Origin of the sequence: Butyricicoccus sp. AM78-15b2TA (assembly GCF_027665985.1) — a bacterium.
In the GTDB taxonomy this organism is placed as follows: Bacteria; Bacillota; Clostridia; order Oscillospirales; family Butyricicoccaceae; genus Agathobaculum; species Agathobaculum butyriciproducens.
Map to the genome: position 1 here is coordinate 57672 of NZ_JAQEHY010000006.1, position 57671 is coordinate 115342.

The window sequence follows — 57671 nt, forward strand, 5'->3', positions numbered from 1 at the left end:
ATTCTGCATGGTGTGACCGAGGTACTTTCCGGTAACCTCTGCGATGGAGGCACCGTCGTTTCGCTCACTGATCATGCCGGAGAAATAATCGTGTACGCCGCCGGCAAAAATGGTACCGAATGTGATCCACAGGAATACGACCGGACCCCATAGAGCGCCCTGCAGTGCGCCGAAGATCGGGCCAAGGCCGGCGATGTTCAGCAGCTGTACCAGAAACAGCTTCCACTGCGGCATGACAACATAGTCAACGCCATCGTTAATGCGAACTGCCGGCGTTTCCCGGTCATCCGGGCCAAAGGTTTTGTCTACAATTTTACCATAAGTAAGATAGCCGGTGATCAATAATAATAAGCATACGATAAAGCTGATCATATTATCTCCTCCTCTATACCGGCTGCGAAAGCATGACTTTCGCATAAAAATCACCGAAAAGCCTACTTTTTCATTCCTCTTTTCCCTTTCGGCAATCCCTATTATGAACCTATGATATAAAAATCACAAGGGCAATATGTTATAATTTTGACAAGAAAAATTTGCCGAAATTTGTTTCCTTTAGAAAAAACTATCAGAGCAATAAAATCCCCCGACCAATGGCCGGGGGATTCGTTCGCCCTTACAGGAAAGTATTTACTTTTCCAGTTCGGTCCAGTCACGAGTTTCGCGCAGCTTGCTCCACTTCTCGTGCTTGTTTGCCTTGAGGTCGTAATAGTGGCTGTTCGTAGCCTCCTGTACGGCCAGGTAATACCATGCGGAAGTATCGGAGTTGTCGCTCCACTCGATCATGTCGTTGTGCAGGTCCTCTGCCGTCTCCGGAAGACGCTTGAGAACGCGGTTTACGAGCGTCATCGCCTCAGCACGGGTGATCTTGTTATTCGGACGGAAGGTGCCGTCGGTATAACCGTTGATCCAGCCGTTGTTGGCAGCGGCGCTGATTTCGTCCTTTGCCCAGTGGGATGCAATGTCGCTGAAGTCAACAGCGGTCGTGTTGGCCTTGTCGTCAAAACGAGCTGCGATAGCAGCGAACTCCGCACGGGTGATCGGCGCATTCGGATTGAACTTGCCCTGGCTGTCGCCCTTTACGATGCCCATAGCACTCAGCGTAGAAACAGCGTGGTTGTACCATGCGCCGGCTGCTACGTCGGAGTAGCTGTTGGACTTGGTGGAGTTTGCATTGCGGGTCTCGTCGGTCAGCAGACGGAAGAAGATGGTTGCTACCTCAGCGCGGGTAATGCCGTTCTGCGGACGAACGGTGCTGTCCGGATAGCCTACAATGTAAGCATAGTGGTCATCGCCGTTCAGACCGGTCGGTACATCATCCGGAATGGTAACGGTGGGCTTGTGGCTGCCGCCGCCACCGCCGCCGGAGGATTTTTTCGTAAAGGTCCATACGCCGTGCAGCGTAAGGTCTGCGGTCAGCTGCTGCTCGCCGGTCAGAACCGTGCCGTCATCCTTTTTCCAGCCGTTGAAAGAGAATGTACCGTTCACGCCGTCCTTCGAGCCGGACACGCTGGCCGGAACCTCTGCAACGGTGTATTTGCTGCCAACCAGCATACTCTGTGCAGTAGGTGCGGTATAACCTTCCGGAAGATCACCTGTTACGTTATAGGTAAGAGTAAACAGTTGAGCATGTGCAGCTTTCAGCGCAATCGTACCTTTAAAATTCTCTACCGGTTTAAAGATTTCATAATATATTCCGGTTTTATAAGTCAGTGCTCCGTTAGCCACCGTTGCATCGATATCCAGTTCACTGTATTTTTCGCCCCAGCGATGTCTGGTATTTGCATCCTTAAAACCGTCATAATACCAATCGGTAATCGGAACGTTGTCAGAGGACAGAATCAGGTCGCCGCTCATTTCTGTTGCTTCTGGAAGATTCAATGTGCTGTTAGTACCGCTAAAATAAATGTCATCTCCCATAATGTCTGCCCGATTGTTATATACCTGACTGCCTTTTTCGATGGTTGCATTCAAATTATCGCCAATCCAAAGACCTCCGCCATTTTTCTTAGCTTTGTTATTGGATACGATTGCTCTATTTGCTACAAGCAACTTATCATATTTATTCTTGAACGCATACCTTCTAACATAAATACCGCCGCCATCGCCAGTGGCGATATTATCAACAATAGAGCCGCCATTGATTTCTAAGCCATCACGAGTAGCCGAGTGGATGCCCGCGCCACATAACGCTTCATTATCAGAGATTGTGCCGCCGTTCATGATGAACCTAGTGGCAGAACCCGTAATATAAACGCCGCCACCACCATATCCATCCAGTGATGTCTTTGCTGTGTTATGGGAAATGGATGTACCATCTTCCATTTTCACCGTTACCATTGCTTTATCAGGATGATTGCCAGAAGCAACGATGCCGCCACCGGTGCTGTTAGAAGTGTTAGTTTCGATCTTAACACCATCTAATACGCACGATAGTTCACCATCTTTTTCCTTATCTACACCACATGTAACATAAATTCCTGCACCGCTATTGACAGCGTTGTTTTCAGTAATTTTACCATTTTTAATTCTTACAGATCCAGAAGAAGCGATGTAAACTCCGCCACCAGCATTGGATGCTTCATTCTTTGTAAGTGTACAGTTATCCAGTGTAACAGTACCCGCAACATTTTGAATGTTTACACCGCCGCCATACGTGGATTTGCCGCCGGTGATCGTACCGTTTTTAACGGTTACCTTTATTTCCTGGCCGGCGATAGCCACTACAGTTTTCGTGCCATCACCCGACAGCGTAAACCCGCCGAGGTCGAGCGTCAGAGACTTATTGATGGTGATATTTTCCGTAACATCACGGAGCAGAACGATGGTGTCGTCCTGCTGTGCATCAGCAATCGCGTCAGCAACAGTCGGATACTCTTTCTCGCCGATCTTTGCAGCGTTTTTCGGTGTTTCCGGTTCTGCCGGAGTCTCCGATTCTGTCGGGTTCTCCGATTCTGCCGAAGTCTTCGATGCGGATGTGCTACCTTCTGCAGTGGTGTCCTTAACTGCAAGTTTTACGTCCTTAGAAGGCTGACCGCCCTCGGAATTTGTGTCCTTAGGAGACTGACTTTCCGTCTTAGGCGCTTCGGAGTTTGTGTCCTTAGGAGACTGATCTTCCGTCTGAGACACCGTGGGATTTGCGTTCGTTTCATTTTGGGTGGCAGGCTGAACCTGCTCCTGCGTTGTCATTTCTTTCTGCTCCGCTGTATCCGCTGCTGCAAATGCGAACGGAGACATCGTCAGCATCATGGATGCCGCCAGAATGCTGGCTAAGAATCGATTATTTTTTCCTGTTTTCATCATGAAAACCCCTCCTTCAATAGTAAAAGACTACTATGAAGAAGCTGCATTAGGAAACCGGCTGCCATGCGGAATACCTTCCGTTTAGGCCCTTGGCTTTGCGAGACCGGCTTTCACCGGTGGTGCCCTTGTCTGTACAACTTACTCCTTACCGAGTAGCACAGATGGTTGGTTCTTTTTGAAATGGCTGTTGGCAACGCAGAATGGTTGTTCAGTCTCCAAATAAAATACCCCCTTTACAGCGCGCATAGCTCTGCAAGGGGGTAACAAAGTACCTTTGGCAACCGGCTGCCATGCGGAGAAAAAACTCCGTTTAGGCCCATCTGGCTTTGCGACACCGGTTTTCACCGGCTGTGCCTTTGTCTGTACCTGTATCCCTTTACGGAAGTCATGCACAGAATTTTACGATCTTTTCTGTCGGCAGATACGCCGGACTGCATACACAGTCCTTTGCCTGCGCAGGACAGAAATCCTCCGGATCCTCTTCTTCAGTATACCATAAATGCCCGCGAATAACAAACAAATACTGTAAAAAGTGAAGAGAGATTTCAATCCGGAATCGATTTTTTATGCAATAAATCGCCGCTGATCGAACATAAACGCATCCAATCAGGACCATTTGCATACAAAGTAAAACGGAAACGTGTTAAGCCGCAGCTACTGCAAGCGCATCGCTGGTGTTGGTGTAGGTCAGCGGAGATACACAGTCATGCAGGGTTTTTGCGTTCTTCACGCTGCGGGTAACCGCATAGGTCAGGTCGATCTGATACCACTTGCCGTTCAGGTTTACCTTGTTCCAAGCGTGGTAGCTGGAGCCGGCGTAGCCCTTGGTCAGTGCGCACGGGATGCCCTGGCTGCGGCACATTGCTGCAAACAGCGAGGAGAAATCGTAGCAGATACCGGTGGTGCCCTTCAGGGTAGCGGCGGTATCCGGGATGTACTTGGTGATCTTGCCGCTGGTGATCTCATTCGCCAGCTTGTTATTATAAGTATAACGGCTTGCCATGTAGTTGTAGATGGCGATAACCTTAGCCTCGTCGGTCTTGGCGTTCTTGCAGAGTTCAGCAGCCTTAGCGGATACCGTGTCGCCCTTGGAAAACTGAACCTCGGAAGTGGAGACCAGATACGGGGCGTAGCTGTCCTTAACGGTTACGTTCATGGACTTGGACTCGACCTGCTGATAAGACGTACCGGAAACGTTGCGGTACAGCGTTACGGTGTACTTGCCGTTGCCCTTATCGAGAGAGAAGGAAGCATCCTTGCCACTCGGGCAATCATAGAATACGGTCTTGCCGCTGTTGTACTGAATACCAACCTTGAGTCTTGCACTCGAGGAGTAGTTTACGGTAACATAACCGTGGGTGGAATTACTCATATCCACAACATCATTTACTGCTGCTGCGGTAACGCCCATCGAGAGGGCAGTTGCTGCAAAAACTGCGCATACAATACGAAAAAGCCGCTTCATATCCGGCGATCTCCTTTCGGTAACTGGCTGCCAGCCCTCTCGATGAGGGGTAAGGCCCTATAGCTTTGCGTCGCCACCTTTCGGTGGGTTTGCTATTATCGTTTGAGATGCGGTCAAAGCGACTGCATCATCTTCTTTTATCCTCACTATAGCGCATCTATCGCGTTTTGTCAACAGGGTTTGACAAAAAAAGAAGAAATTATGACACATCGCCGCAGATTTACCGAAAATATGACATTTTTCCCGATTTCCCCGCTCTTATTGCAGCGGTTTGTCCGGGAATGCAGCTCGCTCCACAGCATGAGATAGCGGCAAAAAATCGGTAAACAGACGGCGGCAGGGGTATTCCCCTGCCGCCGTCTGTTTATCGGTTGATTTGCTTATTTGCTGCCGTACAGTCTGTACAGGAACGTGACGATCTGTGCACGGGTGCAGGTCTCATCCGGACCGAACAGTGTGCTGCTAACGCCCTTGGTAATGCCCTGCTCAGTTGCCCACTTGACCGCATCGGCGTAGTAGGCGCTGTCGGCCACATCGGTAAATGCCGATGCACCGACCGAAGCCGTCGCCTTGGCCGCACGATACAGGAAGGTAACGCCGTGAGCACGGGTACAGATGGTGCCGGGTGCAAACGCTGTATCGCTCGTGCCCTCGGTAATGCCGTTCTCAACCGCCCACGCAACCGCCTTGGCGTAGTATGCATCTGCCGGAACATCCGCGAAGCTGCTCAGCGCCTTCGGTTCAGGCGAACCCGCCGCGCGCCACAGGAAGGTTACAATCTGCGCTCTGGTGCAGGCAGCGTTCGGAGCGAACAGCGTGTCGCTCATACCGCCGGTAATGCCCTTCTGCGCCGCCCAGAGGACTGCGTCATAGTAGTAATCCTCCGCGTGAACGTCGGTGAAGAAGTTGAGCATGGTGTTGTCATCCATAAAGACTGCCTTCACCGTGATCTTGCCCGCCGGCATGACGAAGATGTACTTGCCGCTGCCCTTGTCGGTCAGCGTGAGCGCCTTGCCGTCCTTGTCCAGCACGGTCAGGCTTTCAAGAACGTAGCCCTTGTCGGGGGTTGCCGTGATGGTCACAGTGTCGCCCTTGGAGGCAGACTCGGGAGATACGGTGACAGTGCCGTGCTTTACATCATCTACGGATACCGAATAGCTGGGTGCGGATAAGCCGCCGCCTCCTCCGCCACCGCCGGAGGACGAACGTCTGGTAAAGGTTGCTGCGGTAACGGCACTGTCATTCATGTCTGTCTTGACCGCAATCGCCTTGATCGTGGTGGTAGCGGTCAGGCTGATCGCACCGCTGTAAGCCGTGCCGCTGCTGGTCGGTGTTGTGCCATCCGTCGTGTAATAAATGGAAGCACCGGGTGTTGCGCAGGAAATCTCCACCGTCTGCGTACCGCGGAAGCTGGTCGTGCCGTCCGGCTTGAAGACCGGTGCTGCAACGGTCAGCTTTGGAGCGGTCTGCGTGCTGCTGGTCACCGCACTTGCCTTCTGCGTATCGGTTCCCGGGATTCGCACATAGCCGGTATATTCCGTGTTCGGCGCACAGTCCGTCTTGGTGTTGACTGCGGAATATTGTTTCCCGTCGAAGCTGTACTCCGCATTTTCCACCTCCGGAATGGTCGCTGTGAAGGTCTTTTCGTCCTCATTGAGCGTAAAACCGAGGGTAAATGCAGCCGGAGCCGCAGGACCATCTGCTTTTTCCACCACCGTGGTAACAGCAGTCACCGAACCGAGTTCCGCACTGCTTTTCACAATCACGGTGATGGTCTTGCCGATATCAACCGCCGTCAGCGTGTACTTGTCAGTATCGGTTGCAATCAGCGCATTTTCACCGCTGCGATACCACTTATAGGTCAGTGTGCCGGAGTTGTTTGTACCGCCCAGCATAACCGTTAGTTCCTGTCCAAACTTCGCAGCTCCGTTGATCTCGAGCGTTCCGGTGAGCGCCGTGCCCTTCTGCAGCTGCAGGGTTTTGCTTTCCTCATCATAGACTACGGCATAACCAGCCATATCCGAGTAGAAAAAGCGGCTGTTATCCGTATCGCAGGCTTCAGACAGGGTATACGATGCTTTGTCGGTCTCCAAAGGAGATATGGTAATGCCGATGTTAGTGTCGGGTGCCATATTTTCATCCAGAACAGCAGTAGAGGAAACATAACCGCTCGTCCGCTGGAATGCAAAACAGAAGTTTCCCTTTGTATTGCCGGTTATCTTGCCGCCGGACAGAGCAGTTGCCGGTGTTTTATTCGTCATCCATACGCCATAGCCGCTGTTGCCAGTAATTTCGCCGCCACCGATGGTAAGATCGCTCCAAATCACATCTATACCATGCGCCACATTGTCATTTCCGACAGCGGTGTTATTGCAGATTTTTCCCCCATAGATATTAACATTATTGTAGGTTGCATCAATCGCGGCGGTATTGTGCTGACCTTTATACGGCGTCATTTTGTTGCCGCTGATTTCACCGCCGTACATATTAAATACACCCGGAACATTAGGCTGCCCCTTATAAAGTCCACTGGTGCTGGAGCTGTCTACATCAATAACCGACTGTGCATTTGTCGTACAGTTCGTAATCTTACCGCCGTACATATTAAATGTACCGCCATACAGCTTTACTGCGCCCGGATAGGCAGTGTTAGTCGGCACCTTGCTGCTGCCGCCGCCGCTGATTTCGCCGCCAAAGAGATTGAGCGTGCTGTTCCGCAGGCATTGGAACAGTGCCGAATACGATTTCCCGTCATCCGAAATCTGAACGATCTTGCCGTTTTGTCCCTTCGAGCAGTCGCAGATAGAGAAGCTGGCGCCGTCTCTCAGATAAATACGGTAAAGACCTGCTGTATCGGTCGTCCGAGGCCTGTATTTCAGCGTATGACCGTTCAGGCAGATCTGCACGTCTCCGGTGACGACGATCTTTCTTGAATAGGCACTATTGGCAAGGATTGTATCCTTGGTCAGGTAATAGTTTCCCGGTTCTATCCATTCTTCGGTTCCGTGAGTCTCTGTATGGATATACTCGACCGGTGTCCAGGCTATATTTTCGTGATTTTCTGTATGATCCGGAGCTGTGCAGGCTGCACCGTCTCCGCATATCGGATGAATGCCGCCCTGGTGTTTGGCGCTTTCACGCACGAAAAAGAGCTGTTCTCCGTTATACCACGCGCTCCAGGGGTCTCCCCGGTCATATTTTGCTCCGCTGGGTGCCGGGAAATGACCGGCATCCTCCTTGCTCATCGTACCGATGCAGTGGAAAACCGTATCGGGGGATTCCATTCCAGCAAAGTTGATCTGATAGGTCGTATTTTCAGCTAAGCCGCCTTCTCCTACATCAATGCCGTCGATATCTAAGTGAACCAAGTAGATATCGCCAAGGATCGGTGCACCGGAAAGGCACATACGGCCATACCTATACAAAGCAACATCGCTGCCATTCTTGGCTGTGTTTTCGGTGATTTTTCCGCCGTACATATTGAAGATAGAACCTTTATCTTCAACGCAGACACCGCCGCCATAGGAATAATATCTACCAGCACAAGTATTACCGGAAATTTCACCGCCATACATATTGAAAGCACCCTTGCTCCTTACCCGAACGCCGCCGCCATAAGCATTCGAATCAGTATTAGTACCTTTATGGCTGTTTCCGGTAATTTTACCGCCGTACATATTGAAGATTGCTGTACTTCCACTTACATTTACACCACTGCGGGTAGAACCGGTGATTTTACCGGTCTGTTTTTTCGAGCAGTCACAAAGCGTGAAAGTTGTATCGCTTGTGATTGTAACACCGCCGTTCGTCGTGCTGTCCTTTGCCTCCAGAAAAGTGATGGTATGACCATTCAGACACAGTACAATACTGTTGTGACACCGCCAATACTCATCAATAACAACATTAGCCGTTAAATAGTAGTGTCCGTTCGCTGTTGTTTCCGATAGCTCACTTTCACTGCCAATCGGCTGCCAGTCCGTGATAACCTCGTGGCTGGCATGATTCGGGTCTGTGCAGGTGTCCCCGCTGCCGCAAATCGGATGAGCGTGTTCTGCGGCAACAGCCTGAACATTAACAGCATCCGCGTCTATGTCCTGAACGTCAATGTCCTGTGCGTCCACATCCGCATCATCGCTGCTCTCCACAGCATCGTTCTCAATAACTGCGTTTTCAACGATGGCATCCTCGACGACAGCGTCATTGTCAGTCGTGTTTTCGATAATCTCGGTATCGACCTTCTCAACGACAGTGTTCCGGGCCGCATCTTCACTGCCGTCCGGCTCCTCCGCCAGCGCTGCCACCGGCAGCATGCTCAGGCACAGCAGCACAGACAATCCTGTGCTCAACCTTCTCTGCCATATAAACCGCTTTTTACTCATGCCATTTTCCTCCTTTTCTGTGGTGTTCCTGCTCGGCCATGGAAAACAGCTCGTTATGGCTCATCTCCACATCGCCAAAGCGGACAAAAATACCGTTTGTCACCGCGCTGTTCCACACCTGCGGGTCGGAAAGTGACCGGAATCGGAATTTATCCAGATAAGGCTTCATATCCAGCAGCAGGCGGCTGCCGGAGACGAAATCGACCTGCAGAACGTGGTCGGTCAGCGGCTTGACTGACTGAATGTATTTCCGGTCCAAATACGTACCTCCTCTCGCTTACACAAAATAAAAGGTTCACCGTACCTATAGGATACGGTGAACCTTTCAAAAAAACCATTCACAAGTTGTTAGTTTTTATCCGCAAGCAGGTCGAGCAGCAGCTTGCGCTTTGCGCGCGGCTCTCCTGCTATCTGCAGTTTGGTGTAAATTTGATTCACATACTGCCGGATACTGCCCTCGGACAGATACAGCTTTTCCGCAATCTCGCGGTTGTTCAGCCGCTGTGCCATCAGCCGGACAATCTCATATTCCCGCTCGGTCAGCGCCGACAGGGCTTCCGGACGGTCAAATCCGGCCTTTCGCCGCTCTGCGGCTTCTCCCAGTTCGATGATCTGCGCAACCGTTCCGGTTTGCAGCCGCTCTGCCAGCAATGGCTTGAGATAGCGATAATTCTCCGCAAACGGAATGACAAAGCCGTCCGGTTCCGCGTCGGTCAGTGCCTGATCGAGCTGCGCCTGTGCCTCCGCATGCTTACCCAGCATTTCATACGCCGCTGCCGTCTGGATTCGGATATGCATCGCGACCAGTGCATAGTGCATGCCTTCGCACACAGCAAGCAGTCTTTCGCTCCGGCCGACAACACGGGCGTAGTCGCCCTGCGCCAGACCGACCTGATTTTCGATCATCTCGATCATCGGCTTGCCCGGTGCAAGTGTATGCACAGTTGAAAGCCTGTGCGCGCGGAAAACCTCCGGAATCTTGTCGGTTTTGCCAAGCAAAGCGTAATAATACGCCGCAATCGCGTTCCATAGGTTCAGCCAGGAAGCATTGTGCTGCCGCAGCAGCTCCGCGTGCCGCTCGGCAAGCGTGCAGTGATACTTCATCTCCGCAAACAGCGACAGCCGCCACGCCAGAAAATCACAGCACAGCGCCATATTGACCTGCCCGTTGTCCTGAATCCGGGCATACGCGCTTTCGAGTTCGATATGTGCATCCGTTAAGCGTCCCTGCAGAAACGCCGCCTCGGCACGCATGATGGTCTCGGCACCCTGACCGTGATTTCCGGTGATTTTATAATAGTGCGGCATGCACTCATCCATCTCAGCAAGCTCGCTCTGCAGCTCGCCCGGTGCGCGGTAAAACATCATCAGCACGGACGGCGAGCCGAAGGTCCAGCCGCCGCCGGACTGGATGCTGATCGCCTTCCGCGACATCTGCGCGCTGGCACTCCGGTGCAGGCGGCTCATGGCGCTGATATCGTTGTAGCAGAGGAAGCTCATGATCAGGTCGCATTCTCCCCGCAAATCGCCTTTTTCCTGTGCGGAAAGCGCTGTATTTTCGGAAATCGCCGTCAGCAGCAGCTCCTTCAGCTCCAGCATTTTCGGAATATTGCGCCAGTTGAACATACTCCGCATCAGCACCAGAATCGCCAGCGGATGGCTTGCGAGCACAGCTGCCGGGCATTCGTCCAGTGCTGCCAGCACTGCCTTCGGGTGCAGCGAGGAAAGCAGAATGCCTGCATCCTTCTGCAGCGTGCGCAGCATCGCATCGTAATCGCCGTTTTGCCGGTACTCGGTCATGGCATGCAGATACAGCCGGTGATCCTCATACCAGATGCCGAGCCGCCCGCGGTAGACGGTCTGCCGCTCCTTCGGCATGGACAGGAAGGTGTGCAGCGCGCATTCCTTCATCATATGATGAAACCGGTAGGTCGCGCCGTCCGGCAGACGCTTGACAAACGCATTCTGCCCGGTCAGCGCGGCAAGCAGGTCCTCGGCGTGCGCGTCTGCCATGACAAACTGCGCCATTTCGACCGTAAATTCGTCGGCAAGTCCCATCACCGCAAGGAATTCCCGCTGTTTTTCGGGCAGCGGATCAATCATCGCAGCCGTAAAGATAGAGGAAATATCCGAATTCGGGTCCGGCAGCACACCGTGCTCGGAAAACATCCGCAGATTCAGATAAACCGCCGAAAACCAGCCCTCGCTGTAATACAGCAGCGTATCTATCTGCTCATCGGAAAGCGCGGTTCCGCACCGCTTGGTATAGACCGCCAGCTCGGTATGGTTAAGCCGAAGTTGCGCCGTGCCGATCTGGTACACCTTTCCGCCCAGCCGGACAAGCTCTGCCGCCGGCAGAAACAGGTCACGGCTGACTAAAATCAGATGAACATTGGGCGGCAGCCGTCCGGCCAGCGCACACAGGAATCCGGGTGCGCGTTTGTCGGTCAGCAGGTGAAAATCGTCAATAAAAATATAGCAGGACTTCTCACCGGTCAGCGCATGACACAGATCGTCGATCAGCAGTCCGCCGCTCGCTCCGTCGGTCGGACAGTCGTATTCCCGCAGGAAGGCAAAGCCTGCACGCGCAAAGGCGTCCTGCACACTTTTCCAGAAAATCGCAAGATTGCCCGAGTACACACTGATGCGCACAATGTACGGCGCTTCGGCTCCGGCACGTTCCGCGAGATACCACTCCACCGCCGTCGTTTTGCCGTATCCCATGGGTGCAACCACGGTCGTCATGGCACAGCGCGAGATTGGCCGCAGGCTCTCCTGCAGCCGCTCGGATATGTAGATCGTGTTCAGATTCCATTTCGATTTTGGCACGGCGCGCACCTCCAAATACTGTAATGTGCTCTCCTGTCCGTTATACTGTCTAAATTATACGGGATTTCAGAGCGGGTGTAAACCGTGTATACTGTTAAGGCAGCGTGCATATATGCCCTCAATTTGAGCGTCAAGCCGCTTTTCCAACCGGCAGTGTTACCAGAATTGTTGTTCCCGTATCTGCGCTCTGTTCAACGCGCACTGTGCCGCCGTGCAGCCGGACGATCTCCTGCACGAGCGCCAGACCCAGCCCTACGCCGCCCATCGCGCGGCTGCGCGACTTGTCCACGCGGAAGAACGGCTGAAAGATGCTGTCGCGGTACTCCTCGGCAATGCCCGGACCGGTATCCCGCACGCGGATTGCCGCCTGACCGCCTTCCCGCTCGACAGACACTTCCACCGAACCGCCCGTGCGGTTGTACTTGATGGCGTTCTCGGTCAGGTTGAACAGCACCCGATACAGCAGCACATCGCTGCCGGTGAGTTGCACATTTTCGCCTGTCTGCGTAAGCGTGATGCCGTTTTTCTGCGCCAGCGGCGTCAGATCGACCAGCACTTCCTCGGCCATCGGCGCAAGGTCGATGCAGTCCGTGCGCGGCACGGATTGCAGGTCGCTCATTTCCAGCAGCGTGCGTACAAGGGCGCTCAGCCGCTCGAGCTGTTCCTGCTCAAAGCGCAGCAGCGCGGCTGTTTCGGCATCCATCTGCGGATGCTCCGCCGCAAAAAGCTCGAGCCGTGTCTGTATGAGCGCCAGCGGCGTGCGAAGCTCGTGCGCCGCATTGCCGGTGAACTGCCGCTGCGTGTCAAATGACTGCGCCAGACGGTCGAGCATAGCGTTGACCGACCGGCTCAGCTGCCGGAACTCGGCGGTCGTGTCCTCGGACAGACGGGTGTCGGTCAGGCTTTCCTCGTTGATCTGCCCGGTCTGCCGCGCAAAATCGCCCAGCGGCTTGAGCGCCCGTCCGCTGACGAAATACGCGATGACGGCGCTCAGCAGTGTCACCAGCGCGGTGATGCACCAGCCCATGCGCTCGAAACGCACCTTTTCTGCACTCACCTGCTGAGAAAAGCCGCTGAAGAACGCCTGCATATTCTCTTGGGGTATCTCAATGGTCATTTCCTGCTGGTTTCCCGTTTTGTACTCCACCACAAAGCCGTTCAGCGCATCCATGCTGTCCGAGCCGGAGTAAAACAGCAGCAGATTCAGGCTCACGCACGCCGCCGCGATGAGCAGCGCAGTCAATATCGTGATGCGCCACTGCACAGAGATTCGTTTGCTCATTCGTCCGCTCCTATCTCATAGCCCTGACCGATCTTGTTGCGGATCGGGTCGTATCCCAGTGCCGCACGCAGTTTTTTTCGCAGCATGGAGATGTGTACGCGGATGGAATTGCTGAAGCTGTCCACGCTGCTGTCCCAAACGTGCTCGATGAGCTCCTCCTGACTGACCGGCCGCCCGCGATTGAGCAGCAGATATTCCAGAATGCCGCTCTCCTTGCGCGTGAGCGAAAGCGTCTGTCCGGCTGCCGTGGCCGTGCGGCTGCGGGTATCAAACGTCAGCCCGCCGCACCGCAGGCACACGTCCTGCTGCACAAATCGGCGGCGCGTCAGGCTGCGCACACGCGCTTCCAGTTCCTCTAAATGGAACGGTTTGGACAGATAATCGTTCGCACCGGCATCCAGTCCGTCAACCTTGTCGGATATTTCACTGCGTGCCGACAGGATGAGCACGCCGGTCTCCTGATCATGCTCCCGCAGGGTACGCAGCACCGTCATACCGTCCACCTTAGGCAGATTCAGATCGAGCAGCACCAGATCGTATTTCTCTACCGCCAGCAGCTCTAGCGCCGCTTCTCCGTCAAAGCAGGTGTCCGCCTCATAGCCGGACAGGCGCAGTTTTTTCGCAATATCTTCGCACAGATCACGCTCGTCCTCTATCACCAAAAGCCGCATGAGCTTTCCTCCTTTGTGTTTTCATACCTTTATTATACCAGACAGGGATAAAATTTGTGTTAACGAAATCTGTTGCAAAAAATTTTTGTTTTTTAGCACCTTAACACAGATTTTATCTCCCGTGCGGTATACTGGTGTCAACAACTTCGAAAGGGGCATAACAATGCTGAAGCACAGAACCGCCGCCCAGCTCTTCCTGCTGGCAGTCGGCATTGCAATGATCGGGTTCGGCCTGTGGAGAGGCGAAGCCGATACGGTATTATCAAAGGCGATCCGCCTGTGTATGGAGTGTGTTGGGATTGGATAAGAGAAATATTCCGGTTTTAGCCCGTTTTCGCGGTTGGATACAGGCGGCAGCCACCCTGCTGACCAATATCCACCTGCCGAATTTTGTACAGGGCAAACTATATCAGGGAAGCGGCAAGACCGTCTGCGTGCCCGGCCTGAACTGCTATTCCTGTCCCGGCGCGGCGGGCGCGTGCCCGATCGGCGCCTTTCAGGCAGTCGTCGGCTCGTCGAAGTTCCGGTTTTCGTATTACATCACCGGTATCTTAATCCTGCTCGGCGTGCTGCTCGGACGGTTTATCTGCGGCTTTCTGTGCCCGTTCGGCTGGTTTCAGGAGCTTCTTCACAAGATCCCCTCGCCTAAGCTGTCCACCAAAAGGCTGAAGCCGCTCCGCTATGTGAAATATGCGGTGCTGCTGATCATGGTGGTGCTGCTGCCCGTACTTGTCACAAACGAACTCGGCATGGGCGATCCGTTCTTCTGCAAGTACCTGTGTCCGCAGGGGGTGCTCGAGGGCGCGCTGCCGCTGGCGGCGGTCAACTCCGGCATCCGTGCCGCGCTCGGCGCACTGTTTACCTGGAAAGCAGCCGTTCTGCTGACCGTTATCGTGTGCAGCGTGCTGTTTTACCGTCCGTTCTGCAAGTGGCTGTGCCCGCTCGGCGCGTTTTATGCGCTGCTGAACCGCGTTTCGCTGTTCCGGATGCAGGTGGATACGCACAAATGCGTATCGTGCGGTGCGTGCGCCAAAGCCTGCAAAATGGATGTGGATATTACAAAAAATCCCGATCATGCCGAGTGTATCCGCTGCGGTATGTGCATCAAAGCCTGCCCGACCGGTGCTATCTGCTACCGCTACGGTCTAGGCGATAAAACCCAAACGACTGACAAAGGAGAAACTATCTAATGAAAAAGAATCGACTGATCGCATTTGCCCTGTCCGTAAGCCTGCTGCTCGGCGCATCCGCCTGCGGCAAACCGGCAAAAACCGTCTCCGAGCTGATAGCGGAGGAAAACGCCATCCTCGACCAGCACCAGGAGCTGTGGACAACGGCTCTGAATTCGCTCGACAAGGACAATCTGTCGCAGAGCACCCAGAGCACCAACTACGCTGATGTCCTCGATCTTGCGATTAAAAACGTCAAGGACCAGCTCTCGGACGAGGACTACAAGACGCTGACCGACGATGCCGCCAAGGTCCGCAAGCTGGAGGACCAGCTGCAGGAACTTCCGCCGGAAACAGCAGAGGCAAACACCGCCTCGGCCGGTGATACGTTCCCGTCCTTCGAGGGCAAGGATCTGGACGGCAATGCCGTGGACAGCAGCCTGTTCGCAGACAATGCGTTCACCGTCGTGAATTTCTGGTTCAGCGGCTGCAAGCCGTGCGTGGCTGAACTTGGTGATCTGGACAAGCTGAACCAGACCGTCAAGGCGCAGGGCGGCGAGGTTATCGGCATCAATACGGAAACGCTCGATGACAATGCGGATGCCATTGCTACCGCTAAACAGATTCTGCAGACCAAGGGGGCATCCTACCGCAACATTACCTTTGCATCCGGCAGCGAGGCAGGCAAGTTTGCACTGAACATCATGTCATTCCCGACCACCTATGTTATCGACCGGAACGGAAAAATCGTCGGTGAACCGGTACTCGGCGGCATCACGAACGAAAACAGCATGAAGCAGCTGCAGGAGAATATTGACACCGCGATTGCAAACGACGGAAAATAACACCCGAGTGTGATTGCCGCTGCAGATATATCAATTTCCAGTCGATCGAGGTTGAAAAGGCAACGGAGATTGGCAGAGCCAAGTAAACGCCAAAGAGAAAAGCCGCAGACTTTCGTCTGCGGCTTTTGCGTGCCTGCGGAACTATCCACGAAGATATGCACAAACCTGTGGATAAATTTGAGGACGGAACTTTTCCTTGTTTCTCCTATATGGTATACTAAAATTATACAAGCGAAAATCGCAGGAAAAAGAGAAACACGAGGGATAAACATGGGACTGTTTTCAAAACCGGAGGTTGTGATTGCGAAAGAATCCAGCAACGCAAAGGAGTATCTGCGGCAGCTGGAAGAGCTGGCGGAAAAGGCAACCGGAGAAAACGCGAAAAAAATCGCAAAAGAGATTGCCGTGGTGAAAGCCGGCATTATCGGTGAGGATAATATTCTGTTTGAGCTGAAAAACAGCGGTATGGATATGGTTGTGCTGCACGATTTGTATATTGAAAGCGTGTCCGGTGCCTCGGCACAGATTGACTTTCTGGTACTGACTCCAAAGATTAACTTTGTGTTGGAGTGCAAAAATCTGTTCGGCAATATCGAGATCAACAGCAAGGGCGATTTTATCCGCACAATTCGCTGCGGCGGTCGGTACTATAAAGAGGGAATTTATTCGCCGATTACGCAGAATCAGCGGCATTTGCAGGTGCTGAATGAATGTCGCAACGAAAATCATGGTAAGGTGATGGCAGCACTTCGAAATCACTGGTTTAGTAACTTTTTCAAGGGATTGGTCGTGCTTTCTAATCCTAAAACGATTATCAATGACCAAGATGCTCCACAGGAAGTAAAAAAACAGGTTATCCGTGCGGATCAGTTGGTGGAAACGATTAAGCGGATGAACAGAGAATCGAGTGAGCTGAAATCTTCCATGAAGGATTTGAAAGAAGATGGTGAGTATTATCTGAACAAAATGCACATTGAAAAGCCAATCACCTATATCGAAAAATTCAAGCAGGAGGAGCTGGAGGACCAGCCTGCCGCCGAGCAGCCTGCACCTGCGCCGTCGGAGGGAAAATACTGTCCGAAGTGCGGCAAGCCGCTTGTCATGCGGGAGGCCAGACGCGGCACACATATCGGCGAAAAATTCTGGGGCTGCGCAGGATTTCCTCAATGTCATTTTATAAAGAAAATCGTGAAAACCGAAAACAAATAAACAGAAAAGCGGCATGACTTGCATCAAAGTCATGCCGCTTTATGGTTACTTAAAACACCAACGCCTCGCTCTGCTCGATCTCAATCCCGCAGTCCGCGATAACCGTCTGATACTGCGCGTAAACTTCGGCTTCCATGCGCCACGCGATGCCGCATCCGGCGGACAATCTGCGCGGCACCGGCACCAGCCGACCGGCGATGCCATTCTGTTTGCAGAATGACTCCATCTCCATGGCAGCATCGGTGGTGTGGAAGGTGAGCACCTGATACGGCTTTTTCTCTCGCATTACGCCTGAAAAACGATCTCGAAGCAGCCGTCCGGACGCACGGTCGTCTGACCGGACTTATTCTCATACTCGAGCATTTTCTCGATATTCTTGCGGGTGTGCGCCTCGTCACCGAGCACACGGATCAGCTCCCCCGGGTGATCCTGCATCGCGTCCATCGCCAGCAGAACCGGCTCCGGGCAGGACAGGCCGCGAACATCTACTTCAACATATTCAGCCATTGCAAATTCTCCTTTTCCGACTTACTTTGCCGTCTTTTTGCGGCGCAGATTGGTGCCCGCAATGACAAACAGCACGATAATGCAGACGATCACGGCGATTTTGCCCGCTGCTGCCGGACCGCCTGCGACTGCAGGCTCGGTTTCGGTTGCCGCCTTGGCAGCCGCGCCGACCAGACCGAAGTTATGCGCGAATGCCGCGCCGAGCAGCATGCCGAGGAAGGTAACCGCGCTGTCAGACGAGCCCTGGCCTGCCAGAATCAGCTGACGCAGCGGGCAGCCGCCAGCCAGCACAGCCGCAAAGCCGACAACATACATGCCAAGAATGTTCCACAGGTGCTGGGAATGCGCGATCGGCTGACCGGAAAAACCGAGATGAAAGCTGCCGTTCGCGACATTATAGACCGCCATCACGGCAAACAGAGCCGCGATAATGCTGATAAGATCGAAATTCTTCATCAGGATGAGGTCGCGGATGCTGCCTGCAAAGCACATACGGCTCTTCTGCGCGAGCGCACCGATAATGAGCGCCACGACCAAAGAAAGGATAATCGGCGCATGCTTGCTGCCCGGGCCCTCGGTGCTGACCGCGTAAACGCCGGTCGCTACGCCGATTACGAGCAGCGCCGTCAGCAGAACCGGCAGAACGGCGCCGCCGACCGGCTTGGCCTCATACGCACGGCCGAGTGAGAAACCCTTCTTGAGGAAGAACGAGCCGGTCGCCACGCCGCCTGCAAAGCCGATGAGCGCGACCCATGCATTCAGGTCACCGGCGGCCATGCGAAGTACCATGCGGAGCGGACAGCCGAGGAACACGAGGGCGCCGATCATCATCGCAGCGCCCAGAATAAAACGCACCATCGGCGAGGAACCGGCGGTGGACTTATACTCCTTGGTCAGCAGCGCCAGCAGGAACGAGCCGCAGACAAAGCCGACGACCTCCGGGCGGAAATACTGCACCGGAGCCGCTGTATGCAGCTTGAGCGCACCCGCTGTATCGCGGATGAAGCAGGCAACGCAGATCGCCATGTTGGCAGGGTTGCCGTAAATTGCCAGAAGCATGACCAGCAGTCCGATCACCGCACCGGACGCTGCCAGCTTCCATGTCTTGTCAAACAGTTTCATGATTTTCTCCTTTTTGTGAAATGAGGGAATTTTATGCTGTATTCAGTATATCATGCGGTGTTTTCAATGTGAAATCGATTCTATTGATAATCTGATTGAATCTATTGATATAATCTATAAATACAGCTATAATGAAGAAAAAGAAAGGAGCGCCGCCCATGGATATTCGTCAACTGGAAGCCTATGTCTATACCGTGAAGTACCGCAGTTTTTCACTTGCTGCACAGAAGCTGTACCTGTCACAGCCGACCGTCAGCGCGCACATCTGCAATCTGGAAAAGGAGCTGCACACGCAGCTGCTCAAGCGCACAACAAAAACGCTCTCGGTGACACCGGCCGGTCAGACGCTGTATAATTATGCCGCAGAAATCCTCGATTTGCGGCACAAAGCCATTCTGGAGCTGTCCAACGAGCAGGAAACCATGCTGCATATCGGCGTATCGTCCGTGCCGTCGCTGTATCTGCTGCCCGAGCTGCTGGCAGCGTACCACGAGAAGGCCCCGGAGATCCGGTTCCGCACCAGCTGCTCGGACAGTCTGGATGTGATAAACAAGGTCGCAGACAGCACCTGCGATATCGGTCTGGTCGGCACAAAGACCGCAGAGGCCAACTGCGAATTTCTGCCGGTCACCTCGGACGAGCTGGTAATCGCCGCACCGAACACACCGCATTTCCGTGCCTATCAAAGCCAGCCGGACCCGCTGACAGCGCTCCTGTGCGAACCGTTCCTGCTGCGCGAGGACAACTCGGGCACCAAGCAGGAAACACTGTATTTCCTTCAGAATCACGGTCTGTCGCTTGATGAACTGAATGTCATCGCCGTCATGGATGACGCGGCAGCGCTCAAGCGGTGCATCGCACTTGGCATGGGCATTTCCATTCTGTCGCGCGCAACTGTGCAGACCGATGCACAGCAGGGACGCCTGCTGCTGTTTCCCCTCGGACGGTCAGCGTTCCTGCGCCGGCTGTACATTGTGTATCCGTCCATACGGCGTATGTCCGAGCAGACTATTCACTTTCTGGATTTCATGAAAAGGTATTATCGGATTGGATGACAGCCGTGCTGTCCGGTTTGATATAGCCAATCGGGCAGGAGGCTCTCCTGCATAGAAAGCCGACCTCGCACACCACCGTGCGAACCGACCGGCACACGGCGGTTCTATCCGCAAGGTCAAAACGGACAAAGCGGATTCCTTAAGGCAACACCGGATTATATGGAGGCGGGAAAGGCATCCATTCTGTGTTCCTGTGAACCGGCTGCAGCAATGGTATTTGGCTTTTTCTTGTTTAGAGAAATTCCTGCGGTGCTTTCGATTACAGATCTAATCATTGTACTGATCGCACCTGCTATGCTCGTACCTTCTAATAAAAAGCCAGAAATTGTGGAGGAAAATGATCATGTCAAAAGATGAGTATTTGATTACCGATGCGCCGCTGAAAGCGCTGACGGTTTTTGCCATGCCGATGATTCTCGGCAGCTTTTTTCAGCAGGTATACAATATGGCTGACTCCATTATCGTCGGTCAGTTTGTCGGCTCCTCCGCACTGGCGGCGGTCGGCGCCTGCGCAGCCCTGACCAATGTTTTCATTTGTGTGGCACTGGGTGCCGGTGTCGGTGCCGGCGTGCTCGTAAGCCGTTATTTCGGTGCCAGAGAATATGGCAAAATGAAAACCATTGTATCTACCTCCCTGATCAGCTTTTTACTTCTGAGTATCATCCTTGGCGTCTTTGGCTTTTGCTTTTCCCATGCGATGATGAGCGGATTACAGACCCCTGCCGATATTCTGAAGGAGGCAGTACTGTATCTGCGGGTCTATTTCGTAGGTTTTCCGTTTTTGTTCATGTACAATATTCTTTCTACCATGTTCACTTCCATTGGTGAATCAAAAATTCCGTTGGGACTGCTGATCTTTTCATCAATCCTGAATATTGTGCTGGATCTTTGGATGGTAGCCGGTCTGGGACTTGGCGTGTTCGGTGCGGCGCTTGCAACGCTGATTGCGCAGGGCATTTCGGCTGTGTTTTCACTTTTGATTTTCTTTTATCGGATGCGGCGGTATAAGAGCAGCTTTGTCTGGTTTGACGGGCAGGAGCTGCGTTCGATGCTTCAGATTGCTGTTCCATCGGTTCTTCAGCAGTCTACCGTATCCATCGGTATGATGATCGTACAGGCGGTGGTAAATCCCTTCGGCACACAGGCACTCGCGGGATACGCGGCGACGATGCGGGTGGAGAACGTCTTTTCTCTGATTTTTGTGTCCATCGGCAATGCGGTTTCGCCGTATGTTTCCCAGAACCTTGGCGCAAACAAAACCGAGCGCATCAAAAAAGGCTACCGCGCAGCATTGGTGCTGGATGTATGTTTTGCTGTTCTTGCCTTCCTTGTCATTGAAACGCTGCACACGCAGATTTCCTCGCTGTTCCTTGGAAAAGACGGAACCGCCCTGGCTTATCAGGTGTCCGGGGATTATATGAGATGGATTGGTTTCTTCTTTGTCTTTATGGGCATCAAAATGGCGACCGATGGCGTTCTTCGCGGACTCGGAATCATGCGGCCGTTCCTCATTGCCAATATGGTAAACCTTGCGATTCGCTTGTCCGTGGCGTTGATCTGTGCACCGCGTTTTGGTATTGCATTTGTCTGGCTTGCCGTGCCAGCAGGCTGGCTTGCCAACTTCCTGGTTTCCTATGCAGCTCTCAGGAAATCCTGGCCGACTGAAAAAAGTGGTGTTATCTCGGTAAATTCCAGTTTACCGAAAAGATGAAATCCTTCGGAACAGCATCTGAAATATTAACAGCGAAGTAAAAAAACATCCCGAATCCTGTGTACAGTCCGGGATGGAACTGCACCCCCTCTGTCAGACCGTATGATATACAGTCTGACAGAGGGGGTGCTTTATTATGTTAAGAGGAAAACCGAAACTTACTCTCCAATCTTCACCCTCAACTCTTTACGCTTTGCACAGTCAGTCGATAATCTTAATGCTCTCAATAACCGGCTGATTTTCCGTCTTAACCGTGCCGTTATCGTCCTCGACCGGCGTATTATCGCAGATTTCATCCACTACATCCATGCCCTTGGTCACATAGCCGAAGCAGGCGTACTGACCGTCAAGATAGGTGCTGTCCTGCTGAACGATGAAGAACTGCGAGGATGCGCTGTCCGGATTGCTTGAGCGTGCCATCGAAACCGCACCGCGCGTGTGCGACAGCTTGTTCTCCACGCCGTTATCCGAAAACTCGCCCTTGATGGTGTTCTCCGAGCCGCCGGTGCCGTTGCCCAGCGGGTCGCCGCCCTGCATCATAAAGCCGGTAATAATGCGGTGAAAGGTCAGTCCGTCATAAAAGCCGTCGTTTGCAAGGTCCATAAAATTCTGAACTGAGATAGGCGCTGCATCGCCGTCCAGTTCGATGTCAATCGTGCCGTGGTCCTTGATGGTGATCTGTGCATGGTGCTGACCGATGGGCTGTGCGGTCTCCTCAGCAGTCGTCTGCTGCGAGTTATCGCTCGTGTCGGCGGCATCATCCGTCGAGGTCTGCGCGCCCGATTTGCCGCCGCAGGCGGTCAGAACCAGTATCGCCAACAGGCCAAAAAGCAAAAATGTACGTTTTTTCATGTGAAATTCTCCTTTTTAGGCAATACCGCATCATTGAACAAGAGCGATTTGCGAGTAAATTTCGCGTTCTGATTAGGCGCGGTTTTTTGCAATACTTTGTGTATTGCAAAAAACCGCAATAACATCAGAGCGTAAAATTTCCGCAAAGCGCCGCAGCTTTAATTATGCAGTGTTGCCTTATATCCTAAACGGGTGGAATATGAAAATGTTCCCGCGGTACTCCCCTATTATACGGTACTGAGAACGCGAAAACCAGTGTTTTTTCGGTGTCTGCAAAAAAATGCACCGCAGAACTGCGGTGCATTTTCTATCAAATAATACTGTATAGAGCCGATTCCTGCACAAACCGTGTCGTTCCGCGACAGCTTACTTCATAATGTCCTTATCGTGGGCCGCTTTGGCAACCAGACCGGACAGCGCCAGCAGCGCGATCAGGTTCGGGAATACCATCAGGCCGTTGAACAGGTCGGACAGGTTCCAGACCAGATCAACATGCAGTGCGGAGCCGATCACGATGCAGACAACAACGATAGCGGCATATACCTTGACTGCCTTGCTGCCGAACATTGCCTTTACGTTCTGCTCACCGAAGAAATACCAGCCGATGATGGTAGAGAACGCAAAGAACAGCATGCAGATCGCAACAAAGATCATGCCCGCCGAGCCGAGGGAAGCCTTGAAGGCTGCCTGTGCCAGCTCGGTGCCCTGCAGACCGTCCGGTGCGCCCGGATTGAGCATACCCGAGGTCAGGATGACCATAGCGGTCAGCGTCAGTACAACAAAGGTGTCGATGAATACGGAAACGATAGCAATTTCGCCCTGATCCTGCGGACGCTTTACCTTAGCCAGTGCATGTGCGTGCGGGGTGGAACCCATGCCGGCCTCGTTCGAGAACAGACCGCGTGCAACGCCGTAGCGCATTGCCTGACGAACCGTGATGCCTGCAGCGCCGCCGAGGATAGCCTGCGGGTCAAATGCTGCAACAAAGATGGACTTGAATGCCGGAATGATTGCCGCGTGGTTGATGCACAGAATGACAACACAGCCCAGCATGTAGAACATTGCCATGATCGGAACGACCTTTTCGGTAACAGCCGCAATACGGCCAACGCCGCCAAGGAAGATAAACGCTGCAATAATCGCACAGATGATGCCGACAACGATCATCGGTGCGCCGAACGCGGTGTTGAACGCTACGCTGATCGAGTTTGCCTGTACCATGTTGCCGGTGAAGCCCAGTGCAAAAATAATTGCAATCGAGAAGAAGCCGGCGAGGAACTTGCCGAATTTACCGGTAAAGCGTGCGCGGATGTAGTAGATCGGACCGCCGGTAACGTGGCCCTTGTCGTCCGTGGTCTTGTACTTCTGCGCGAGAACCGCCTCGCCGTAGATGGTGGACATGCCGAAGAACGCACTCAGCCACATCCAGAAAATCGCACCCGGGCCGCCGGAATACAGTGCGGTAGCCGCGCCTGCAATGTTGCCGGTGCCGACCTGCGCCGCGATTGCGGTGGTAAGCGCCTGGAACGGACTCATGCCGTCCTTGCCGGCCTTTTCACCGTTGAGCGAGAAATGGCCGAACAGATGCTTCCAGCCTGCGCCGAACTTGCGCACCTGAACGAAGCGCGTGCGGATGGTAAACACGATGCCGGTGCCAACCAGCAGGTACAGCAGCAGGCCGTTCCATACGACGTTGCTGACCTTGCTTACCCAGTCTGCCAATACTTCCATTGTCATTTTACATACCCCTTCTTTGTTTTGCGGCAAACAAAAAAGCCGAACCCAATCAGCATCGGGTTACGGCTCCAAAGAAACGGAAAGACAGCAAACAGACGGTACACCCTGCACCGTGAGAAAACATTTGCTGTGGTTCCGCGGAACTTATTTTTATATCCTAACGTCTATAAAAACAGGTTCATCTCTGTCCTTTTGCCTGAGAGATTGGCACGCAAACCCCTTTGCGCGCGTTGCACCTTCGGCAGTCCCCTTGAGGAACGTTCTCCAGAGCCACATCCATTTACAGTCCTCATCCGGAAAACCGGACACCTGAGAGTTTTGCTCCTTCGGCAAGTCTTTGACTTTTTCCTGCAAACTTCGTTTGTCGCGTATGTAGTTTATGGATTCAGTGTAACACCGTGACAACATTCTGTCAATGTCAATCAAGATATTCGTGAAAGTTTGTGAAAAACGGCGAATTTCTTGACAACCTATGCTATAATAGATAGGCTATACTGGTAGTATTATTGGTAAATCCAAGTAATCAACAGCATCCCTCGAAAGGAGGAACTTTACATGAATGATGCTTTGCAGCAGCTTCTCGACAGGCTGACGGCTCTGCTGGCGGAAAAACCGCTCATCGGGGCGTGGTACACGACCGTTGTGCGCTTCGTGTTCCCGCTGCTGGCGCTGATGATCCTTGTCGGTGCGATCCGCTCGCTGTGGAAGGTCAAGCACCCGGATGAGGTCTGGGGCTATCTGGTGCTGCGCAACGGCGTGCGCCTGCCCATCACCCACTGGGAGAACATCATCGGACGCGCACCCAGCTGCGATGTGCAGCTGGAATATCCGTCGGTATCGCGTCAGCACGCCGCGCTCATCCGCGAGGATGACGGCAGCTGGACGATATACGACCTCGGTTCCAAGGGCGGCATCAAGGTAAACGACCTGCCGGTGGACGAGTATGCGCTCGTCGAGGACGGCGACACGGTCACCTTTGCGGGTATTCCCGCTATCATGGAGCCCATTACCGCTGAGGAAAAGCGTGCACAGATGGTCGAGCGCCGCATGGAGGGCAAGCCTGCCGGCATGTGGGGTTCGCTCGTACTGCTGACGCTGTTCCAGATCCTCACCGGTCTGCAGCTCATTATCGCACAGGGCGACAAGGCGACCACCACCATTCCGCTCACCTTTTTTGTCTTTACGGTAATCTGCTGGGCGTATTTCATCGTCATGCGCCTGTTCCGCCGCATCGGCTTTGAAATGGAGACGATAGCGTTCTTCCTATGTACGCTGTCACTCGCCGTCACCGGCTCGACCGTGCCGGACGAGCTGCCCAAGCAGCTGATTGCGATTTTGATGGGCCTTGCTATCTTTATCGTGCTCGGCTTCTTCCTGCGCGACCTGACCCGGGCGCAGAAGGTACGCTGGTTTATGAGCGCAACGGCAGTCGGACTGCTGGCTATTACACTGCTGATCGGCTCGTCGCAAGGCGGCGCGAAGGCATGGCTGCGTCTCGGCCCTCTGTCTCTGCAGACCTCGGAAATTGCGAAAATCTGCTATATTTTCGCCGGTGCCGCAACGCTCGACCGCCTGTTCAACAAGCGCAACCTGTGGATGTTCATCGGTCTGACCGCCATCTGCGGCGGCTGTCTCGCGCTGCAGAACGACTTCGGCACCGCACTTGTGTTCTTCGTGACGTTCCTCGTCATCGCGTACCTGCGTTCGGGCGATTTCGCCACCATCGGCCTTGTGTGCGCCGGCTGCTTCGGCGCTGGCATGGTCATGCTGACCATCAAGCCGCACGTTGCCGCTCGCTTCGCTTCCTGGGGACATATCTGGGAGGACGTATACGACAAGGGCTTCCAGCAGACGCATACGCTGACCGCAGCCGCCTCCGGCGGCATGATCGGCGTAGGCGCAGGCAAGGGCTGGCTCTCGAATCTCCCTGCCGCGGATACCGACATCGTGTTCGGTATGCTGTGTGAGGAATGGGGTCTCGTCATTGCCGTGCTGACCATCCTGTGCATCATTACGCTGGCGGTGTTCGCTGTCCGCGCCTGCCGCGCCGGACGCTCCAGCTTTTACACCATTGCCGCATGCGCGGCCACCAGTCTGCTGGTATTCCAGACCTGTCTGAACGTATTCGGTGCGGTCGATATTCTGCCGTTCACCGGCGTTACGCTGCCGTTCGTATCCAACGGCGGTTCGTCCATGCTGTCGGCATGGGGTATGCTCGCCTTTTTGAAGGCGACCGACACCCGACAGAATGCATCGTTCGCGGTTCGTCTGCCCAGCCGCCGCGAGCTTAGAGGGGAGGAGTAACCATGCGGAAAATCGAAAAACGCAGTATTTTCTGTCTGATCCTTGCCGCACTGCTCGGTCTGGGTCTGGCGTTCTTCTGCTTCCGGTTTGTCGTGGACGGCGGCGACTGGGCCTCCTACCCGTACAACCGTCATCTCTATAACAACGCCGGTCAGCTGAAAGGCGGCACCATCCTCGACCGGGACGGCGATATGCTGTCCACGCTCGACGAGGACGGCAACCGCATCTACAACGATGACGCAACCGTCCGGCGCGCCACACTGCACGCCGTAGGCGACAAAAGCGGCAACATCGGCGCGGGTGCGCTCACCTCGTTCGCGGATAAGCTGTCCGGCTACAATCTGCTCACCGGCGTATATTCTCCGCTCGGCACCGGCAACAGCCTGTATCTGACGATTGATGCCTATTTGAACAATGTCGCCTATCAGGCTTTGAACGGAATGAACGGAACGGTTGGCGTTTATAACTATAAAACCGGTGAGATTTTGTGCATGGTGTCCACACCGACGTTTGATCCGGCCAATCCGCCGGACATTGCGGCGGACGATCCCGCGTGGGACGGCGTTTACGTCAACCGCTTGCTGTCCGCGAACTCGATTCCGGGCTCTATCTTCAAGGTTGTGACCATCAACGCCGCTATCGAGAACATCCCCGACCTGTTCCAGCGCAAGTGGACGTGCACCGGCTCGGTCAACATCGGCGGCGAGGAAGTCACCTGCCCGCACGCTCACGGCGAACAGGACATCGAGGAAGCGCTCGCCAACTCGTGCAACGGTGTGTTCGGTCAGCTGGCCGTCGAACTCGGCGGCGAAACCATGCAGAAATACGCGGATGCGGCAGGACTGACCAAGTCCATCAAGGTGGACGGCATTCAGACCTCGGTCGGCAAGTTTGATTTCTCGGGCAATGACAATCAGCTGGCGTGGTCGGGTGTCGGTCAGGGCCAGGATACCCTGTGTCCGATCAACATGCTCCAGTATATGGGCGCGATCGCCAACGGCGGCAAGGCTGCCGTCCCGCGCCTGATCGAAAAATCCACGACCGACTACGGTCTGCCGACCGGCATTTACTATCCGCACAAGTCGGCGCAGCTGATTGACGAAAAGACCGCGGGTACCATCGCGGATATGATGCACAACAACGTCATCGAGACCTACGGTCAGGATCGTTTCCCGGGCATGGATATCTGTGCCAAGTCGGGCACCGCCGAGGTCGGCGCGGATAAGTCACCGAACGCATGGTTCACCGGCTTCCTGCGCGACGAGGCCACGCCGTATGCCTTCATCGTTCTCGTCGAGAACGGCGGCGGCGGCTCATCGGTTGCCGGTACAGTGGCTTCGCAGGTTCTTCAAGCGGCGGTAGAAAAAGCCTACTAAGGAGAGAGAAATCATGGCGCAAAGCACTGAAACACTCCCTAACGGACTGCAATTATTACAGGACGACCGGTTTTTTAAGCTCGGTCAGGACAGCGTGCTGCTCAGCGCGTTCGCCAAGCCGAGACGCAATGCCAAACTGCTCGACCTCGGCTGCGGCACAGGCGCACTGGCACTGCTCGTGTGGCGGCCCGACCTCAAGATTACCGGACTGGAACTGCAGGACGGCCCGCTCGACCTGTTCCGGCAGTCCATCGCGGCAAACGAGCTGGAAAACGTAACCGCTCTGCAAGGCGACCTCCGGCAAATGCGCACGCTGCTGCCGCACGGCAGTATGGATTACGTTATCTGCAACCCGCCGTATTTCGACCGCAACGCAGGCGCAAATGCGCCGACCGCCGAAAAGCGCACCGCAAGACAGGACGCGACCTGTTCGGTCGAGGAACTGGCGGTTGCGGCCTCGTTCGTGCTGCATACCGGCGGCAAAGCCGCGTTCGTATTCCGGCCGGAACGGCTGTGGGTACTGCTTGAAGCGCTTTCGCGCGTGCGGCTCGTGCCGAAAAGAATGCGGTTCGTGCACCAGAGCGTGCAGGCATCGCCAAGCGTCGTCATGGTCGAGTGCCGAAAAGGCGGCAGTACGGAAGGACTTGTTGTTGAGCCGCCGCTGATCGTTGAGAGTGATGAATATTTCCGTATTTACGGAATTGAGCATTGAAAATGGAGCATCAGCGCTATTCTTGCGCGAGTTCCGTCCGTGCTGCGCGGAGACGCGCAATGCGCGATGATTTAATTCGGCACCATGTGCCGCACCTTCATTTTCCATTCTCAATTATCCATTCTCCATTTAAGAAATTCCGGAGGGATTGAATTGTCTACATTATACTTAGTCGCAACGCCGATCGGCAACCTGAGTGATTTATCGCCGCGGGCACGCGAGGTTCTCAGCACAGTGGATTTCATCGCGGCAGAGGACACCCGCGTGACGCAAAAGCTGCTTAACGCCTGCGAATTGCCCAAAAAGCCGATGATCTCGTACTACGAACACAACCGCCGCGCACGCGGTGAAGCAGTTTTGGAGAAGCTGCTCGCCGGTGAGACCTGTGCGCTCGTAACCGATGCGGGCACGCCTGCGGTTTCCGATCCGGGTGAGGATCTGGTCGCGCTGTGCGCCGAGCACGATGTACCCGTTATCCCGATTCCGGGCTGCTGTGCGGCGGTCTGCGCGCTGGCGGCATCCGGTCTGCCGACCGGACGCTGGTGCTTTGAAGGCTTCCTGTCGGTCAACAAAAAAGCCCGCAGAGAGCACTTGGACACTCTGCAGGGTGAAAAACGCACGATGATCTTCTACGAAGCACCGCACAAGCTGTGTGCAACGCTGCGCGACTTGCGCGACGCCTTCGGCGGCGACCGCCGGCTGTCACTCTCGCGCGAGCTGACCAAGCTGCATGAGCAGACGCTCCGCATGACGCTCGACGAGGCGGTTGCCTACTTTGATGCCAACGCGCCGCGCGGCGAGTTCGTGCTCATCCTCGAGGGTACGCCGGACGAGCCGGAGACCGAGCAGGACGAGGCAGACCGTCTTGCCTCTGCCGCCAAGGCGGTCCGCCGCCGCGTGGAACAGGGCCAGACCCAGAAGGACGCGGTCAAGGCGGTTTCCGCCGAAACCGGCGTAAAGAAAAACGCGCTGTACCGCTATGTACTCGATCACGAAGAATAACGAAAAAACCGTTGCAAAAAGCAACGGTTTTTTTCGTTTTCTGCACCTATTTGAGATGTTTCGGACAGCTGCTACGGCAGCAATGTCCGCGTCCGGGGCACTGCGCATGCCGTTCGCACAGCGCAACATCGCCGCCCTCGATCACCAGCCGTTTGCCGTTTACAAGGCAATCCGCCAGCTTGCGGCGGGCGTTGTTGTAGATCAGCTGCACCGTTGTGCGGGCCACGCCCATCTGCGCGGCAGCCTGCTCCTGCTGCAGATTTTCCAGATCCATCAGACGGATGGCTTCATATTCGTCCAGCGTCATTTGCACGCACTCTGTCGTACTTTCCTGCGGGGAAAACTCGCTGAACGTCGGCAGACCGCAGATTCTGCGGCACTTTCTCGGTCTCGGCATGAATTATTCGTGACAGTGACCGCCGCAGCCGTGGCTGCCGCAGGAATGGCCTTCGCCGTGGTCATGGTGCGTGCAGTGCACATTGGGATCAAACGCCAGCGTACCGTTCAGGAACGCCTGCACTGCCTCATCGGCATTGCCCTGCACACCGCCGATCAGACGGATATTGGCCTCCGCAAGCGCTGCCTGTGCGCCGCCGCCAATGCCGCCGCAGATCAGCGTATCCACACCGAGCTGTGCCAGCAGGCCGGCCAGCGCACCGTGACCGCTGCCGTTCGTATCCACCACCTGCGCATGCAGCAGCTTGCCGCCGGATACCTCGTATAGCTTAAACTGCTCCGTGTGGCCAAAATGCTGGAAAACCTCTCCGTTTTCATAGGTAACTGCGATCTTCATAACCATTTCCTCCGAATTCATTTCTGACATATGTCAATAACGCTACTTATAGTCTATCACGTTTTCGGCATATGTCAATAATAAGTTTTGGCATACCACTATCTCATTATATAGGAAGCAGATGCCGATATCCGGATAAAGCAAAAACCCTTCCGAAAATCGGAAGGGTTTTGCCTTGTGTTGACGGAAAAGATGCATTCTTTCCGCACTCGCCGTAATCAGTTCATTGGAGATATGCCTGCACTATACTGCGGATATCCGGAGATAATTTTACTGCGTCTATCTTTCGAACAATTTGGTTGTACAGCGCTGCTGCTTGGTCCTCAAGAGGAGCAAATGGATCGGTGGTATAGAACGCCTTCCGCCATGAATAGGTGCCATCCTTATTGGGATTACAGAAAAAGAAATCATAATAGCGATGATCTTTCATCTTTTCCGTCTGAAAAACAATGACAACCAATTTTTCTCCTTCACTGATAGAATCACATGAGTATGCATCATCAGCCAGTGTCCACCTATAACTTTGGTTCATATGCTCCGGATGGTAAACAACAGTTCCATGATTGTCTTCTGTTAAGAGGTTCAAGCTCTGAAGCAGCGGACTACTTTCGTATTCATACCCGCCTTCGCACTCCCATTCAATCTCATCCATCATGGTCTGCGATGACAACTTTGTGACAAAACGGCAAAGCAGAGCTGCGGTTTCTGAAGGCAGTCGAAGGTCGTGACTAACTAAATTGTCTATGCTTACATTGAAGAATTGGGATAATTTCCAAACCACATCTATACTGAGGCGCTTATTGGTGTTTTCTTTCGCTGTGCGAGAAATATATCCTGCACTAACGCCAAGCATCTTTTCCAATTCGCCCAATCGGATATCATTGGACTTAGCAAGATGGGTAATGTTAGAAACGAGAATGCTGTTGTCGAAATCGCCAATTGAGCTTAAATACTCTTGGATGTATTCATTCTGCCGTTCCTTCATTTCCTCATAGCCAGATGTATCTTCATCGCGCGTAGCAAAATCGATTATGGATTGGAGCGTATTTCTAACCCCCAAAGCCTCTGTCAATTCAGAAAACGATGTAGGATAAATCAGCGATTTCCGTTCTCCCTGATATTCAAATTTATCCTCCATATACTCATCAAATTGCCGAGACATGATATCCCTCCTCCGTATTGTTCAAATATATTTTATACTTTGAACTATAAAATGTCAATAGTTCAAATCGTCAAATTTATGAATGACCGTTTTGAAGGAGAACAGATTAAAATGGAGGCGCACTGGCTAATCCCCCGTGCGCCTCCATTTCTTATTTCAGTCGGATGATCTGCTCATACATTTTTCCCACCGCCTTGTCCTCATGGTAGTGTCCGAAAAACCAGTATTTGAAGCGGCAACGTTTTCGGATTTCATCGAGGAAGTCTGTCAGTACGTCCCGCCGGTACAGCCCGCCGCTGAATATGTCCTGGATGCTGCTGGGACAGCAGTGCGTGATGATGTAGTCTACATCCCAGCCCGCTCTGTCCAGTGTTTCTCTTGCGGTCTGGTATTCTTCCTCGTTGGGCAGTTCCTCTTTCCACCAGGAGCGATGATTGACACTGAACAGCGCCCATGCGGCATTAAGCTGCCGGAGCTTTCGTTCAAGGTTCGGATCGTCCGGCTCCAAAATACCGTCTTGGACATCGTGGTTGCTGGCGCTGCCCATCGTAAAAATCCGCTTTCCGCAAATCTCATAAAGCTGTCCTCGCATCAAGTGCAGGACGCTGGGACAAATCACCTGCACGAGTCCGCCGTGCCACTGGTTGATTGGATAGCTGCAGAGCAGGTCGAAATTTTCGTGATTCCCACTCACAAACAGCGTCATAAACGGTCCGTTTTCCAACCAGTCCAGCCATTGCTGTTCGGTATCGCTGCCATCCCAGATACCGCCGAAGTCGCCGCAAATGACCAGATAATCTGCTTTCGTCAGCTGCACCTGCTCATAAAAGGCTGCGGGGCGAAGTCTGCTGAAATCACCATGTGTATCGCCAGTCATAAAAATTGCCATATTCTTTACTCCATTGCTGCTTACAATTCCTGTTCCATCACCATCTCCGAATCCCGGAAGTGGATGCGGATGGTTTCTGCATCCTCTACCGTGATCTTCTGGATGATCTGACGGACGAACTCATCGTCGAACTCCGTGTAGCCTGCGCTGCACTCCATAATGCTGTCCCACATCTGCTGATGGCGGGCGGCCTGTTCCTCAAAACTGACTTTCATCTGTTGAGCATCCAGAATCTGTGCTTTGAGGGATTCTTTCTCGTCCATCAGTGCCTTCATTTGGGCATTCAGTTCGGCATCGCCCATGTTCTCCAGCAGCCGGTCCAGCAGATCGCTTTGCTCCCGACTCACCGCTTCCAGGTGTTTCTTCAGTTCCAGCAGCTTTGCACCAGCCTGCGATAATGCCTGTTTGGCTTCCTCTGCCATCGCCAGTACATCGGGACAAACCTCCTGCCGGATGGCGGCAAATTCATTCATGGCGGCAAGGATCGCGCTGTGGAGCTTGTTCTCATCCAGTGTCGGGGAGTTATGGCAGTATTTCGTGCCGAACTCCAATCTGGACACGCAGCGCCATACAATACGCTTTTTCCCGTTTCTCGCCCATGTCACTCGTTTGTACGGGGAACCGCACTCACCGCATACCAGCAGTTCTGTCAGGGCGTATTTGCCGGAGTATTTCCCCAGCTCTGTCTTGCCGCTCTTTTGCAGCACCTTGCGCTTGCTGAATCGGCGCGTCATCTCGTTCCGCACCTGATTGAACATCTCTCTGGAGATGATGGCAGGATGGTTGTTCTCCACATAGTACATGGCGCGCTCGCCCTGGTTTTTCTTCACCTTCTTGGAGATGCAGTCCGTGACATAAGTCTTTTGCAGGAGAGCGTCTCCGATATATTTTTCATTCGTCAGGATGTTGTGGATGATGGCGGGCGACCAAGATTCTACACCCTGTGCGGTCGGGACATTTTCCTCGTCCAATTCTCGCTTGATCTGCCCCAGCGTACAGCCGTCCAGATACCGGTGATAAATCCGCTTGATGACCTCGGCTTCCTCTGGGACGATCTCCGGCTGCCCATCCGCACCCTTGCAGTATCCCAGCATCTTTTTGTATTGGAAGGTCACTTTTCCGGCTTCCGCACTTTTTGCTTTGCCCCAAGCGACATTCTTGCTCAGAGATTCGGATTCCGCCTGGGCGAAACCGCTGAACAGGGTGATCAGAAACTCGCTGGATTCCGTCAGCGTATTGATGTTCTCTTTTTCGAAGTACACGCCGATGCCGTTGGCTTTCAGAAGGCGCACTGTTTCCAAGCAGTCCACGGTGTTTCTGGCAAAGCGGGAGAGAGATTTTGTGATGATGAGGTCGATATGTCCTCGTTTACAGGCACTTCTATTGGACAGCGAGAAATATGATTTGAGTTCGCCCCATGGGAATCATTATTTAAGGAGCTGCTTCAAATCTTCTTCCGGCGTGGTGATGGGAGCAATGCCGAAATTCTCTACAAGGTAGTTCAGCACATTGGGCGAAACGAACGCCGGCAGCGTGGGGCCAAGGCGAATATTCTTGATTCCCAGATGCAGCAGCGTCAGCAGGATGCACACTGCCTTCTGCTCATACCAGGAAAGAACCATGGACAAGGGCAAATCGTTCACGCCACAGCCGAACGCCTCCGCCAGCGCCAGCGCGATTTTGACAGCTCCGTAAGCATCATTGCACTGGCCCACATCCATGAGCCGAGGCAGGCCGCCAATGGTCCCGAGGTCAAGGTCGTTGAAGCGGTATTTGCCGCAGGCCAGCGTCAGCACTACGGTGTCGGCGGGTGTCTGCTTGACAAACTCGGTGTAGTAGTTTCGTCCGGGGCGGGCACCGTCACAGCCGCCGACCAGGAAAAAGTGTCGGATCGCGCCGCTCTTTACCGCCTCGATCACCTGATCCGCCACGCCAAGCACCGCGCCATGACCGAAGCCGGTCATGACCGTGCCGCCGCCGTTGATACCGGTGAACGGCTTGTCCTCGTTGTAGCCGCCAAGCTCCAATGCCTTTTCGATGACAGGGGTGAAGTCCTTATCCTCGCCGATGTGCGTCATTTCCGGGTAGGATACCACCGCCGTGGTGAACACGCGGTCGGCGTAGCTTGCTTTCGGCGGCATCAGGCAATTGGTGGTAAACAGCACCGGCGCGGGGATGTCGGCAAATTCTCTTTGCTGATTCTGCCACGCCGTGCCGAAGTTGCCCTTGAGATGGGCATATTTTTTCAGTTCAGGATAGCCGTGGGCAGGCAGCATTTCGCCATGGGTGTAGATGTTGACGCCTTTACCCTCGGTCTGCTCCAGCAGCAGCTTCAAATCGTGGAGGTCGTGGCCTGTGATGACGATGAACGGCCCCTTCTCCACCGTCAGCGGGACGGTGGCAGGCGCGGGCGTACCGTAGCTTTCGGTGTTGGCCTTATCCAGAAGCGCCATGCACTTAAGGTTTTTCTCGCCCACCTCCATTACGATGGGCAGCAGCGCATCCATATCCCAGTCCTCGCCCACGGCAAAAAGAGCCTTGGCGAAAAAGCGGTTCACTTCCTCGTCGGCATAACCCAGCATCATAGCGTGATGGGCGTAAGCCGCCATGCCGCGCACGCCGAAGAGGATCAGGGATTTGAGGCTGCGAATATCCTCCTCCGCGTTCCAGAGCAAATTCATGTCATAATCATCGTTTGACCCGCAGCGGGAGCCGCAGCCGGAGCAGCCTGGAACAAGGCGGGCCTTTTCCTCGTGTACCCGATCGATCAGCTCCCGAATGGTCTTTTCGTTGAAGCTCACATTGGTGACGGTAGTGAACAGGCCCTCGATCATCAGCCGCCATGTATCAGCGTTGACCGGTGCATCGCCATCTGTGGCTCTTGCCAGCCCAATGAGCGCGCCCGTCAACTCGTCCTGAAGCTTCGCTACATCGGCGGTCTTGCCGCAGACACCGGCTTTTCCGGTACAACCGGCGCAGCCAGCCGTCTGCTCACACTGAAAGCAAAACATTTTGTGATTCATTATCGTTTTCCTCCTATTTCGGTTCAAATCATGTCCTTTTTATCAGAAGCTCACGCCTCCTCGAAGGACTCCTTGCCCACATTGCACAGGGGGCACTCAAAATCCTCCGGCACCTCGCTCCACGGCGTACCGGGGGCGATGCCACCTTCCGGATAACCCGCGCTTTCGTCGTATTCCCAACCACAAAGGCTGCATACATACTTCATTGTGCTTTTTCCTTTCTTTTTCTAATGATTTTGTTATTCTTCCACCAACCGGCCGTCCACTGTCACGGTGACCACCTGCCACGGAATGAATTTCCCGCTCTGCTGGAGCGCCTTTTTCGCCGCCAGTTCCAGCCCGCCGCAGCAGGGCACCTCCATCCGCACAACGGTGACGCTTTTGATGTTGTTCTCCCGGATGATCTCCGTCAGCTTTTCGGAATAGTCCACGCTATCCAGCTTGGGGCAGCCCACGAGGGTAATGTGTCCCTTAATGAACCGCTCGTGGAAGGCGGCGTAGGCGTAGGCGGTGCAGTCGGCGGCGATGAGGAGCCTCGCGCCGTCAAAATACGGAGCGTTCACCGGCACCAGCTTGATCTGCACCGGCCACTGTGAAAGGCGGCTCATCTGCTGGGCTTGCGGCGTTTCCACGGCGGGCGCGTCCTGGCGCTGAATATTCCGGGACTGGCTGCCGGGGCAGCCGCAGGGCAGGGTTATGCCCTCGTTTTGCATTTTCCGCTGCTTATTTTCCATGACGGCCTGCTCGTCATAGGCCGCCGCCTCTCGCTCTACAAAGGTGATGGCCCCGGTTGGGCAGGTGGGCAGACAGTCACCCAAGCCGTCGCAGTAATCGTCTCGCATCAGCCGCGCCTTGCCGTTCACCATGGCGATGGCGCCCTCGTGGCAGGCGGCAGCGCAGGCGCCGCAGCCGTTGCATTTATTTTCGTCGATCTCGATGATCCGTCGTTTCATTGCAATGCCTCCTTGCTTTTGTGGCTTGATTATACTAAAATTAAATCAGCAAGTCGGTTGAATTTTCAACGAAAGAGGACTTTTTATGAAAGAATTTTTTCCGGTACTCCACACCGCGGCGCTTTTCTCCGGCATTTCCGACGAGGAGCTTGCCGCCATGCTCTCCTGCCTTGGGGCGAGGATCGACACCTTCCCCAAAGGCTCCCGCCTGCTCCGCGCCGGAGACGCGGTGGAGGAGGTGGGTCTTGTGCTGGCAGGCAGCGCCCTCATCGTGCAGGAGGATATCTGGGGAAACCGCAACATTCTCTCCAAGACCGGGCCGGGGCAGACCTTCGCGGAGGTGTTCGCCTGCGCGCCGGGAGCGGTTCTCAATGTGAGCGTAGAAGCGGAGAGCGCGGTGACGGTGATGTTTTTGCATATAAAGCGCGTTTTGAGCATGTGCCCCTCCGCCTGCTCCCACCATAGCCGGATCATCCGCAACCTGCTGAGCAAGCTGGCGGAGAAGAACCTGCGGCTCAACGAAAAGCTCACCCACATGGGCCAGCGCATAACGCGGGCAAAGCTGATGTCCTATTTTTCCGCAGAGTCACAGCGCCGAGACAGCTATGAGTTCGACATTCCGTTCTCTCGTCAGCAACTTTCGGATTATCTCGGCGTGGAGCGCAGCGGACTGTCCATGGAACTTGGCAAAATGCGGGATGAGGGCCTGCTTGACTTTCATAAAAGCCACTTTGTTTTGAAGGTGTGACAGTTTTATCCAAACAGGCGCCTCAAAATGGCAAGGTCTACATTGTATAGCTGCTTGTGCGGCATTTAGGCTACCGTTTGGATACGATTCGGATTACCCTGCGAATGATATCTCAGTGACCTTGTAGATGTCTGCCATGCAGAACTGACGCCCCCTTACCATATCTGCTTTGCTGCGAGCATAGTTCTCATTCCGTAAAATATCTCGGTCTGCCGATCATAGTAAAGCCGATCTTTCCAGTCACCACCACATTATCGGAGCTGCTGGCGCAGTGGATGATGAGGATATTTCCGCTGCTGTCGAAGCCGCAGACGATCCCCACATGACTGTCGCCAGGATAAAAGACGAGGTCGCCCGGCTTGGCATTGTTCCAACTGATGGGTGTGCAGTAGCTGTGCTGGGCAGACGCCCCTCCACCATGGCCGATGATGTACTGCCCTCCGCTCTGGTTGTAGAATACCCAATCGACAAACCCCGAACAATCTAAGCCGAACGGACGCACGGTCCCGCTGCTGGAGCTGCCTGCCGCTGTCACCTCCATAGGCGTTCCCCAGCGAGAGTCCCATCCAAGCACAAGGCTCTTTCCTCCCCAGAAGTAGTTTACCTTTCCCAAGAGCTGATACGCAGTCAACACCACCTGCTTGCGCTCCTCGCTGAGATCGGTGGGGAGCTTTTTGATGATCTCCTGGATCTCCTCCGGAGACAGGTCGATATCCTGATAACTGCCGGTCAGCGCCATGAACAGCTCCTGATACTCCGGCTGCATCAGTTCTCCCAACAGCTTGCGCCGCTCGGTGTTGAACCGATACTCGTCCGCCATTTGCAGATGATCCTTGACTGTGACAGTGATGTGCAGGATAACGGTATCGCTTTCATCTTCATCACCGGAGACGGTTTCCACCCAATAAGAGATGGCGTTCATATCCCAGAAGATCTGACGCAGGATGTCCAGTTTTTCTGCCGTCAGCGTGGCAATAGCTCGGCGCGAAAGTGTATGATTTTTGTTCAAGTGCTGAATTCCTCCTTAAAATTTTTGGGTATAGAGATGTTGGGATCGCAGTTGATGTTACTTAGTTCATCACCCCCTTTCCAGCGTTTTCCTTTTTTGCAGGTACTCGTTCCAGTCCTTCCCGATGCGGGGCTTCTCCTGTGATATCTCATATCCCATTTCCGCGTATTTTTTTCGGAGCTGTTCCGCCGTTTCTTCTCCCGGTGTATCCATATCCAAACAAAGAACGATCCGCTGTTCATAAACTGACGGATCACCTGTGCGGCGATGCCGCGCTTGCGAAGGTAAGCGAATACGCGGCGGTCATCTGCATTGCGCGGTGGCAATGCAAACTCTTTTGGCGGCTCGTCCTGCTTAGTGACTGGTTTTGTTTTGACAGGAGCGTCTCTGGCCTTGCCTTGAAAGGTCAGCAGGTACTCTACTGCCTCCGGAAAAGTTTTATCGCAGAACTGCTGCAGGAATGTGATTGCATCGCCGCCGATGCCTTGAGAGTAGCGGAACCAGGTGCGCCGGTCCTTGATCCGCAGGCTGTCCATCTCCGCGGTAGTATGGAAGCGTCCCACGCGCTTGACCTGATAGCCGAGGTGGGAGAGCAGCTCCGGCAGGTCCGTTTCTCTGGCGATCTGCATTTCTGTGTCTGTGAAGCGATTTCTGATCTCGCTTGCCATAATGTGTGCCTCCTTTCTGATGAAACGCAAAAAGCCGCCCTGGGCATCTGATGATCTCAGATGCCCAGGGCGGCTTTCTCCATGTGTGATTTGTTTTTTACTTCGGCGTTTGCGGACTTACACGGCGCTTTCTTCTCAGGGGGTGTCCGTATCTGCAGTGTCTGCTTTATCGGCCACACAGGGCGCGACAGGGGGCTACGTGGGGGTATAAAAGGAAGCAGGAAGTCTGTTTCCGAAGAAGCAGGCTTCCTGCCCTATGTGCTGCTTATGACGCGCTGTCCAACGGGTTTGGGCGGTATCCATCCATAAGTTCATCATTTTCCATGATGAAGGAACGTGTCGTATCCTGTCCCCATGCAGTATCGTATTTTTCCATCAGATAATCGCTCAGTTCGGTTCTGTTCTGAATCTTTACCAGGCGGTACGGCTCCTGAAAGGCGACCTTTTCAATGAAGTACAGACTTCCGTCCTCTGCCGGCAGTAATACGCCCACGTGCCCGATGAACAGCGTATTGTCCGTATCCGAAAATCGGTCATGGAGGACAACGGAGATCAGACGGGCAGAGCTGTCTTCAAAGGAAATCCCGCGCTCCGACCAGCCCGCCTGAAGCGCTTTGACCTGATCCGCCGTCTCCGTGGTATCTGCGGCAGTTACCGGCGCGAACAATGCGCAGAACTTGGACGTGCTGTCTCCGCAGAGAACGGCGGGATCTGCGGCCAGCGTTTCAAGATCCATAAAGAGGGAGTCCTCGCCCTGCGTTTCCGGCTGATCTACTCCGGCGGTGACGAACTCACCGAACAGACTGAAGGCCGTGATCCGGCAGTTATAGCCGGGGAAGCTGCCGTTCTTCTCCGTCCACAGATCTTGCATCTCATAGGGGTCATATCTGGTCTCGGTGGGAGCGGCGCTCTCAAACCCGCCTGTCAGCCATTCGCTCTTGACGCTGGCATTGAACTGATCCACGCGGTCCAGCAGCAGCTTCGTTCGGGTCTCATCCACATTGGCATCTGCAAGCGCTTCTGTGAGCAGCTTGCGCGAGTCCGCGTCCGTCAGATTGGAATACGTTACGGTTTCCAGCGGCGGCTGCGCTGAATCCGGCTCGGCTTGCTGCCCGCAGCCTGAGAGTGCCATGAGGAGGAAGCTGACCACCAGAATCGTGGTCAGGGAATTTCTTTTCAGTTTCATAATTGATTTTGCCTTTCCTTTCATCGATCCTTGCGGGACAAAGCTGAACTTGCCGCACGGAACACTTAATATGGTAACCGACTCAGCAGGAAAAGTCCATATCAAGTATAACGTTTTCTTTTCAATTAGGTTATAGAGCCCACTTCAGATTATGTGTCCGACTCCCATCTGATAGGAAAAGCCGCTGCCTCACACGCCAGAAGAGGGGCGGGTGATACAGCGGCTGCTGGTTTTCTTTGTTTTTAAGCCTTGGTGTCCGAACCACACCAATCCATAAATTCGGCAGGGCGCATCTTAAAAATGTCGCCTCTCGCAGGGCAAAACTGAAATTTTGAAAAATCGAGTCTTTGCAACTTTTCCATTCTAAAAGTAGTGCGTTATATGCGAAAACGCCGCACTTTCGTGCGGCGTTTTCGGCGTTGCATCTTTCATCAACACATTTTGGAGCTTGTGGCCGGACTCGAACCGGCGACCTGCGCATTACGAATGCGCTGCTCTACCAACTGAGCCACACAAGCAGCTATTTGCTGCCGGAACGAGTCTTTTCTCGTTCACAGTGTTCTCAGTATATCATGCTTTTGAAAGTTCGTCAATATTTTTTTGAAATTTTTCTTGACATTCTCCGTGTATCCGTTATAATGGTATAGTATCCTTGCTCACATCAAAGGATGTGGGCCAAAAGTCCAAAAGGAGGTGCTAAGAATATGGCAAAGATTTCTGGCAAGTACGAGACTATCTTCATCGTTAACCCCAAGCTGGAAGAGGCAGCGGCTACCGCTGTTGTGGACAAGTTCAAGTCTCTCGTTGAGGCGAACGGCACGAACGTAGAGGTCGAGGACTGGGGCAAGCGCCGTCTGGCGTACCCGATCGAGGATCAGACGGAGGGCGTTTACACGCTGGTTCGTTTTGAGTCCAAGCCCGATTTCCCGGCTGAGCTGGACCGTATCTACAAGATCACGGACGGCATCATGCGTTCCATCATCGTCTGCCTGGACGACTAAGGCGGTGAACACCAATGCTCAATAAGGCGATTCTGATGGGTCGTTTGACCCGCGATCCCGAATTGCGCCATACCCAGTCCAACATGGCTGTGTGCTCGTTCTCGCTTGCGATCGACCGTGGTCGCAAGGATCAGAACGGCGAACGCCAGACCGACTTCATCGACTGTGTCGCATGGGGCCGTCAGGCAGAGTTCGTTGCACAGTGGTTCACGAAGGGTTCTATGGCAATCGTAGTCGGCCGTATCCAGTCCCGCCGCTGGCAGGACCAGAACGGCAACAACCGCACTGCAATTGAAGTAAATTGCGACGAGGTTTCCTTCGGTGAAACGAAGAAATCCCGCGATGCCTACAATGCAGGCAATCAGGGCGGTTTTGGCGGCTATGACAACGGATCGCAGATGCGGCCCGAGCCTGCCGCGTCCCAGGTTGCTCCGGCTTTCGATCTCCCTGCAGGAGATTCGGATTTTCAGGAGCTTGCTGATGACGACGGCGATGTCCCATTCTAAACTGAAGGAGGTTACGTGATCATGGAAGAAACCAAGAAGGAATTTACTCCCCGTCCGGAGCGTGCAGAGCGCCCGCAGCGCGGCCGTCGCCGTCGCAAGGTATGCGCATTCTGCGTAGATAAGGTTGCACACGTTGACTATAAAGATGCCGGCAAGCTGAAGAAGTACATGTCCGAGCGCGGCAAGATCCTGCCCCGCCGCATGACCGGTACCTGCGCTGCTCATCAGCGTCAGCTGACCGAGGCTATCAAGCGTGCACGTCACATTGCTCTTCTGCCGTACACCGCAGAGTAAGCAATTCGTTTTTTATAATCAAGGATACGCAAAGCGTCGTTTTCGCAAGAAAGCGGCGCTTTTTTGCACCCTTGTTTCTCGTTTGCGGCAAACAAAAAGGACGCCTGATGCGTCCTTTTTTCGTTATTCCTGTGTTCAGTTCATCAGATCGAGCAGCTTATAGCAGTGTGTTTTGGTATAGCTCTGCTTAAAGCTGTAGGATGCAAGCTGCTTTGCGGTGTCATCCTCGGTCTCCTTTGCGGCATTTTCCGCACCGGAATCCCGCTCCTGCACCCACTGCTTGTAGCTTGCCTCCTCGGAAGCGTACTGATCGGCGTTGAGCACGGTCGCAAGGTAGTCGTACATCTCACTCAGCAGGTTATCCCATTGCTCGAACGAGCTTGCGGTCATGGCCAGCTCATCCTCCTGATTCTCTGCCGACGAAATTTTCAGATCGTCACTTTCCAGCTCATCCATCTTTTTGCTGAACGCATCGCGCTGCTCAGCCTTTTTCTGGCTGCTCTCTTCCTGCTGCTTTTCCTGCTGCTGTGCATCGGAAAGCTGCTTCTGCAGCTCCTTGACCTGCTTTTTCTGGTCATCGGTCAGCGAATCATCATTTGCCAGAGAATCCAGCTTGCCGCTGGCGGCATCGTACTTTTTATCGTCCAGATAGCTCTGTGCCTCGTCCAGATCGGAGTTGAACTGATCGTCCGACTGGGCAGACTGCGCCTTATCGAGCAAATCCTCGATGGCCTTGTACATCGCGGAATCCGGGTCGGTGACACGGTTCTGCAGCTGCTTGAGCGCCGCAATGGCCTCGGTGTACTGGCCGTTATTGACGTAATCCTCGGCAGACTGATAGTCCTTGATCAGCTGAATGGTCGCATCCAGAGCCGCCGGATCCTTGGCTTCCGCCTGCGCCTTCTGGTAATACTCGAGCGCCTTGTCGAAGTTGCCGCGGTCCATATACTTTTCGGCCATGATGAGGTTTTCGTCGGTCTTGTGTGAATTTGTAAAATACCACACACCGCCGCCAATCAAAGCCGCCACGATGATGACCACCAGCGCAATGATCAGGCCGCGTTTTCCCTTGGACGGCTTTTTGTAAACGCTGTCCTTCGGATCGGCCTCACCGTTGTAGTAGGTCGTGCGGCGCTCGGGCGTACCCGCAGTACGGCGGACCGGCGGCGTGTCGATCGGACGCATGGCAGCCTGCGTGGGAATGCTCGGATTCGGAATATTGGGATTGGTGTCTGCCAGCGGATCGGCAGCCGTGTCTGCTAGCGGATTGGCAGCCGTGTCGTCCACCGGAAGCTGCTGCTTTTCGGCCCGCATAGCCGCGTCAAACGCGCTGGTGTCAATCGGACCGGTCTCAACAGGGTCCTTCATATCATCCGGCAGGGTGGTAAATACAGCTGTTTCGTCATTGACACCGGTCTGCTCGACAGCTGCGCCGCAGAAGGGGCAGAATTTGCCGGCGATCGGCAGCTCCTTGCCGCAGTTTTTGCAAAGCATGGGTGATTTCCTCCTTTGAAAAAGGGTCATTTTTGTGATTATTTTATAGTATAACATGCTATATTCAGATTGTAAAGCGTGGATGGCTGTTCCCCATATTGGGATTCGCCGCCTGCGGACGGCGGGAACGTCGCCGCGCCCCGCGGCGGGGCAAGAGGGTAGAAACCAATGGTTTCTACCCTCTTAACTCCCACTTCCTTTTGTTTCTTAGTCTGGCGCAGACCAGAGACCGGCGACCGCTGCAAAATGGGGAACGGCAGTCGGGTTACCGCAGCGTGTCTTTCTCCGCCTTTTCGCATTTCACAGACAGCTTACTGCTACACATATGGTTAAATCTACGCAGGGTGCGGCACAAGGTGAATTGCCCGAAGGGTAAGAGAGAGTCCCCTGGGGGATGACAGTGCCGCACAAGTCTTTAACGCGTTATATTGTAGGACGGGGTGACCTCACCCCGCCGTTTTTTACGATTTGCTGCCATTTACATACGGCGGGATGGGGTCATCCCGCCCTACAAGATAGATTCTGCAACGGCTGAAATCCGCAGGTGCCATGCACAACAACGTGCAAACGAGTTGCGCAACACTGTTATGTTGCGCCTGCGGAAATTGAACCGCCTGTGTAGCAGTACGAATACAGCTTGAGCGATGAAGGTGGAGAAATGGGCGGACACATTGGTCCGCCCCTACGGAAGCTGAGCAGTACAGCCGTTCCCCCTGGCGAGTCTCAGTTCTCCGATTTTCGCCGTGCTCTCCCAAGGGAAACGGGAGTCAAGAGGGTACGCACTCATTTAATCCGCGCACGGCGCGGGAATAAGGTTTAGTGGCCTACGGGCAAAACCGCAGGTGTCTCCCCTCTTGCCCTCTCGGTGTGGGTACGCCGTCCCCAGCGGACAGCGAAATGTTTCGGAACTGAAACCTTACTCGTCTTGACAAGCTCTGGTCAGGAACGTAAAATATAGGTAATGATAATAAGGTAAGGCAGAATGTCCGCATTCTGCAACTGTCAAAAAGGGGATAGTATTTTGAAGTTGACAAAACGCATTTTCAGCGGTCTGCTGGCCGCCATGATGCTGTTCACCACTGCTTTTGCCGTAAATGATTCGGCGACCACCAAGGCTGCAAACGCGCTGACGTTTGCGTTCAAGCCGATCACCGGCAGCGAGTACGACAGCACCGCTCTCCAGACCGATCTGGCAGCAGCGCAGAAGATCATCTCGCAGCGCATGCAGCTTGAGGGTCTGACCGGCGCGTCTGCCGCCGTTTCCGGCGATGTGATCACCGTTTCCATTCCGAAAACAGCTACCGGCAACACTGCCGCTTACTGGGCCGCTCGTCTGGGCGACCGCCGTCTGTGCAGTGTGACCGACTTTCTGAACGAGGAGTGGCAGTTCGACCGTGCAGATTTTGCCTCTGCCAAGGCAACCACCGAGAACGGCGCAGAAGCCGTTGAGATCGACCTGACCGACTCCGGCAAGACCAAGCTGACCGAGGCCCACAACAAGGTAAAGGCATACCTTGCGGACAGCAAGAACGACGCTGACAAGGCGCAGTGGCTCATCTTCCACTGGGGCACCACCACCTTCCGCATGCTGGTGGACGACAGCTTCTCCGACAACAAGCTGGTGATCGGCGGCGATTCCGATCCGCTGCGTGCCGGTGCATCTAAGTACATGCCGCAGTATCTGATGCTCGATCCGCTCCCGTTTGCACTGGAGCAGACCGCCGTTCCGACGACCACCGAACCGACGACTCCGACCACTCCCACCGAACCCACGACTCCGACTGACCCGACCACACCTTCCGAGCCGGCGACCACGGATTTCCCGGACATCGACGGTCACTGGGCTGCCGCTTCGCTGCGCAAGGGTGTTGAGCTGGGTCTTCTGAAGGGCATCAACGGCAAAATTATGCCGAACAACTCGGTCAAGCGTTCCGAGGCTATCGTTATCCTCAACCGTGCGCTTGGCGCAACGCAGGCCGATAGTGTATCCGGTCTGGCTGCCAGCCAGCAGTCCGCATGGTACAGCGAGGATCTGGGCAAGGCCATCCACCTCGGCCTGATCACCGCAAACGACAACCGCAGCTTTGACACTGCAGCTACCCGTGCCGAGGCTTTCGTGCTGATGGCTCGTGCGTTCGCGTACGACCGCGCAGAGACCGCTACCGATGAGCTGAGCAGCTTCACCGATACCTCCTCCATGACTACCGAGCAGAAGCAGGCTGCTGCCGCTCTGATCAGCCAGGGCGTTGTAAACGGTACCTCTGCTACCAAACTGTCTCCGTCGAACAAGCTGACCCGTGCACAGTTCGTCACCATGATCGTGCGCATTGCAGCTGCCACCAACGCAGACAGCGCACCGACTGAGCTGGCCGGCGGCACCGTACTCACCAATCCGAGCATCGCTCTGACCGGTGCTGTCGCAGACGGCGACTGGATCTTTGCCGCTCCCACGAATGAAATTTCGCTCGATTCCGTCAGCAGCTCGCACCGCATCGTCCTCAAGGGCGAGGAGCGCGCTGTACTGAATGCTACCAAGCAGACCAGCATCTCTACGCTTGCTGTTGATCCGGCAGGCACGGCTGATGTTAAGATGGACAGCACTTCGTCCGTAAACACGCTCATTATCGCGGGCAAGGGCGGCTCCGTTGGCTACAACGGCGCAGTCTCCAACATCGAGATCACCGCTTCCGGCCGCACGATCGTGCTCGAAGGCATGACCTCGGATGCCATCACCATCACCGGCAGCAACAACACCATCCTGCTCAAGGGCGACGCGGATACCGTTTCCGTACTGCGCGGCTCCGGCAACCGCATCACGCTGTCCGGCACGGTCGGCACGATGGTTCTGGCCGGCAAGAACACCACGGTTGACGGCACCGGCAAGATCGGCACCGTAGACACCCGCATGGTCGGCTGCACGGTAACGGCTAAGGCCGACCACACGATCGACAACATCGATCCCGGTCTGGATGGCGTTCAGATCACGATGACCGTTCCAGATAAGGTTAAGGCCGGCGGCTCGCTGACTGCCAAGGTCAGCTTCTCCGGCGTAAAGGAAGGCGTTACCTGCACTGCAATCTGGTATCAGGACGGCTCCGCGATCAAGGGCTGCACGAACAACAGCTTCGAGCTGACCAACGACAAGACCTCCAGCCACACCAGCACCTTCACCTTCACCAAGAATATGAAGACCAGCACGGCGATCGGCTTCAAGCTGCTCTACGACAACCCGTCCACCGGCGAGACCGAGCAGGTTTACGCCCAGAAGACCGTTCCGATCGAGAATTACTCTGCCGAGTGGTATGCACAGCGCGATGCTGCCGCTATCCTCAAGCAGGTATCCTCGGTTTACCGCGGCAACTACACCACGTCCTACGCGGCTAACAACGACTACTCCACCACCACCAAGGAGGTCTGGATCAACGCCAAGGGCTACTCCAGCAACACCAATTATCTGGTCTGGATCAACCGCGCATACCAGCATGTAAACGTATTCACCGGCTCCAAGGGCAACTGGAAGCTGACCAAGAGCTTTATCGTCGGCACCGGCGCTGCCTCCACCCCGACTCCGGTCGGCGTGACCACCGTCAGCTACAAGCTGAAGGCAGGCTGGACCACCGGTACTTACACGGTTCGTCCGGTTGTAGGCTTCTACCCGGGCACCGGCTACGCGTTCCACTCCCGCCTGTGCTATCCCGGCACCGATACCGAATACGACTTCAGCAGCGGCTATCCGGTTTCGCACGGCTGTGTACGCATGAAGCACAACGACATCAACTGGATTTACAACAACGTACCGATCGGTTCGACTGTCGTAATCTACTAAACCGCAGCTGCAAACACCGATATTCTCCGTTTTTCCGGAGAGTATCGGTGTTTTTTGCCGCAAAACAGTGTGTACATCATCAACATCCTGTCTTGCATCGCAACGATAAATTCTCACCATGATAATGCAATTCGTCATTTTATACGCATTTTTCGCAAATGTAATTGGTTATCGTTGTGACATTTTAATGTTGACGCCGACAACATCGGGGGCTATAATAAACCCATCACAACAAACAACGAGGTGAGCAAATGGCCGATCAGTATCATCACGGAAATCTGAAAAGCAAGCTGCTGGAGGAGGCGGTCACGCTGATCTCGCAGGACGGCCTTGAAAATCTTTCTCTCCGACGGCTGGCAACGCAGTGCGGCGTGAGTCACAACGCCATCTACCGCCACTTTGACAGCAAGGAGCGCCTGATCGACGCCTGCCGTGCCTACGTCATGCAGGAGCTGACGCGCACACTCGAGCTGACGCTCAGCGGTCTGGACGAAAGCCTGCCGCAGACCATGGAGCAGCTCGGCACCGCCTATCTGGATTTTTACATGCGCAACCCGACGTATTTCAGCGCGTATTTCCGCAACGCATCCCAGAAGCTGACGTTCTCGCTTGAGCCGATCGAGGGCAACTACCCGCCGTTTTCCGTTTTCCGCCGTGTGGCTGTCGCTATCGCGGAAAAGCAAGGCATTCCGCAGGATGAGGCACGATGGCGGCTTCTGCGCTACTGGACGATGCTCAACGGCATGTTCGCCATGTGGATTTCCTCCAACGTGGAACTGCCCGAAAACTGGAAAACCTGTCTGAAAAACGAATTTTAAGGAGCGTTTACGATATGAAACAGATCATTCTTACGGGCGACCGCCCGACCGGCAACCTGCATGTCGGCCACTACGTCGGCTCACTGGCCGAGCGCGTGAAGCTGCAGAATTCCGGAAAATATGACGAAATTTACATCATGATTGCGGACGCACAGGCGCTGACCGACAACGCCGAGCACCCGGAGCGCGTGCGCCAGAACATTATGAAGGTCGCGCTGGACTATCTTGCGGTCGGCATTGACCCGGAAAAGTCGAACATCTTCATCCAGTCCATGGTGCCGCAACTGACCGAGCTGACGTTCTACTACATGAACCTTGTCACGGTGTCCCGTGTACAGCGCAACCCTACCGTTAAGGCAGAGATTCAGATGCGCAACTTTGAAGCCAGCATTCCGGTCGGTTTTTTCTGCTATCCGATCAGTCAGGCAGCGGACATCACCGCATTCAACGCTACGGCTGTTCCGGTCGGCGAGGACCAGGAGCCGATGCTCGAGCAGTGCCGCGAAATCGTGCACAAGTTCAACACGGTTTACGGCGAAACGCTGACGATGCCGCAGATTGTTCTTCCCTCCAACAACGCCTGCATGCGTCTGCCCGGCACGGACGGCAAGGCGAAGATGAGCAAGTCGCTCGGCAACTGCATCTACCTTGCAGATCCGGAGGAGGTCGTTCGTGAGAAGATCATGTCCATGTACACCGATCCGGACCATATCCGCGTGCAGGATCCCGGCAAGCTGGAGGGCAATACCGTGTTCACCTATCTGGATGCGTTCTGCCAGCCGGAGCACTTCGCAGAATTCCTGCCGGACTACCAGAACCTTGACGAGCTGAAAGCGCACTACCAGCGCGGCGGACTCGGCGATGTGAAGGTGAAGAAGTTCCTGAACAACGTCATGCAGTCTCTGCTGTCGCCCATGCGTGAGCGCCGTGCGCAGTGGGAGGGTCGCCTGCCTGAAGTCTACGAGATTCTCAAGAAGGGCAGCGAAATCGCCGCTGAGACTGCTCAGGGCACGCTCGATCGAGTCCGTCACGCGATGAAGATCGACTATTTCACCGATAACGGCCTGCTCAAGTAAAAACAACAAAATAAAGGACGAACCGCTTGGTTCGTCCTTTCTGTTAGATTTTCGGGATTTGCTGGGTCACACAGTGGATATTGCCGCCGCCGATGAGGATATCGCGGGCCGGAATCGCAACCACCTTACGGGTCGGGAAAAGCTCCTGCAGGATAGCCTGCGCTTTTTCATCCATCGGGTCACCGAAGGCGGGCATGACAACAGCCTCGTTCGCAATGTAGAAGTTGACGTAGCTTGCCGCCAGACGCTCTCCCGGGGTACGGGTCGGCTCGCCGTCGCACAGGTCAAGGCCGTCGCACTCCTCCGCGGTGATAGTCACCGGCTTGGGCAGCGGCAGCTTGTGCACCCTGATTCTGCGTCCCCTGGCATCGGTCGCAGCTTCCAGTGCATCCAGACTGGCCTTGGAGAGCGCATACTGCGGGTCGGTCTCGTCATCCGTCCACGCGAGCACAACCTCGCCCGGAGCCGTGAAAGCGCATACGTTGTCAACGTGCTCGTTGGTCTCGTCGTTGTAAATACCGCGCGGCAGCCAGATCACCTTGGAAACGCCCAGATAATCGCACAAAACCTGCTCAATTTGAGTCTTTGTGAGATCGGGATTGCGTCCCGCGCTCAGCAGGCAGGCTTCGGTGACGAGCGCGGTGCCCTCGCCGTCCGAGTGGATGGAGCCGCCCTCGCAAATGAAATCGCGTTTGTCGTATACGTCGTTGCTGACCAGGTCGCAGAACTTGCGCGCCACGCGGTTGTCCTTCTCCCACGAGGGATACAGGCCGTCCACATCGCCGCCCCACGCGTTAAATCCCCAGTCGATGCCGCGGCGCTCTCCCCTGCCGTTGATAACAAAGGTCGGGCCAACATCACGCGCCCACGCATCGTCAGTCTCCATCACGACCAGACGAACGCGGTCGGGCAGCTGCGCACGCGCGTTGTCATACTGCCCTTCCGAGCAGAGCACGGTCATGCTTTCGCTTTCGGAAATCGTCTCGATCACACGCAGAAAGGCTTTCCGGGCCGCATAGGCGCCGTACTGCCAGCTGTCGGCGCGTTCCGGCCAGATCATCAGGCAGCCCTCATGCGGTGCAAACTCCGCAGGCATATAAAACCCGTCCTGCGCGGGTGTAGTGTGCAAAATTTTCATGGTATCTCTCCTGTTCGGTGGTACATCAAGAGTACAACATTTTGATGGAATTTGCAATGGTCGTAGGCGGTTTGAAATGAAAAATTGAGAATGGAGAATGGAAAATGAACGTAATATTTAACGGTATGCGGGCGGTCGCCGGCCGCCCCTGCAATTCCACGATTGCCGCCGTTTCTTAATGATAACGCCATTCTCACCTGATAAATACACCGATTTTCCCCTCACCTGCATTCTCCATTCTCCATTTTCCATTCTCAATTATTCAACTTTCCCTTTATCAACCCCGCAGAATATGGTACACTAAAAATGTATCAACCCATTTCCAAAGGAGAGGTGCATACCATGAATTACGCTTACACCTATACATACACACCGCTTTTCTCAATGATTCTGCCGATTCTGGCACTTTTACTGATTCTTGCGGGCGGCATCGCGCTGTACACGCTGTTTGTCCGCAAGCCGAATCACTACCACGGCGCGGCAGCAAAGCTGCATGATTTTCTCAATTTCCGGCACGCATACACCGAGGGTCTGCTGAAAATCCTGTACTGCATGACGGTCGCTGCGCTGGCTGTTTACAGCGTTATTCTGCTGTTTTTCCACTTTTTCTGGGCGATCCTGCTGTTTATCGTCGGAAATATTGCTGCACGGCTCGGCTATGAATTTATTATGATGCTGTTCAGCATGCACCGCACCCTGCGCAGCATTGACCGCAAAATGCCCGAGCCGCAGCCGTTCGAGCAGCCGGCTCCCGCACCGCAGCCCGAGCCGCAGAATACACCGGAAAATCCGCTCCCGCCCGATCAGCCGTAACACAGACCGCTGTTTCCGCTTGAAATTTGTTCAACGCAGATTGCAAAAACACGCAAGTCATGATAAAATAGATATACTATTACAGAATTTCGCGGCAGGACCAACCCATGTGCTGCCCTACAGAAAAGAGTATCTTAAAAAAGGAGGTCCGTGCATTGAAAATTCAGGAAAGCGCGGAAAACTACCTGGAAGCCATCCTGGTTCTGACGCAGAAAAATGGACAGGTGCGCTCGATCGACGTTGCGCACTACACCGGCTTTTCCAAGCCGAGCATCAGCCGTGCCGTTGGCCTGCTGCGCGATAACGGTTACGTTTCCATCGACCAGAATGGTCTGCTGGGACTGACCGAATCCGGCATGCAGATTGCCACCAGCATTTACGAGCGCCACACCGTGCTCACCGCGTTCCTCACCGCTCTCGGCGTGGACGCTGAGACCGCCGCTGAGGATGCGTGCCGCATCGAGCATGTGCTGAGCGAGGAAACCTTCGACAAGCTCAAGCAGCATGCGAAGGCGTATATCGACGCACAGGGTAAATAAGACCCGTTGAAAATCCTGCCTTTTCAGGCAGGATTTTTTATATCAAATTTTATCGAACAAATTTTCGATAAAATCATTGCATTCAAATCGGCACCCTGTTATAATGGGTGTATCGAATCCGAATACACCGCCGCTCTGCGGCTTGCATATTTGTAACTTTTTCAGGAGGAAATGCTATCATGGCTACCAAAAAGCAGTTGGAACCGGTCGCTCCTGCGGCTGATAAGAAGAAAGCACTTGCCGCTGCGCTCGGTCAGATCGAAAAGCAGTTCGGCAAAGGCTCGGTTATGCGTCTGGGCGAAAACACCGGCATGAACATCGAACACATCCCGACCGGCTCGATCGGTCTGGATCTCGCACTCGGCATCGGCGGTCTGCCGCGCGGCCGAATCATTGAGATCTACGGACCGGAATCCTCCGGTAAGACCACGGTTGCGCTGCACAGCGTTGCAGAGGCACAGAAGCTGGGCGGCACGGCTGCGTTTATCGACGCCGAGCACGCGCTCGACCCGGTTTACGCCAAGGCACTCGGCGTTGACATTGACAGCCTGCTGGTCTCCCAGCCGGACACCGGTGAGCAGGGTCTGGACATTGCGGAAGCGCTTGTGCGCTCGGGCGCGATCGACATCGTGGTTATCGACTCGGTTGCCGCGCTGACGCCGCGCGCCGAAATCGAAGGCGAAATGGGCGATTCCTTCGTCGGTCTGCATGCCCGCATGATGAGTCAGGCGATGCGCAAGCTGGCCGGCTCGATCGCCAAGAGCCAGTGCGTAGCCATCTTTATCAACCAGCTGCGTGAGAAGGTCGGCGTCATTTACGGCAATCCGGAGGTCACCACCGGCGGCCGTGCGCTCAAGTTCTATGCGTCTGTCCGCATGGAGGTTCGCCGCGTGGAGCATCTGAAAAACGGCACCGAGCTGATCGGCAGCCACACCCGCGTAAAGGTTGTAAAAAACAAGGTCGCTCCCCCGTTCAAGCAGGCTGAGTTCGATATTATGTACGGCGAAGGTATTTCCCGCACGAGCGAGCTGGTCGATCTCGGCGTGGAATTCGGCATCCTCAACAAATCCGGCGCGTGGTTCTCCATGGGCGATACCCGTCTGGGTCAGGGCCGTGATGCTGCCAAGCAGTATTTCAAGGATCATCCGGACATCGCGGATGACGTACAGAAGCAGATCATGGAAAAGGTAGCCGAGGAGCGCAGCAAGCTGGCGCAGAGCCATGCGGCACGTCCTTCCGCTGCTGTGCCGACCGAGAAGGCCGAAAAACCTGCGGATAAGGCACCGCGTCCGTCGTCCTCCAAGGCAGTCTCCATCGACGCGGACGATTTTGATGACCTCGACGAAGAATAATGAGCGAGGATAAATACCGCGCAGCCCTCGATATAGCGGCAAAACAGCTGTCTTATCGGGCATTGAGTGCGAAAATGCTGCGCGACAAGCTGCTTGCCAAGGGGCACGATGAGGAAGCCGCCGATTACGCGCTTGCGTGGCTGACCGAACGCAGCATGCTCAATGACGCGCTGTTCGCGGAAAGCGTTGTGCGCGGCTACAAGCGCAAGGGCTACGGCGCGGCACGCATCCGACAGGAGCTGACCCGCCGCGGCATAGACCGCGACACCGCAGAAGCGGCTATGCAGACCTTCTCCCCGGATGAGGCGCAAATGCTGGCTCTGCTCGAAAAACGCCTGCGCGGTGACGTTTCCGATCGAAAAGAGGTCGAAAAAGCCGTTGCGGCACTCCAGCGTCGCGGTTTTGCGTGGAATGATATCAAGCGTGCACTCGAAACCTACGGCAGTTCGCTGCCGGAGAAAGAATAACAAACATCCCGCTTTTTGCAAGGAAAGCGGGATGTTTTATTTTATCGCGGTAAATCGCTTGCATGAATCCCGCGGTTGGAGTATCATAATAAGAGGAGAAAACTCTACCGGAAAGGAAGTATTTCCATGGAAACCAATAAAATTCCCGTCCGCGCAGATGTGCCCGAAAAGGACAAATGGGCGATTCAGGATCTGTTTGCGACCGACGATGACTGGCGTGCCGCGTTAGCGAAGGCCAAGGAGTTCCTTCCGCGCATCACCGCATTCCGCGGCAGACTGGCCGAAAGCGGCGCTGCTCTGCTGTCTTTTTTCCGTCTGGATGATGAAATCAGCCTTGCATTTGACGCGCTCGTACACTACGCGCAGCGCCGCAGCGATGAAGACACCCGCGTCGCCGCGTATCAGGAGATGGTCAGCCAGGTGACGCGCTTCGCGGTCGAAATTCAGTCTGCCGCCGCGTTTGAGACCCCTGAGCTGCTCGCCATCAGTGATGAGGACATGAACCGTCTGTACGCCGAAGCACCCGAGCTGGAGCTGTACCGCCTGAATATCGACCGCATTCGCCGCCGCCGAGAGCATGTGCTGTCTGACAAGGAGGAGGCAATCCTCGCCGCTGCAGGCGAAATGGCCGCCAGCCCGGATGACATTTACTCCATGCTCAACGACGCCGACCTCAAATTCCCGGACGCGGTGGACAAGGACGGCAATAAGCACCCCGTCACGCACAGCACGTTCATCCCGCTCATGCAGTCCTACGACCGTGTACTGCGAAAGTCCGCGTTCGATTCGCTGTACTCGGTGTACGGCCAGTTCCGCAACACCTCGGCGGCAACGCTGTCCGCGCAGCTCAAGCAGCTGCTGTTCTTTGCGAATGTCCGCAAGTACCCCTCAACGCTGGATGCCGCCCTTGACGGCAACGAAGTGCCGACCGAAATTTACCGCAACCTGATCGATGCGGTGCACCGCTCGTTTGCGCCCATGTACCGCTATGTTGCGCTGAGAAAGAAGCTGCTCAGCGTGGACGAACTGCACATGTACGACCTGTATGTGCCGGTCGTGGACGGCGTGGAAATGAAATTCACGTTCGAGGAGGCCAAGGAGATCGCACTGAAGGCGCTCGCGCCGCTCGGCGAGGACTACCTGAATCTGCTCCGCGAAGGCTTTGCAAACGGTTGGATCGACGTGTACGAGAACGAGGGCAAGCGCTCGGGCGCGTACTCGGCAGGTGCGCGCGTACACCCGTATGTGCTGCTCAACTTCAAGGGCACGCTCGACGACGTGTTCACACTTGTGCATGAGATGGGCCACTCCATCCACTCGTACCTGTCCAACAAGACCCAGCCGACCGCGTATCAGGATTACGTTATCTTTGTTGCTGAGGTTGCATCCACCTGCAACGAGGCCCTGCTGATGGAATACCTGCTGTCCGTCACGACCGATAAGAAGGAGCGCGCGTACCTCATCAACCACTTCCTTGAGCAGTTCCGCGGCACGCTGTACCGTCAGACCATGTTCGCTGAGTTCGAGCTTGCCGCCAACGAAATGACCCAGCGCGGCGAGGGCACGACCGCCGAAGCGCTCTGCGCAATGTACAAAAAGCTGAACGAGCAGTATTTCGGACCGGAAATGAACGTAGATGAGGAGATTTCGCTTGAATGGGCGCGTATTCCGCACTTCTACTACGATTACTACGTTTACCAGTACGCAACCGGCTACGCCGCTGCCATTGCACTTTCGCGCCGCATTCTGCGGGAGGGTGAACCAGCGGTGAAGGATTACCTCGGCTTCCTGTCCGGCGGCTGCTCTGCCGACCCGATCACGCTGCTGCGCGGCGCGGGCGTGGATATGGCAAGTCCGAAGCCGATTGAAGACGCAACAAAGCTGTTTGATGAAATGATCTCTGAGATGGAAAAGATCCTGAATTGAGCATTTAGAATGGAAAATAGAGAATGACGTTGATTTTTGTATTTTTCATTGTCTGCAACACTCGATTAAAGTAAAGAAAATGCACACTCGGTCGTGAATGACCCCCAAAAGTTAGACAAAAATTCAACGCAAAAATTGTTCAAGCAGCCGAAAGGGCTTGCTGTCTGTGAATTGCAGGCGGCAGGCCCTTTAGCTTTGCCTTGATCCTGCGGTTGTTGTAGTAGTCCAAGCTCTACCTTGACAAAGGCAGAGCCGTGAGCGTATAATAAACATAGAAATGGTGGACACTGTTCCACGATCAATCACCTTTTAGATCATCATTAAGTCGATGACCGTTCGGGTCCCATCCGAGCGGTCATCGCGCATTTATAAGGGAAATGTGCAGTACGATGACCACACAAATAAAAAGACGAAATGCTTTTCCCTTCATAACGCATTCACCTTCTCCCGCCCACAAACTGTAGGAGAAGAAGGGATTGACCGCTGTAAGCAAACCAAGTAATCTGCCTCAAGAACAGTGGCCGCTTATGGATAGCAAATAAATGCGTATATGTTTATATGCTTTCAATCGTTTGGTGTACATACCATCAAAATTGGGAATATGTATATCAATATAATCATATCCCTCATCAAAAACCCCGGTCTGCAAACAAGTGCAGACCGGGGTTTTAACAGATGAAGCATTGCCGTAAAGACGGCGAACTGTAAAATTACTGGCTGATGGTCTGACGCAGTGCGTCGATCGAGGTGTTGACACCGGCATCAACGGTCATGGTCAGGTCCTCCATCTCGAGCGAAACGTCGCCGTCGTAGCCCATCATGTGGCATACAGAGAAGAATTCCTTCCACCACTGCAGATCCTTGCCGCAGCCGACTGCAACGTAGTTCCATACGCGGTCAGCGGACTCGGTAACAGGACGCGGCTCCAGAATGCCGTCGGTGTCAGCCAGACCACGCTCGATACGGGCATCCTTGCCGTGAACGTGGAAGATGCAGCCCTTCAGAGCACGTGCAGCTGCGATCGGGTCAGCACCCAGAACCATCATGTGGGACGGGTCGAGGTTGATACCGAGCATCGGGTCGGTAGCCTCACGCAGCTTGAGCAGGGTCGAAGCAGACCAAACCATGGTGCCCGGGAACTCCTCGATAGCGATGTGCTCGATGCCGCACTTCTTGCAGTGTGCGATGAACTCATTCCAGAACTCGATGGTTACCTTCCACTGGTACTCGTAAGCCGGAGCCATAAAGTCCGGCCAGGAAACGGTAGAGGTGATCCAGTTCGGGGTGGTGTCGGTCTCGTTGCCGGCCGGCAGACCTGCCATGGCAACGATTTTCTTAACGCCCAGCAGACCTGCCAGCGTAGCGCAGTCGTACATGGACTTCTTGTATTCCTCACCGGTCTTGCTCGGCCAAAGCGGGTTGCAGGACGTGTTCAGAGCAGAAATACGCATGCCGCGCTTCTCGAGCTCGCCCATGAATTCCTTGCGCTTGCCTTCGTCCGCAAGCAGCTCCGCGGTGTTGCAGTGCTTGCGCGCACCCCAGCCGCCTGCGGTCATCTCAACCGCGTCGATACCGAGAGACTTTATCTTATCGAGCATGTCCGTGTAGGACAGATCAGCAAAAACATCCGTGCAAATTGCGAGTTTCATATAAAGATTACCTCCTGAAAATAGGCAACGGGTGCGCGGATTGCCGCACACCCGCCGAAGAAAAAAGAGAGAAGTTAGGGTCTAAGTGAAAATGCTAAAGTGATATAAAATAATTGAATTACTTCTTGTAGAAATCCGGCATCTCGTCGTATACGACCGGCTGGATGGTCTGGGTTTCGCGTGCCTTGGAAGCTGCAGCCGCAGCAACCTGGCAGCAGTAGCCATCCCATGCGGTCGGGCCGTCAACGTAGCCTGCCTTGGAAGCGTTGATCCAGGTCTGGATCTCTGCGTTATATGCATCTGCAAAGCGCTGGAAGCAATCCGTGTACATTGCCTGACCGGTGGTTGCATTTGCGTTTACCGAGATGTAATTCGGCTTCGGCATGTTGAGCACCGCGCCGTCACATACGATCTCGCACTTGATGTCGTAGTCATTCTTGTTATTTACGAAGGATTCAACGTCGATGCGGACGCCGGACTTGGTGGTCAAGATCATGATCTGCGGGTCGTGCAGGTCCTTCGGACCGTTGTTGGTGGACTTGCCGTAGCGAACCTCAGCGGTAGCGTAATCCTCGCCGAGCAGCCAGCGCAGAACGTCGATTTCGTGAACCATGGAGTTCTCAACTGCCATGGAGTTGTCCCAGTCATCCGGAACAGACGGGTTGCGGTGTGCGCAGTGCAGCAACAGGGCTTCGCCGTACTTGCCGCTGTCAACCGCTGCCTTCAGCTGCTTGTAGCCTTCGTCATAGCGGCGCATGAAGCCGACCTGAACCAGCTTCCTACCTGCCTTCATCTCCGCCTCAACGATGCGCTT

Annotated in this window: 50 protein-coding genes, 1 tRNA gene, 1 pseudogene and 4 riboswitches (2 of these 56 cut by a window edge); of the genes and pseudogenes, 22 read left to right on the forward strand and 30 right to left on the reverse strand. The window is 54.5% G+C overall.

The features are described from left to right. From PGS25_RS07475 to PGS25_RS07510, 8 genes are all read right to left on the reverse strand, one after another. Positions 1–372: the 5' end (the start) of a carbon starvation CstA family protein gene (locus PGS25_RS07475; protein ID WP_270383954.1), read on the reverse strand. Its footprint begins 1134 nt before the window's first position; 372 of the gene's 1506 nt are visible here — the first part of the coding sequence; it begins with the start codon at positions 370–372; its stop codon lies off the left edge, out of view. A 255-nt stretch (positions 373–627) separates the two neighbouring features. Next, complete coding sequence (locus tag PGS25_RS07480; protein ID WP_270418155.1) at positions 628–3300, reverse strand: S-layer homology domain-containing protein; 2673 nt, start codon at positions 3298–3300, stop codon at positions 628–630. Between the two features lie 46 nt (positions 3301–3346). Beyond that, positions 3347–3434, reverse strand: a riboswitch (cyclic di-GMP riboswitch). Positions 3435–3573: 139 nt separating this feature from the next. Next, positions 3574–3665: riboswitch (cyclic di-GMP riboswitch) on the reverse strand. 278 nt (positions 3666–3943) lie between these two features. Then, a complete protein-coding gene (locus tag PGS25_RS07485) occupies positions 3944–4765 on the reverse strand; it encodes a transglutaminase-like domain-containing protein (RefSeq protein ID WP_270418157.1) in 822 nt (273 codons plus the stop codon). A gap of 15 nt (positions 4766–4780) precedes the next feature. Beyond that, positions 4781–4869: riboswitch (cyclic di-GMP riboswitch) on the reverse strand. A gap of 276 nt (positions 4870–5145) precedes the next feature. After that, the gene (locus tag PGS25_RS07490; RefSeq protein WP_270418159.1) at positions 5146–9144 is read right to left on the reverse strand and encodes an S-layer homology domain-containing protein; all 3999 of its coding nucleotides are present in this window, start codon (positions 9142–9144) and stop codon (positions 5146–5148) included. Beyond that, positions 9137–9403: a hypothetical protein gene (locus tag PGS25_RS07495; protein ID WP_270418161.1), complete on the reverse strand. Its 267-nt coding sequence runs from the start codon at positions 9401–9403 to the stop codon at positions 9137–9139. Before PGS25_RS07495 ends, PGS25_RS07490 begins: the two co-directional genes overlap by 8 nt. An 89-nt stretch (positions 9404–9492) precedes the next feature. Beyond that, positions 9493–11973: a helix-turn-helix transcriptional regulator gene (locus PGS25_RS07500; RefSeq protein WP_270418162.1), complete on the reverse strand. Its 2481-nt coding sequence runs from the start codon at positions 11971–11973 to the stop codon at positions 9493–9495. A 130-nt stretch (positions 11974–12103) separates the two neighbouring features. Next, positions 12104–13255, reverse strand: coding sequence for a sensor histidine kinase (locus tag PGS25_RS07505; RefSeq protein WP_270418163.1), 1152 nt, complete (start codon positions 13253–13255; stop codon positions 12104–12106). Next, the gene (locus PGS25_RS07510; protein ID WP_270418165.1) at positions 13252–13926 is read right to left on the reverse strand and encodes a response regulator transcription factor; all 675 of its coding nucleotides are present in this window, start codon (positions 13924–13926) and stop codon (positions 13252–13254) included. Before PGS25_RS07510 ends, PGS25_RS07505 begins: the two co-directional genes overlap by 4 nt. A 163-nt stretch (positions 13927–14089) precedes the next feature. On the opposite strand from PGS25_RS07510, the gene PGS25_RS07515 reads away from it, so the two are divergent. The 4 genes from PGS25_RS07515 (at position 14090) to PGS25_RS07530 (ending at position 17149) form a co-directional block, all read left to right on the forward strand. Continuing rightward, entirely contained in the window at positions 14090–14233 is a 144-nt protein-coding gene (locus tag PGS25_RS07515; RefSeq protein WP_110435619.1) for a CD1871A family CXXC motif-containing protein, read from the forward strand. Further along, a complete protein-coding gene (locus tag PGS25_RS07520; RefSeq protein WP_270418166.1) occupies positions 14226–15116 on the forward strand; it encodes a 4Fe-4S binding protein in 891 nt (296 codons plus the stop codon). Before PGS25_RS07515 ends, PGS25_RS07520 begins: the two co-directional genes overlap by 8 nt. After that, positions 15116–15940 carry a TlpA family protein disulfide reductase gene (locus PGS25_RS07525; protein WP_270418168.1) on the forward strand — a complete coding sequence of 275 codons (825 nt, stop codon included), beginning with the start codon at positions 15116–15118 and terminating at the stop codon, positions 15938–15940. The genes PGS25_RS07520 and PGS25_RS07525 overlap by 1 nt, the downstream gene beginning before the upstream one ends. 270 nt (positions 15941–16210) lie before the next feature. Next, complete coding sequence (locus PGS25_RS07530) at positions 16211–17149, forward strand: nuclease-related domain-containing protein (protein WP_270418169.1); 939 nt, start codon at positions 16211–16213, stop codon at positions 17147–17149. A gap of 49 nt (positions 17150–17198) precedes the next feature. Here the strand turns inward: PGS25_RS07530 and PGS25_RS07535 are convergent, their stop codons facing one another. From PGS25_RS07535 to yedE, 3 genes are read right to left on the reverse strand one after another with little or no spacing between them, the layout of a single operon-like run. Next, entirely contained in the window at positions 17199–17435 is a 237-nt protein-coding gene (locus tag PGS25_RS07535; protein ID WP_118284743.1) for a DUF3343 domain-containing protein, read from the reverse strand. Continuing rightward, positions 17435–17656 (reverse strand): sulfurtransferase TusA family protein, encoded by a 222-nt coding sequence (locus PGS25_RS07540; RefSeq protein ID WP_270418172.1) that lies wholly within the window; start codon positions 17654–17656, stop codon positions 17435–17437. The genes PGS25_RS07535 and PGS25_RS07540 overlap by 1 nt, the downstream gene beginning before the upstream one ends. 21 nt (positions 17657–17677) lie before the next feature. Continuing rightward, positions 17678–18778: a YedE family putative selenium transporter gene (gene yedE / locus PGS25_RS07545; protein ID WP_270418173.1), complete on the reverse strand. Its 1101-nt coding sequence runs from the start codon at positions 18776–18778 to the stop codon at positions 17678–17680. Between the two features lie 158 nt (positions 18779–18936). Between yedE and PGS25_RS07550 the strand changes: the two genes are divergently transcribed. Both PGS25_RS07550 and PGS25_RS07555 read left to right on the forward strand, forming a co-directional pair. After that, on the forward strand, positions 18937–19833 hold the full coding sequence (locus PGS25_RS07550) for a selenium metabolism-associated LysR family transcriptional regulator (RefSeq protein WP_270418174.1): 897 nt from the start codon (positions 18937–18939) through the stop codon (positions 19831–19833). A gap of 337 nt (positions 19834–20170) precedes the next feature. Further along, positions 20171–21544, forward strand: coding sequence for an MATE family efflux transporter (locus tag PGS25_RS07555; RefSeq protein ID WP_442865244.1), 1374 nt, complete (start codon positions 20171–20173; stop codon positions 21542–21544). 201 nt (positions 21545–21745) lie between these two features. Here the strand turns inward: PGS25_RS07555 and PGS25_RS07560 are convergent, their stop codons facing one another. Beyond that, a complete protein-coding gene (locus PGS25_RS07560; RefSeq protein WP_270418176.1) occupies positions 21746–22396 on the reverse strand; it encodes a peptidylprolyl isomerase in 651 nt (216 codons plus the stop codon). A gap of 366 nt (positions 22397–22762) precedes the next feature. Beyond that, complete coding sequence (locus PGS25_RS07565; protein WP_118761508.1) at positions 22763–24127, reverse strand: alanine/glycine:cation symporter family protein; 1365 nt, start codon at positions 24125–24127, stop codon at positions 22763–22765. Positions 24128–24307: 180 nt separating this feature from the next. Next, positions 24308–24411, reverse strand: a riboswitch (glycine riboswitch). Positions 24412–24688: 277 nt separating this feature from the next. Here PGS25_RS07565 and PGS25_RS07570 point away from each other — a divergent pair. The 4 genes from PGS25_RS07570 (at position 24689) to rsmI (ending at position 29527) form a co-directional block, all read left to right on the forward strand. Continuing rightward, positions 24689–26437, forward strand: a complete 1749-nt coding sequence (locus PGS25_RS07570; RefSeq protein ID WP_116705311.1) for an FtsW/RodA/SpoVE family cell cycle protein — start codon at positions 24689–24691, stop codon at positions 26435–26437. A gap of 2 nt (positions 26438–26439) precedes the next feature. Continuing rightward, entirely contained in the window at positions 26440–27813 is a 1374-nt protein-coding gene (locus tag PGS25_RS07575) for a penicillin-binding transpeptidase domain-containing protein (RefSeq protein ID WP_270418177.1), read from the forward strand. A gap of 13 nt (positions 27814–27826) precedes the next feature. Further along, entirely contained in the window at positions 27827–28525 is a 699-nt protein-coding gene (locus PGS25_RS07580) for a tRNA1(Val) (adenine(37)-N6)-methyltransferase (RefSeq protein ID WP_270418178.1), read from the forward strand. 153 nt (positions 28526–28678) lie between these two features. Continuing rightward, complete coding sequence (gene rsmI, locus PGS25_RS07585) at positions 28679–29527, forward strand: 16S rRNA (cytidine(1402)-2'-O)-methyltransferase (protein ID WP_270418179.1); 849 nt, start codon at positions 28679–28681, stop codon at positions 29525–29527. Positions 29528–29573: 46 nt separating this feature from the next. On the opposite strand, the gene PGS25_RS07590 is transcribed toward rsmI, so the two are convergent. The 8 genes from PGS25_RS07590 to PGS25_RS07625 all read right to left on the reverse strand — a co-directional run bounded on the left by PGS25_RS07590 (position 29574) and on the right by PGS25_RS07625 (position 36347). Then, entirely contained in the window at positions 29574–29924 is a 351-nt protein-coding gene (locus PGS25_RS07590) for a DUF134 domain-containing protein (protein WP_270418180.1), read from the reverse strand. 3 nt (positions 29925–29927) lie between these two features. Continuing rightward, a complete protein-coding gene (locus PGS25_RS07595) occupies positions 29928–30320 on the reverse strand; it encodes a NifB/NifX family molybdenum-iron cluster-binding protein (RefSeq protein WP_118360585.1) in 393 nt (130 codons plus the stop codon). Between the two features lie 223 nt (positions 30321–30543). Beyond that, on the reverse strand, positions 30544–31482 hold the full coding sequence (locus PGS25_RS07600) for a helix-turn-helix domain-containing protein (RefSeq protein WP_270418181.1): 939 nt from the start codon (positions 31480–31482) through the stop codon (positions 30544–30546). A 151-nt stretch (positions 31483–31633) separates the two neighbouring features. Continuing rightward, positions 31634–32371, reverse strand: a complete 738-nt coding sequence (locus tag PGS25_RS07605) for a metallophosphoesterase family protein (protein ID WP_270418182.1) — start codon at positions 32369–32371, stop codon at positions 31634–31636. Between the two features lie 20 nt (positions 32372–32391). Continuing rightward, positions 32392–33762 (reverse strand): recombinase family protein, encoded by a 1371-nt coding sequence (locus tag PGS25_RS07610; protein WP_270418253.1) that lies wholly within the window; start codon positions 33760–33762, stop codon positions 32392–32394. 36 nt (positions 33763–33798) lie between these two features. Further along, entirely contained in the window at positions 33799–35394 is a 1596-nt protein-coding gene (gene hcp, locus PGS25_RS07615; RefSeq protein WP_270418183.1) for a hydroxylamine reductase, read from the reverse strand. A gap of 50 nt (positions 35395–35444) precedes the next feature. Further along, positions 35445–35600: a rubredoxin gene (locus tag PGS25_RS07620; RefSeq protein WP_110435636.1), complete on the reverse strand. Its 156-nt coding sequence runs from the start codon at positions 35598–35600 to the stop codon at positions 35445–35447. 33 nt (positions 35601–35633) lie between these two features. Beyond that, positions 35634–36347 carry an ATP-binding protein gene (locus PGS25_RS07625; RefSeq protein WP_270418184.1) on the reverse strand — a complete coding sequence of 238 codons (714 nt, stop codon included), beginning with the start codon at positions 36345–36347 and terminating at the stop codon, positions 35634–35636. An 85-nt stretch (positions 36348–36432) separates the two neighbouring features. Between PGS25_RS07625 and PGS25_RS07630 the strand changes: the two genes are divergently transcribed. Continuing rightward, complete coding sequence (locus PGS25_RS07630) at positions 36433–37095, forward strand: Crp/Fnr family transcriptional regulator (protein WP_270418185.1); 663 nt, start codon at positions 36433–36435, stop codon at positions 37093–37095. A 187-nt stretch (positions 37096–37282) separates the two neighbouring features. On the opposite strand, the gene PGS25_RS07635 is transcribed toward PGS25_RS07630, so the two are convergent. The 4 genes from PGS25_RS07635 to PGS25_RS07650 form a co-directional block, all read right to left on the reverse strand. Further along, positions 37283–38104 carry a C40 family peptidase gene (locus PGS25_RS07635; RefSeq protein ID WP_270418186.1) on the reverse strand — a complete coding sequence of 274 codons (822 nt, stop codon included), beginning with the start codon at positions 38102–38104 and terminating at the stop codon, positions 37283–37285. Further along, positions 38101–38772 (reverse strand): hypothetical protein, encoded by a 672-nt coding sequence (locus PGS25_RS15740; RefSeq protein WP_442865245.1) that lies wholly within the window; start codon positions 38770–38772, stop codon positions 38101–38103. The genes PGS25_RS07635 and PGS25_RS15740 overlap by 4 nt, the downstream gene beginning before the upstream one ends. A gap of 265 nt (positions 38773–39037) precedes the next feature. Beyond that, positions 39038–39958 carry a DUF4300 family protein gene (locus tag PGS25_RS07645; RefSeq protein WP_270418187.1) on the reverse strand — a complete coding sequence of 307 codons (921 nt, stop codon included), beginning with the start codon at positions 39956–39958 and terminating at the stop codon, positions 39038–39040. A 442-nt stretch (positions 39959–40400) separates the two neighbouring features. After that, positions 40401–40476, reverse strand: a tRNA-Thr gene (locus PGS25_RS07650). Positions 40477–40662: 186 nt separating this feature from the next. Between PGS25_RS07650 and rpsF the strand changes: the two genes are divergently transcribed. From rpsF to rpsR, 3 genes are read left to right on the forward strand one after another with little or no spacing between them, the layout of a single operon-like run. Continuing rightward, a complete protein-coding gene (rpsF, locus tag PGS25_RS07655) occupies positions 40663–40959 on the forward strand; it encodes a 30S ribosomal protein S6 (protein WP_110435639.1) in 297 nt (98 codons plus the stop codon). A gap of 14 nt (positions 40960–40973) precedes the next feature. Then, the gene (locus PGS25_RS07660; protein WP_110435640.1) at positions 40974–41465 is read left to right on the forward strand and encodes a single-stranded DNA-binding protein; all 492 of its coding nucleotides are present in this window, start codon (positions 40974–40976) and stop codon (positions 41463–41465) included. Between the two features lie 21 nt (positions 41466–41486). Further along, complete coding sequence (gene rpsR / locus PGS25_RS07665) at positions 41487–41759, forward strand: 30S ribosomal protein S18 (protein WP_110435641.1); 273 nt, start codon at positions 41487–41489, stop codon at positions 41757–41759. Between the two features lie 135 nt (positions 41760–41894). On the opposite strand, the gene PGS25_RS07670 is transcribed toward rpsR, so the two are convergent. Beyond that, positions 41895–43253: a zinc ribbon domain-containing protein gene (locus tag PGS25_RS07670; protein ID WP_119194610.1), complete on the reverse strand. Its 1359-nt coding sequence runs from the start codon at positions 43251–43253 to the stop codon at positions 41895–41897. A gap of 1021 nt (positions 43254–44274) precedes the next feature. Here PGS25_RS07670 and PGS25_RS07675 point away from each other — a divergent pair. The 3 genes from PGS25_RS07675 (at position 44275) to trpS (ending at position 48973) form a co-directional block, all read left to right on the forward strand. Further along, positions 44275–47079 (forward strand): L,D-transpeptidase family protein, encoded by a 2805-nt coding sequence (locus tag PGS25_RS07675; RefSeq protein ID WP_270418188.1) that lies wholly within the window; start codon positions 44275–44277, stop codon positions 47077–47079. Between the two features lie 251 nt (positions 47080–47330). Then, positions 47331–47897 (forward strand): TetR/AcrR family transcriptional regulator, encoded by a 567-nt coding sequence (locus PGS25_RS07680; RefSeq protein ID WP_119194600.1) that lies wholly within the window; start codon positions 47331–47333, stop codon positions 47895–47897. A 14-nt stretch (positions 47898–47911) separates the two neighbouring features. Beyond that, positions 47912–48973, forward strand: a complete 1062-nt coding sequence (trpS, locus tag PGS25_RS07685) for a tryptophan--tRNA ligase (protein WP_270418189.1) — start codon at positions 47912–47914, stop codon at positions 48971–48973. A 43-nt stretch (positions 48974–49016) separates the two neighbouring features. Here the strand turns inward: trpS and aguA are convergent, their stop codons facing one another. Beyond that, positions 49017–50111 carry an agmatine deiminase gene (gene aguA, locus PGS25_RS07690; protein ID WP_270418190.1) on the reverse strand — a complete coding sequence of 365 codons (1095 nt, stop codon included), beginning with the start codon at positions 50109–50111 and terminating at the stop codon, positions 49017–49019. Between the two features lie 342 nt (positions 50112–50453). Between aguA and PGS25_RS07695 the strand changes: the two genes are divergently transcribed. The 5 genes from PGS25_RS07695 to pepF all read left to right on the forward strand — a co-directional run bounded on the left by PGS25_RS07695 (position 50454) and on the right by pepF (position 55208). After that, positions 50454–50924: a DUF4282 domain-containing protein gene (locus PGS25_RS07695; protein WP_118479829.1), complete on the forward strand. Its 471-nt coding sequence runs from the start codon at positions 50454–50456 to the stop codon at positions 50922–50924. A gap of 155 nt (positions 50925–51079) precedes the next feature. Then, positions 51080–51463 carry a metal-dependent transcriptional regulator gene (locus PGS25_RS07700; protein WP_110435666.1) on the forward strand — a complete coding sequence of 128 codons (384 nt, stop codon included), beginning with the start codon at positions 51080–51082 and terminating at the stop codon, positions 51461–51463. 179 nt (positions 51464–51642) lie between these two features. Then, positions 51643–52815 carry a recombinase RecA gene (gene recA, locus PGS25_RS07705; RefSeq protein ID WP_110435667.1) on the forward strand — a complete coding sequence of 391 codons (1173 nt, stop codon included), beginning with the start codon at positions 51643–51645 and terminating at the stop codon, positions 52813–52815. Further along, on the forward strand, positions 52815–53282 hold the full coding sequence (locus PGS25_RS07710) for a regulatory protein RecX (protein WP_270418191.1): 468 nt from the start codon (positions 52815–52817) through the stop codon (positions 53280–53282). Before recA ends, PGS25_RS07710 begins: the two co-directional genes overlap by 1 nt. A gap of 126 nt (positions 53283–53408) precedes the next feature. After that, positions 53409–55208 carry an oligoendopeptidase F gene (pepF, locus tag PGS25_RS07715; protein ID WP_270418192.1) on the forward strand — a complete coding sequence of 600 codons (1800 nt, stop codon included), beginning with the start codon at positions 53409–53411 and terminating at the stop codon, positions 55206–55208. A 139-nt stretch (positions 55209–55347) separates the two neighbouring features. Here pepF and PGS25_RS15655 read toward each other — a convergent pair. The 3 genes and pseudogenes from PGS25_RS15655 to PGS25_RS07725 form a co-directional block, all read right to left on the reverse strand. Beyond that, positions 55348–55431 (reverse strand): annotated as a pseudogene (locus tag PGS25_RS15655) (IS3 family transposase); the annotation flags it as partial. A 487-nt stretch (positions 55432–55918) separates the two neighbouring features. After that, the gene (locus PGS25_RS07720; protein ID WP_270418193.1) at positions 55919–56857 is read right to left on the reverse strand and encodes a sugar phosphate isomerase/epimerase family protein; all 939 of its coding nucleotides are present in this window, start codon (positions 56855–56857) and stop codon (positions 55919–55921) included. 118 nt (positions 56858–56975) lie between these two features. After that, positions 56976–57671, reverse strand: partial view of a Gfo/Idh/MocA family protein gene (locus PGS25_RS07725; protein ID WP_270418194.1) — the 3' portion only. 315 nt of this gene lie beyond the right edge of the window; 696 of the gene's 1011 nt are visible here — the last part of the coding sequence; its start codon lies off the right edge, out of view; its stop codon occupies positions 56976–56978.

What these genes read in the sequence shown, in the direction of transcription:
- PGS25_RS07485 (WP_270418157.1), bottom strand. Translation starts at nt 4,765, where the DNA reads ATGAAGCGGCTTTTTCGTATTGTATGCGCAGTTTTTGCAGCAACTGCC.
- PGS25_RS07630 (WP_270418185.1), top strand. Translation starts at nt 36,433, where the DNA reads ATGAAAGAATTTTTTCCGGTACTCCACACCGCGGCGCTTTTCTCCGGC.
- PGS25_RS07535 (WP_118284743.1), bottom strand. Translation starts at nt 17,435, where the DNA reads ATGCGAGAGAAAAAGCCGTATCAGGTGCTCACCTTCCACACCACCGAT.
- PGS25_RS15740 (WP_442865245.1), bottom strand. Translation starts at nt 38,772, where the DNA reads ATGGCAAGCGAGATCAGAAATCGCTTCACAGACACAGAAATGCAGATC.
- aguA (WP_270418190.1), bottom strand. Translation starts at nt 50,111, where the DNA reads ATGAAAATTTTGCACACTACACCCGCGCAGGACGGGTTTTATATGCCT.
- PGS25_RS07480 (WP_270418155.1), bottom strand. Translation starts at nt 3,300, where the DNA reads ATGATGAAAACAGGAAAAAATAATCGATTCTTAGCCAGCATTCTGGCG.
- pepF (WP_270418192.1), top strand. Translation starts at nt 53,409, where the DNA reads ATGGAAACCAATAAAATTCCCGTCCGCGCAGATGTGCCCGAAAAGGAC.
- PGS25_RS07590 (WP_270418180.1), bottom strand. Translation starts at nt 29,924, where the DNA reads ATGCCGAGACCGAGAAAGTGCCGCAGAATCTGCGGTCTGCCGACGTTC.
- rpsF (WP_110435639.1), top strand. Translation starts at nt 40,663, where the DNA reads ATGGCAAAGATTTCTGGCAAGTACGAGACTATCTTCATCGTTAACCCC.
- PGS25_RS07505 (WP_270418163.1), bottom strand. Translation starts at nt 13,255, where the DNA reads ATGAGCAAACGAATCTCTGTGCAGTGGCGCATCACGATATTGACTGCG.
- rpsR (WP_110435641.1), top strand. Translation starts at nt 41,487, where the DNA reads ATGGAAGAAACCAAGAAGGAATTTACTCCCCGTCCGGAGCGTGCAGAG.
- PGS25_RS07560 (WP_270418176.1), bottom strand. Translation starts at nt 22,396, where the DNA reads ATGAAAAAACGTACATTTTTGCTTTTTGGCCTGTTGGCGATACTGGTT.
- PGS25_RS07620 (WP_110435636.1), bottom strand. Translation starts at nt 35,600, where the DNA reads ATGAAGTATGTATGCAGCCTTTGTGGTTGGGAATACGACGAAAGCGCG.
- PGS25_RS07605 (WP_270418182.1), bottom strand. Translation starts at nt 32,371, where the DNA reads ATGGCAATTTTTATGACTGGCGATACACATGGTGATTTCAGCAGACTT.
- PGS25_RS07625 (WP_270418184.1), bottom strand. Translation starts at nt 36,347, where the DNA reads ATGAAACGACGGATCATCGAGATCGACGAAAATAAATGCAACGGCTGC.
- PGS25_RS07580 (WP_270418178.1), top strand. Translation starts at nt 27,827, where the DNA reads ATGGCGCAAAGCACTGAAACACTCCCTAACGGACTGCAATTATTACAG.
- PGS25_RS07510 (WP_270418165.1), bottom strand. Translation starts at nt 13,926, where the DNA reads ATGCGGCTTTTGGTGATAGAGGACGAGCGTGATCTGTGCGAAGATATT.
- trpS (WP_270418189.1), top strand. Translation starts at nt 47,912, where the DNA reads ATGAAACAGATCATTCTTACGGGCGACCGCCCGACCGGCAACCTGCAT.
- PGS25_RS07575 (WP_270418177.1), top strand. Translation starts at nt 26,440, where the DNA reads ATGCGGAAAATCGAAAAACGCAGTATTTTCTGTCTGATCCTTGCCGCA.
- PGS25_RS07515 (WP_110435619.1), top strand. Translation starts at nt 14,090, where the DNA reads ATGCTGAAGCACAGAACCGCCGCCCAGCTCTTCCTGCTGGCAGTCGGC.
- PGS25_RS07645 (WP_270418187.1), bottom strand. Translation starts at nt 39,958, where the DNA reads ATGAAACTGAAAAGAAATTCCCTGACCACGATTCTGGTGGTCAGCTTC.
- PGS25_RS07530 (WP_270418169.1), top strand. Translation starts at nt 16,211, where the DNA reads ATGGGACTGTTTTCAAAACCGGAGGTTGTGATTGCGAAAGAATCCAGC.
- hcp (WP_270418183.1), bottom strand. Translation starts at nt 35,394, where the DNA reads ATGAATCACAAAATGTTTTGCTTTCAGTGTGAGCAGACGGCTGGCTGC.
- PGS25_RS07490 (WP_270418159.1), bottom strand. Translation starts at nt 9,144, where the DNA reads ATGAGTAAAAAGCGGTTTATATGGCAGAGAAGGTTGAGCACAGGATTG.
- PGS25_RS07525 (WP_270418168.1), top strand. Translation starts at nt 15,116, where the DNA reads ATGAAAAAGAATCGACTGATCGCATTTGCCCTGTCCGTAAGCCTGCTG.
- PGS25_RS07540 (WP_270418172.1), bottom strand. Translation starts at nt 17,656, where the DNA reads ATGGCTGAATATGTTGAAGTAGATGTTCGCGGCCTGTCCTGCCCGGAG.
- PGS25_RS07555 (WP_442865244.1), top strand. Translation starts at nt 20,171, where the DNA reads ATGATCATGTCAAAAGATGAGTATTTGATTACCGATGCGCCGCTGAAA.
- PGS25_RS07595 (WP_118360585.1), bottom strand. Translation starts at nt 30,320, where the DNA reads ATGAAGATCGCAGTTACCTATGAAAACGGAGAGGTTTTCCAGCATTTT.
- PGS25_RS07600 (WP_270418181.1), bottom strand. Translation starts at nt 31,482, where the DNA reads ATGTCTCGGCAATTTGATGAGTATATGGAGGATAAATTTGAATATCAG.
- PGS25_RS07720 (WP_270418193.1), bottom strand. Translation starts at nt 56,857, where the DNA reads ATGAAACTCGCAATTTGCACGGATGTTTTTGCTGATCTGTCCTACACG.
- recA (WP_110435667.1), top strand. Translation starts at nt 51,643, where the DNA reads ATGGCTACCAAAAAGCAGTTGGAACCGGTCGCTCCTGCGGCTGATAAG.
- PGS25_RS07680 (WP_119194600.1), top strand. Translation starts at nt 47,331, where the DNA reads ATGGCCGATCAGTATCATCACGGAAATCTGAAAAGCAAGCTGCTGGAG.
- PGS25_RS07670 (WP_119194610.1), bottom strand. Translation starts at nt 43,253, where the DNA reads ATGCTTTGCAAAAACTGCGGCAAGGAGCTGCCGATCGCCGGCAAATTC.
- yedE (WP_270418173.1), bottom strand. Translation starts at nt 18,778, where the DNA reads ATGAAACTGTTTGACAAGACATGGAAGCTGGCAGCGTCCGGTGCGGTG.
- PGS25_RS07565 (WP_118761508.1), bottom strand. Translation starts at nt 24,127, where the DNA reads ATGGAAGTATTGGCAGACTGGGTAAGCAAGGTCAGCAACGTCGTATGG.
- PGS25_RS07550 (WP_270418174.1), top strand. Translation starts at nt 18,937, where the DNA reads ATGGATATTCGTCAACTGGAAGCCTATGTCTATACCGTGAAGTACCGC.
- PGS25_RS07710 (WP_270418191.1), top strand. Translation starts at nt 52,815, where the DNA reads ATGAGCGAGGATAAATACCGCGCAGCCCTCGATATAGCGGCAAAACAG.
- PGS25_RS07695 (WP_118479829.1), top strand. Translation starts at nt 50,454, where the DNA reads ATGAATTACGCTTACACCTATACATACACACCGCTTTTCTCAATGATT.
- PGS25_RS07660 (WP_110435640.1), top strand. Translation starts at nt 40,974, where the DNA reads ATGCTCAATAAGGCGATTCTGATGGGTCGTTTGACCCGCGATCCCGAA.
- PGS25_RS07570 (WP_116705311.1), top strand. Translation starts at nt 24,689, where the DNA reads ATGAATGATGCTTTGCAGCAGCTTCTCGACAGGCTGACGGCTCTGCTG.